Origin of the sequence: Niastella caeni (genome assembly GCF_004834005.1) — a bacterium.
In the GTDB taxonomy this organism is placed as follows: Bacteria; Bacteroidota; Bacteroidia; order Chitinophagales; family Chitinophagaceae; genus Niastella; species Niastella caeni.
Map to the genome: position 1 here is coordinate 115343 of NZ_STFF01000004.1, position 57671 is coordinate 173013.

General features: G+C 44.1%; 47 protein-coding genes (2 of these 47 running past the window's edge). 22 read left to right on the plus strand and 25 right to left on the minus strand.

The window, feature by feature from the left end; all coding sequences use genetic code 11:
* A protein-coding gene (locus tag FAM09_RS15385) for a DHH family phosphoesterase (protein WP_136578021.1) crosses the window boundary here: on the minus strand, positions 1-535 show its 5' portion. 473 nt of this gene lie to the left of the window's left edge; 535 of the gene's 1008 nt are visible here — the first part of the coding sequence; the start codon lies at positions 533-535; its stop codon lies beyond the left edge, outside the window.
* A 292-nt stretch (positions 536-827) separates the two neighbouring features.
* On the opposite strand from FAM09_RS15385, the gene FAM09_RS15390 reads away from it, so the two are divergent.
* Entirely contained in the window at positions 828-1244 is a 417-nt protein-coding gene (locus tag FAM09_RS15390) for a nucleoside-diphosphate kinase (protein ID WP_136578022.1), read from the plus strand.
* Positions 1245-1381: 137 nt separating this feature from the next.
* Here FAM09_RS15390 and FAM09_RS15395 read toward each other — a convergent pair whose 3' ends face one another.
* The gene (locus FAM09_RS15395; protein ID WP_166437168.1) at positions 1382-2314 is read right to left on the minus strand and encodes a TraB/GumN family protein; all 933 of its coding nucleotides are present in this window, start codon (positions 2312-2314) and stop codon (positions 1382-1384) included.
* Positions 2315-2683: 369 nt separating this feature from the next.
* On the opposite strand from FAM09_RS15395, the gene FAM09_RS15400 reads away from it, so the two are divergent.
* From FAM09_RS15400 to FAM09_RS15410, 3 genes are all read left to right on the plus strand, one after another.
* Positions 2684-4603, plus strand: a complete 1920-nt coding sequence (locus tag FAM09_RS15400) for a DUF3857 domain-containing protein (RefSeq protein WP_166437169.1) — start codon at positions 2684-2686, stop codon at positions 4601-4603.
* A gap of 262 nt (positions 4604-4865) precedes the next feature.
* Positions 4866-6806, plus strand: a complete 1941-nt coding sequence (locus FAM09_RS15405) for a DUF3857 domain-containing protein (protein ID WP_136578025.1) — start codon at positions 4866-4868, stop codon at positions 6804-6806.
* A gap of 5 nt (positions 6807-6811) precedes the next feature.
* Entirely contained in the window at positions 6812-8710 is a 1899-nt protein-coding gene (locus FAM09_RS15410) for a DUF3857 domain-containing protein (protein ID WP_136578026.1), read from the plus strand.
* A 121-nt stretch (positions 8711-8831) separates the two neighbouring features.
* Here FAM09_RS15410 and FAM09_RS15415 read toward each other — a convergent pair whose 3' ends face one another.
* On the minus strand, positions 8832-9566 hold the full coding sequence (locus FAM09_RS15415) for a TrmH family RNA methyltransferase (RefSeq protein ID WP_136578027.1): 735 nt from the start codon (positions 9564-9566) through the stop codon (positions 8832-8834).
* Between the two features lie 21 nt (positions 9567-9587).
* Here FAM09_RS15415 and FAM09_RS15420 point away from each other — a divergent pair, with 21 nt between their 5' ends.
* A complete protein-coding gene (locus tag FAM09_RS15420) occupies positions 9588-11957 on the plus strand; it encodes a BamA/TamA family outer membrane protein (protein WP_136578028.1) in 2370 nt (789 codons plus the stop codon).
* Positions 11958-12133: 176 nt separating this feature from the next.
* Here FAM09_RS15420 and truB read toward each other — a convergent pair whose 3' ends face one another.
* The 6 genes from truB to FAM09_RS15450 form a co-directional block, all read right to left on the minus strand.
* Positions 12134-12829 carry a tRNA pseudouridine(55) synthase TruB gene (gene truB / locus FAM09_RS15425; protein ID WP_136578029.1) on the minus strand — a complete coding sequence of 232 codons (696 nt, stop codon included), beginning with the start codon at positions 12827-12829 and terminating at the stop codon, positions 12134-12136.
* A gap of 175 nt (positions 12830-13004) precedes the next feature.
* Positions 13005-14351, minus strand: a complete 1347-nt coding sequence (locus FAM09_RS15430; protein WP_136578030.1) for a DUF58 domain-containing protein — start codon at positions 14349-14351, stop codon at positions 13005-13007.
* A gap of 161 nt (positions 14352-14512) precedes the next feature.
* Positions 14513-15487: an AAA family ATPase gene (locus tag FAM09_RS15435; protein ID WP_136578031.1), complete on the minus strand. Its 975-nt coding sequence runs from the start codon at positions 15485-15487 to the stop codon at positions 14513-14515.
* Positions 15488-15490: 3 nt separating this feature from the next.
* Entirely contained in the window at positions 15491-16753 is a 1263-nt protein-coding gene (locus FAM09_RS15440) for a DUF4350 domain-containing protein (protein ID WP_136578032.1), read from the minus strand.
* Positions 16750-17583, minus strand: a complete 834-nt coding sequence (locus FAM09_RS15445; RefSeq protein WP_136578033.1) for a DUF4129 domain-containing protein — start codon at positions 17581-17583, stop codon at positions 16750-16752. The genes FAM09_RS15440 and FAM09_RS15445 overlap by 4 nt, the downstream gene beginning before the upstream one ends.
* Positions 17584-17599: 16 nt before the next feature.
* Positions 17600-18568, minus strand: a complete 969-nt coding sequence (locus tag FAM09_RS15450) for a stage II sporulation protein M (protein ID WP_136578034.1) — start codon at positions 18566-18568, stop codon at positions 17600-17602.
* Between the two features lie 248 nt (positions 18569-18816).
* Between FAM09_RS15450 and FAM09_RS15455 the strand changes: the two genes are divergently transcribed.
* Positions 18817-19581: an RDD family protein gene (locus FAM09_RS15455; protein WP_136578035.1), complete on the plus strand. Its 765-nt coding sequence runs from the start codon at positions 18817-18819 to the stop codon at positions 19579-19581.
* A 114-nt stretch (positions 19582-19695) separates the two neighbouring features.
* Here FAM09_RS15455 and FAM09_RS15460 read toward each other — a convergent pair whose 3' ends face one another.
* Both FAM09_RS15460 and proS read right to left on the minus strand, forming a co-directional pair.
* Positions 19696-20157, minus strand: coding sequence for a DUF5362 family protein (locus FAM09_RS15460; protein WP_136578036.1), 462 nt, complete (start codon positions 20155-20157; stop codon positions 19696-19698).
* Between the two features lie 143 nt (positions 20158-20300).
* Complete coding sequence (proS, locus tag FAM09_RS15465) at positions 20301-21779, minus strand: proline--tRNA ligase (protein WP_136578037.1); 1479 nt, start codon at positions 21777-21779, stop codon at positions 20301-20303.
* A 281-nt stretch (positions 21780-22060) separates the two neighbouring features.
* On the opposite strand from proS, the gene FAM09_RS15470 reads away from it, so the two are divergent.
* Together FAM09_RS15470 and FAM09_RS15475 are read left to right on the plus strand one after the other, a co-directional pair.
* Positions 22061-22885: a hypothetical protein gene (locus FAM09_RS15470; RefSeq protein ID WP_136578038.1), complete on the plus strand. Its 825-nt coding sequence runs from the start codon at positions 22061-22063 to the stop codon at positions 22883-22885.
* A gap of 298 nt (positions 22886-23183) precedes the next feature.
* Positions 23184-24725 carry an aromatic hydrocarbon degradation protein gene (locus FAM09_RS15475; protein WP_136578039.1) on the plus strand — a complete coding sequence of 514 codons (1542 nt, stop codon included), beginning with the start codon at positions 23184-23186 and terminating at the stop codon, positions 24723-24725.
* 479 nt (positions 24726-25204) lie between these two features.
* Here FAM09_RS15475 and miaA read toward each other — a convergent pair whose 3' ends face one another.
* From miaA to FAM09_RS30695, 6 genes are all read right to left on the minus strand, one after another.
* Entirely contained in the window at positions 25205-26104 is a 900-nt protein-coding gene (gene miaA, locus FAM09_RS15480) for a tRNA (adenosine(37)-N6)-dimethylallyltransferase MiaA (protein WP_136578040.1), read from the minus strand.
* 198 nt (positions 26105-26302) lie between these two features.
* Entirely contained in the window at positions 26303-26872 is a 570-nt protein-coding gene (locus tag FAM09_RS15485) for an IS1096 element passenger TnpR family protein (RefSeq protein ID WP_136578041.1), read from the minus strand.
* Between the two features lie 292 nt (positions 26873-27164).
* Positions 27165-28754 carry a CCA tRNA nucleotidyltransferase gene (locus tag FAM09_RS15490; protein ID WP_136578042.1) on the minus strand — a complete coding sequence of 530 codons (1590 nt, stop codon included), beginning with the start codon at positions 28752-28754 and terminating at the stop codon, positions 27165-27167.
* 125 nt (positions 28755-28879) lie between these two features.
* On the minus strand, positions 28880-29875 hold the full coding sequence (locus FAM09_RS15495) for a glycosyltransferase family 9 protein (RefSeq protein WP_136578043.1): 996 nt from the start codon (positions 29873-29875) through the stop codon (positions 28880-28882).
* A 119-nt stretch (positions 29876-29994) separates the two neighbouring features.
* Positions 29995-30564, minus strand: a complete 570-nt coding sequence (locus tag FAM09_RS15500) for an L-threonylcarbamoyladenylate synthase (protein ID WP_136578044.1) — start codon at positions 30562-30564, stop codon at positions 29995-29997.
* Between the two features lie 15 nt (positions 30565-30579).
* The gene (locus FAM09_RS30695) at positions 30580-30741 is read right to left on the minus strand and encodes a hypothetical protein (RefSeq protein WP_153825453.1); all 162 of its coding nucleotides are present in this window, start codon (positions 30739-30741) and stop codon (positions 30580-30582) included.
* 259 nt (positions 30742-31000) lie between these two features.
* Here FAM09_RS30695 and FAM09_RS15505 point away from each other — a divergent pair, with 259 nt between their 5' ends.
* Entirely contained in the window at positions 31001-31807 is an 807-nt protein-coding gene (locus FAM09_RS15505; RefSeq protein ID WP_136578045.1) for a 2,3,4,5-tetrahydropyridine-2,6-dicarboxylate N-succinyltransferase, read from the plus strand.
* Between the two features lie 306 nt (positions 31808-32113).
* Positions 32114-33025 carry a DMT family transporter gene (locus FAM09_RS15510; RefSeq protein ID WP_136578046.1) on the plus strand — a complete coding sequence of 304 codons (912 nt, stop codon included), beginning with the start codon at positions 32114-32116 and terminating at the stop codon, positions 33023-33025.
* Positions 33026-33140: 115 nt separating this feature from the next.
* On the opposite strand, the gene FAM09_RS15515 is transcribed toward FAM09_RS15510, so the two are convergent.
* On the minus strand, positions 33141-34091 hold the full coding sequence (locus tag FAM09_RS15515) for a hypothetical protein (RefSeq protein ID WP_136578047.1): 951 nt from the start codon (positions 34089-34091) through the stop codon (positions 33141-33143).
* Between the two features lie 356 nt (positions 34092-34447).
* Here FAM09_RS15515 and FAM09_RS15520 point away from each other — a divergent pair, with 356 nt between their 5' ends.
* The 4 genes from FAM09_RS15520 (at position 34448) to FAM09_RS15535 (ending at position 38122) form a co-directional block, all read left to right on the plus strand.
* Positions 34448-34801, plus strand: a complete 354-nt coding sequence (locus tag FAM09_RS15520; RefSeq protein WP_136578048.1) for a YciI family protein — start codon at positions 34448-34450, stop codon at positions 34799-34801.
* Positions 34802-34829: 28 nt separating this feature from the next.
* Entirely contained in the window at positions 34830-35171 is a 342-nt protein-coding gene (locus tag FAM09_RS15525; protein WP_136578049.1) for a YciI family protein, read from the plus strand.
* Between the two features lie 64 nt (positions 35172-35235).
* The gene (locus FAM09_RS15530; RefSeq protein WP_243751683.1) at positions 35236-36486 is read left to right on the plus strand and encodes an RNA polymerase sigma factor; all 1251 of its coding nucleotides are present in this window, start codon (positions 35236-35238) and stop codon (positions 36484-36486) included.
* 739 nt (positions 36487-37225) lie between these two features.
* Positions 37226-38122, plus strand: coding sequence for a patatin-like phospholipase family protein (locus FAM09_RS15535; protein ID WP_136578051.1), 897 nt, complete (start codon positions 37226-37228; stop codon positions 38120-38122).
* A gap of 224 nt (positions 38123-38346) precedes the next feature.
* Here the strand turns inward: FAM09_RS15535 and FAM09_RS15540 are convergent, their stop codons facing one another.
* Positions 38347-40704 carry a T9SS type A sorting domain-containing protein gene (locus tag FAM09_RS15540; RefSeq protein WP_136578052.1) on the minus strand — a complete coding sequence of 786 codons (2358 nt, stop codon included), beginning with the start codon at positions 40702-40704 and terminating at the stop codon, positions 38347-38349.
* 670 nt (positions 40705-41374) lie between these two features.
* Complete coding sequence (locus tag FAM09_RS15545) at positions 41375-41770, minus strand: response regulator (RefSeq protein WP_136578053.1); 396 nt, start codon at positions 41768-41770, stop codon at positions 41375-41377.
* Positions 41771-42045: 275 nt separating this feature from the next.
* On the opposite strand from FAM09_RS15545, the gene FAM09_RS15550 reads away from it, so the two are divergent.
* The 6 genes from FAM09_RS15550 (at position 42046) to FAM09_RS15575 (ending at position 51798) form a co-directional block, all read left to right on the plus strand.
* Positions 42046-44403 (plus strand): TonB-dependent receptor plug domain-containing protein, encoded by a 2358-nt coding sequence (locus FAM09_RS15550; RefSeq protein WP_136578054.1) that lies wholly within the window; start codon positions 42046-42048, stop codon positions 44401-44403.
* 25 nt (positions 44404-44428) lie between these two features.
* Entirely contained in the window at positions 44429-45679 is a 1251-nt protein-coding gene (locus FAM09_RS15555) for a DUF4374 domain-containing protein (protein WP_136578055.1), read from the plus strand.
* 230 nt (positions 45680-45909) lie between these two features.
* Entirely contained in the window at positions 45910-47841 is a 1932-nt protein-coding gene (locus FAM09_RS15560) for a beta-1,3-glucanase family protein (RefSeq protein WP_136578056.1), read from the plus strand.
* Positions 47842-47987: 146 nt separating this feature from the next.
* On the plus strand, positions 47988-48461 hold the full coding sequence (locus FAM09_RS15565) for a DUF4920 domain-containing protein (protein WP_136578057.1): 474 nt from the start codon (positions 47988-47990) through the stop codon (positions 48459-48461).
* A 286-nt stretch (positions 48462-48747) separates the two neighbouring features.
* Positions 48748-51033, plus strand: coding sequence for a glycoside hydrolase family 3 N-terminal domain-containing protein (locus tag FAM09_RS15570; protein WP_136578058.1), 2286 nt, complete (start codon positions 48748-48750; stop codon positions 51031-51033).
* Positions 51034-51081: 48 nt separating this feature from the next.
* Positions 51082-51798, plus strand: coding sequence for a DUF92 domain-containing protein (locus FAM09_RS15575; RefSeq protein ID WP_136578059.1), 717 nt, complete (start codon positions 51082-51084; stop codon positions 51796-51798).
* Positions 51799-51960: 162 nt separating this feature from the next.
* Here the strand turns inward: FAM09_RS15575 and FAM09_RS15580 are convergent, their stop codons facing one another.
* On the minus strand, positions 51961-52434 hold the full coding sequence (locus FAM09_RS15580) for a DinB family protein (RefSeq protein ID WP_136578060.1): 474 nt from the start codon (positions 52432-52434) through the stop codon (positions 51961-51963).
* Positions 52435-52725: 291 nt separating this feature from the next.
* Complete coding sequence (locus FAM09_RS15585) at positions 52726-53364, minus strand: hypothetical protein (protein ID WP_136578061.1); 639 nt, start codon at positions 53362-53364, stop codon at positions 52726-52728.
* 266 nt (positions 53365-53630) lie between these two features.
* Here FAM09_RS15585 and FAM09_RS15590 point away from each other — a divergent pair, with 266 nt between their 5' ends.
* On the plus strand, positions 53631-53906 hold the full coding sequence (locus FAM09_RS15590) for a hypothetical protein (RefSeq protein ID WP_136578062.1): 276 nt from the start codon (positions 53631-53633) through the stop codon (positions 53904-53906).
* Positions 53907-53924: 18 nt separating this feature from the next.
* Here FAM09_RS15590 and FAM09_RS15595 read toward each other — a convergent pair whose 3' ends face one another.
* From FAM09_RS15595 to FAM09_RS15605, 3 genes are all read right to left on the minus strand, one after another.
* Entirely contained in the window at positions 53925-54170 is a 246-nt protein-coding gene (locus FAM09_RS15595) for a hypothetical protein (protein WP_136578063.1), read from the minus strand.
* Between the two features lie 189 nt (positions 54171-54359).
* Positions 54360-54695 carry a hypothetical protein gene (locus FAM09_RS15600; protein ID WP_136578064.1) on the minus strand — a complete coding sequence of 112 codons (336 nt, stop codon included), beginning with the start codon at positions 54693-54695 and terminating at the stop codon, positions 54360-54362.
* A 244-nt stretch (positions 54696-54939) separates the two neighbouring features.
* Positions 54940-56961 carry a GxGYxYP domain-containing protein gene (locus FAM09_RS15605; RefSeq protein ID WP_136578065.1) on the minus strand — a complete coding sequence of 674 codons (2022 nt, stop codon included), beginning with the start codon at positions 56959-56961 and terminating at the stop codon, positions 54940-54942.
* A gap of 148 nt (positions 56962-57109) precedes the next feature.
* Between FAM09_RS15605 and FAM09_RS15610 the strand changes: the two genes are divergently transcribed.
* Positions 57110-57671, plus strand: the 5' portion of a protein-coding gene (locus tag FAM09_RS15610) for a carboxylesterase family protein (RefSeq protein ID WP_136578066.1). It continues 179 nt past the right edge of the window; 562 of the gene's 741 nt are visible here — the first part of the coding sequence; it begins with the start codon at positions 57110-57112; its stop codon lies beyond the right edge, outside the window.

Consider the following 57671-nt stretch of genomic DNA (forward strand, 5'->3'; position numbering starts at 1 on the left):
AACCAAAACGGAACGACCCGGTATCGGTCATAACACCGGCATATAAGCAATCGGCCATAGCCGGGGTAATGCGGTCGCTATAACCGGATTGTACAATAAAATCATACACCATTTCGCAGGTGCTGCTTTTACCGGTATCACTGATGCCCCAGGTATAGGTGCCCATTTCGGGTTGCTGGTGATGATCGATCAGAATGCGGTCATAAGCGCCCTGGCGTAAGGAGTTAGCCATATGCTTGGTGCGTATGAGCACATTGAAATCGAGGCAGAAAACCCATTGCGCCTGTTGTAAGGCGGCTTCTCCCCTGTCGCGCTGCAGTTCATAATCAATAACGGTAGAGGCGCCTGGCATCCAGTCGAGCCATTTAGCCCAGTTGGTAGGCGAAATTATGGTTACCGAATGGCCAAAGGATTTAAGGAAATGATACATGGCCAGGGAACTGCCCATGGCATCCGCATCAGGTTTCTGATGCGTGGTAATCACCACATTACGTGGGGTAGTTAAAAGTGGATATATCTCTTGTATAGGTTTCATGAAACGGCAGCAAAGTTGCGGAAATAAAGTCCAACAGCCAAAATAGTTTGTGGTTTGTGGTTTATGGTTTGTGGTTGCTGCCGCGCTTTTGAAAGTCTTTATTAAATGCGGCAGATTTATAAAGCAGAATGTAAAAACATAATATAAAAGGCATGCTATCTTTAATGATGGCATACCTTTTTGGTTTTGAAGATGAAAATTTTAATGACTGCCTGAATTAGGAATAACAACAAACAACAAACCATAAACAACAAACCATTTCCTTACTTTTGCGGCCAAAATTGAAGATTGTATGAGTAACCGCACGTTTACAATGATTAAGCCCGACGCCATGAAAAACGGGCATGCCGGAGCTATCCTGGACCGGATCATTAAAGAAGGTTTCCGCGTTGTGTCGCTGAAAATGACCAAGTTAAGTAAGGAAAAAGCCGGTGAGTTTTATGCAGTGCATAAAGAGCGTCCCTTTTATGGCGAACTGGTTGACTTTATGAGCAGCGGATTGATCATTGCCGCCATACTGGAAAAGCCTGATGCTGTTTCAGCGTTTCGTACCCTGATCGGCGCCACCAACCCTGCCCAGGCAGAAGCCGGCACCATTCGTAAATTGTTTGCTACTTCCATTGGCGAAAATGCCGTTCATGGTAGCGACAGCGACGAGAATGCATTGATTGAAGGTAATTTCTTCTTTAGTGCACTGGAACAGTTTTAAACGAAATTGACTGATTTCGATAATTTCTGATTTTGAGATTTAGTGACCTGCCTGCCGGCAGGCAGGTTTTTTGATTTCATTTGGGTTTAGCCCTACGAGAAATCGCTAAATCTCAAAATTCCGAAATCTCTAAATCCTCACAAACTCTCCGTCTTCCTGTTCACATTCCCCATCGGCGTAACTTTGTAACCCTTTTTTCGCAACAGGTTAATTACGCCCTGTTCGCCGGGTAAATGCCCCGCTCCTACGGCAAATAAAATACATTGCTTATTCATCAATGCCGGCATTTGTTCAACCCAATGACGGTTGCGGCCATACAGCAGCAGGTCCATATATTCATCCATCCCGGGATCGCTTTTGTGCATCAGCGTATCCATCCGGTCGAGGTTTTGCTCGCGGTACACTTTTACCATTTCCATGGTTACCTGTTTGTAATTGTCTATGCTGTCGATATAGTTAATCAGGTCTTTCGCCTGCTTTTCGTAGGGTATGCTGTCGAAGATGGAAGCCTGGAATTCGGTCGTTTCCAACCCTCTTATTTCTTTCGGGTATTGCTTGCTTTCCCGCATGATCAGTTCTTCCATCCCGTTCTTTTGCGAACAGCTCATCATTTGCTCGCCAATGAGGCTGGAAATGAAATAGGGTTTGAACCGGTTCATCATGGTCAATGGTAATGGAACCGAGTGGCTTTTGAAATACGCTTCTACCCGCGCGTATTCTTCTTTGGTGAGCAGCTCCGACAATTTTTTGCCGTCGTTCATGCGCAGGTATTTCACGGCGCCCATCAATTCGTACATATTGTCCATGTCGAGCTCAAAATAGATCCGGTCGCAATATTTAATGGCCAGTTTCAGGCTGTCGCTCACCGTGGCATCTTCGGCGCATAAAACGTGCATGGTGCCAAACAGGTAGGATGACCGCGTGAGGCCGTTCCCGCTTATTTTCCATAACAAAGTGTTATCTAAACGATTATAAGTGGCGCCAGGCGCCCCACCGGGCGCTTTTTTTTCTGGTTTGTTATTTTGTTGCCCTAACCCGGCCATTGCCAGAGTTATATAAAAAATTAACATACTAGCATTTTTCGATAACATATTTGCGTGCTTTTATCCTACCAGGTGAATATGGTTCTTTTTTTTTATTATACTTGCATAAATTAACCCAATATGAAAACCGCCCTACCCCAGATTACAGAACAATTCCACTCATATTTAGTTCAGGTTGCCAATTTCAACAAAGCTATACCGGCTGGTTGATATGAACGAATAAATTTACAAAATCGGGGAGGCTGGGAATAAACGAATCAGACAACCGTTTATCTCATAATTAAATATCGAATAACGAATTTTAATGATGAATATCGAAGTGAAATTCCCGGTTCGGGTTTTGCCTTCGACATTCAACATTCGATGTTTTTTGTAATTGCTAAAAAGCATCTGTACATGAAACGCTTTGTTTGTAGCTGGTTGTTGCTTGCTATAGTAAACCTGTGTGCGGCACAAACAACCTTACCTGAATTTGGAGAAATCACAGCAGATGAGAAAACCCTGACTGTTTGTTCTTTTGATAAGGAAGCCGATGCCGTAGTGATCCTTGACCAGGCATCCGCAGATCATAACGAGCAGTATAATCTTATTTTTACCAGGCGTGTCCGGCTGAAAATTCTAAAGTCCAGGGGCAACCGGCATGGCGATATTGCTATTCGTTATATTCATAAGGACGATATTGAATATATAAGTAACATTGAAGCCTACACTTATAATGTTACTCCCAATGGTGTTGCCGATATTAAACATGTGCCTTCTTCTGCCATTTACCGGCAAAAAATAAATGAACGCATCTCCGAAGTTAAATTTGCCTTTCCCGATGTGCAGGTGGGCAGCATTATTGAATACAAATACACCACTACTTCTAAAAGTTATAGTTACCTCAACGATTGGTATTTCCAGAGCGAGCTGCCTGTTATGAACAGCCAGTTTACGTTGGTGGTAATGCCTAATTACGAATTTGCTTACCGCGTATTCAAGAGCGAACAATTCCCTATTGAAATAAAACAGGAAAAGGGTTCGGGCAGAATTTATTTTGGAATGAAGAACATTGCCGGTTTGCGCGATGAACCGTTCATGGATGCTGAAAAAGATTACCTGCAACACGTGGAATTTCAGTTGTCGGGCTACCAGGGCACTTTTGGCGGTACTACGCGCTACATGACTACGTGGAATGAAGTTACCCGTGAGTTGATGTCGAACCCCGTATTTGGTCTTCAACTGAATAAGAACATACCGGTTGGGGAAGAATGGATCAACAAAGTAAAAGCGATGTCGCCTCCGTTTGAGCGGATGGCTGCCGTTTACAATTTAGTTTATAAAGCGGTTGGCTGGAATGGCATCGGCGGCATTGGAACTACCAGTGGCGTTAAGGAGGCCTGGGAAAAAAAGAAAGGCAGCAGCGGTGACGTTAACCTGCTGTTGATTAACCTGCTGAAAGAAGCCGGACTGGAAGTTTATCCTTTGCTGGTTAGCGAACGTGGCCATGGCAAAGTGAACCCGGAATATCCTTTTATCGATCAATTCAATAAAGTAATGGCGTATGTGGTAATTGGCGACAATAAATATGTGCTTGATGCAGCAGGCGCCTATACCCCGCCCTTTATGATACCGTTCTCGGTCATCAATACCAAAGCGTTTGTTGTTAATCGTAAAAAAGGCGGCATCATTACTTTAACAGAAACGGCTAAAAAAGACAAGAACTATGTAAGCATTCATGCCCTTATAGATGATGAAGGCGCTTTAACGGGCGAAGCGATCATTCAAAGCGATGAATACGCCCGGCTTAACCGCATGCGGGCCTGGGCGCGTGATAAGGAACGTTTTCGTGAAAATTACTATACCACTTACCAGGCAGGGTTGAAACTGGATAGCCTGGTTTTGAATAATCTCGAGAACGATTCAATGCCGCTTGAACAACAGTTTCATTTTTCCATTCCTGCTACTGTAAGCGGCGATTACAAGCTGGTTAACCTGAACCTGTTCAGTGGTATTGCCAAAAACCCGTTCATCTCTGATATCCGGTTTACCAATATCGATTATGGCTGCCTGCAATCGCATACGGTTGTTGAAACCATAGAATTACCGGCTTCATTAAAAATAGAAAGCCTGCCCAAGAATGTACGCATGATCATGCCGGATACCAGTATTTCTCTTACCCGGTTGCTGGAAGTAAAAGAAAATACGATCCTGGTGCGATATGTAATTGCCACTACCCGCAGCGTATTCACCGCAGAGGAATATGATTATGTGAAAGACTTCTATAAAAAAATGGCGGAGATCATGAATGAGCAGGTTGTGTTGAGAAAACGATAATTAAGCGAGTAGCGAGTGGGAAGGCAAAAGAATAGCGAGTAGTGAGTAGCAAGTGGCGAGTGGAGAAAAAAAGCTAGTAGTAAGTAGCGAGTGGGAAAAAAGCGAGTAGTAAGAAGCAAGTGGCGAGCGGGGAAAAGCAAGCGAATAAGGATGTGAAAATTCAAAGGAGAATCACGAATAGTAAGCCCTACTAGCCACTTACTACTAGCCACTAGCTGTTTTGCCAGCATTCTCGATTGAAAGCATTAACCATAATAAACCCATGACCAAATTAACAATCCTTATCGCCTGCCTGGCAATTACATTATCATCGCTTGCGCAGAAAGGCGGCGACATTCCAGGCTTTGGAAAAGTTGAAAAGGCAGACCTGGAAATGAAAACATGTGATTTTGATGAAAAAGCAGAAGCAGTTGTGCTCTTCGATGTTGGCGAACTGTACTGCGATCTGTCTTCCATGGGCAGCAGCATGCAACTGGAACGGCATGTACGCATAAAGATCCTGAAAGATAAAGGCAAGGACCAGGCCGACATTAAAATTCCTTATTACAGCTATCGCAATGTTGAATATATTAAGAACTTGTCGGCCCAAACCTATAACCTCGATGGCGCAGGTAACATTGTTACCACCAAGGTGGAGAAGAAGCTCATTTATGAAAAGCCCATCGATAAATATCGTACCGAACAAATATTCACCTTCCCTGAAGTAAAAGCGGGCAGCATCATTGAATATAAATGGACGCAGGCATGGAGTGGCGTCAGCCTGGAGAACTGGTATTTTCAACGAAGCATACCGGTGAAATACAGCCGCTATCGCGTTGATTTTCCCAGTGCAATTGAAGTGTATGCAACGCCGCTTTGCGTATTGCCCTACGAAACTAAAAAGGATACCAAGGGCACCCGGTTGCTCCAGGTTTATTCCATGAAAGATATTCCGGCCCTGCGCGACGAGCCCTATATCAGTTGTGATAAAGACTATCTGCAGCGCATTGAATTCCGGTTCCTGGCGGTCAACCTGGCTACCCGCCGGCAAAGTCTTATTAAGACCTGGCCCGAACAGATCAAAACCCTTATGGAGGATGAGGATTTTGGCATTCAGTTGAAAAGGAACATACCCCGCACCGCCGACCTCGATGAGCAATTGAAAAACATTACCGACCCATATCGTAAAATGGCGATCATTCATGAATACGTTCGTAAGAATATGGAATGGAACGGGTTAAGTAATATCTGGGCTTTAAATGGCGTTAAAACGGCGTGGAAAGATAAAAAGGGAACCAGCGGTGAGATCAACCTGATACTGGTGAACCTGTTGAAGGACGCCGGGTTGAAAGCGCATGCTCTCCTGGTAAGCACCCGGGCGCATGGCGCTGTTACCAGCGCTATAGCCGATGTAAAACAGTTTGATAAAGTGCTGGCGTATGTTGAGATCGGCGATAAACCCTATGTATTGGATGCAACGGAAAAAATTACCCCCTCGCATTTAATTCCCCTGGACGTGATGTACTCTGAAGGGCTGGTGATAGAGAAACCGGAAACTTTTGAGTGGGGTTGGAAATCGCTATGGAATGATAAAACATTATTGAAAAATGTTGTTGTAATGCAGGCTGCCATTAATGAAGAGGGCATTATGAACGGGCGCGTTAGCCTGTTCAGTTACGATTATGACCGGGTGCAGCGCATTGAGGATGCTAAAAAAGAAAAGAGCAAATACATAGAAAAATATTTCAAAGCCGATAACCAGGGCGCCACCATCGACAGCCTGGTACTGGAAAACCTGGATGCCGATTCCATGCCGCTGATACAAAAAGCGCAATTCAAGATGCCGGTTAATTCCTCAGGCGAATACAAATATTTTTCAACCAACCTGTTTACACGGCTTGAGAAAAATCCTTTTGTGGCCGATAACCGGTTCTCGGATGTTTTCTTTGGCGTGAACCAGTCGTACAGCATCGTGGCCAATATAACCATTCCCGAAGGCTATGCTTTTGAAACATTGCCGAAGAATATGCGAATAATTATGCCCGATACCAGCATCTCCATTACCCGGCGCCTGGTGGCTGAAAACAACCAACTGGCCGTAAGAATGACACTGGAATTTAAAAAACCATTCTTTACCGTTCAGGAATACGCCGATTTTAAGGAATTTTATAAACAATTGTTTGCCGTACTGAGCGAACAGATCGCCATTAAGAAAAAAGGATAATTTCTATGAAAAAGTGCTTACCGATCATAACTGTACTTTGTTGCATTGCCGTTGGTGTGCAGGCGCAGCTACCTTTGTACGATCTGTCGTCAGTGCCTGATGCCGTGAAAAAAGAGGCGGACGTTATCAAGCGGTTCGAGGAAATTGTATTTGAAGTAACGGATATCGACAGGGCTTCTTACAAGGTGCATAATATGCTGACCGTTAAAAATGAAAAGGGAAAATCAGCCCTTTCGTTCGGTACAGAAACGTCAAAAATAGTTTCGTTGGGTGATGTAACCATCACGGTATACGATATGTTTGGCAGGCAGATAAACAAGTATAAAAAGAAAGATATGCGCACGGTGGCAACCGGCGAAGGGCTGATCGAGGATGGATTTCTTACCTACATTCATGTGCCGGTTTCAACCTACCCGGTAAACGTGGAATATGAGTATGAGCTGAAGTTTAAAGAAACCCTGTTCTTTCCCTCCTATAACATTATTAAGCCGGGCCAGGGAGTTCAAAAATCAAGTTTTACCGCCAAGGTGCCTAAAGACCTCGACTTGCGGTATAAGGAAAAGAACATAAAACTGGCGCCGCAGGTTTCCGAAGACGGTCAATACCGGTTATATAAATGGTCGGTTTCCGATTTGCCGCCTATAGAAGACGAAGCCGGCGCGGTAAGTTATCAAAACCGCTATCCGGCTATTTTACTGGCGCCCAACCGGTTCTCCTTTTATGGTAGCCAGGGCGAATTTTCTTCCTGGAAATCGTATGGCGACTGGATCGGCAAATTATACAAAGGGCTCGATGAATTACCGGAAGACAGAAAAGCCTTCTTTCGCAATCTGGTTAAAGACGCTTCTTCAGACCGGGAAAAAGTACGTTTGGTCTATGATTACCTGCAAAAGAACTTCAGGTATGTAAGCATTCAATTGGGCATTGGCGGTTTAAAACCATTTTCTGCCGATTTTACCGACAAGAAAAAGTATGGCGATTGTAAAGCGCTGAGCAATTATATGAAAGCGGCGCTGAAAGCCGTGAATATAAACAGTCATGTGGCCATCATTAACTCGGGTTATAACAGTGAGCCGGTTGACAAAGATTTTCCTTCGAGCTTTTCCTTCGACCATGTGATCCTGTGTGTGCCGCAACCTAAAGATTCCATATGGCTGGAATGTACCAGTTCAACTGCCGATTTCGATGTGTTGAGTTCGTTCACTGAAAACCGGAATGCATTACTCGTTACCGACGAAGGCGGCGTGCTGGTGCCTACACCGGTTAGCCGGGCTGGTGATAATAAATTCCTGGTTACAACTACCGTTAACCTGGCCGAGGATGGGTCTGGTAAAACGGCTACTCTCTTCCGTTCAACCGGGCGTTACAGGGTGATCATGGATAATATTGCGAACGAGAAGAAAGACGATCAGAAAGAGTCGATCGTATATCGTTTTGGTTTCAAGCAGCCTGATGAGTTCGAATATCTGAAAAAAGACAGCACCGAATATTATACAACGGCCCTGAATATGGTCATTGAAAAAGTACCTGAATTTACTGCCGGCAATAAAATGTTCCTGGCGCCCCGGTTGTATAAATTCTGGGAAACCAAACTGCCCAAAGCCGAAAACCGTAAACTGGATTATTATTTTCAGAACCCTTTTGAATATACCGATACCACCATATTCAGGTTACCGGCCGGCGCCGTAGTGGAAGCATTGCCCAAACCCAAAGAGCAATCGTGCGCCTATGCCACCTACAGTACCAAATACTGGTATAACGAATCGGAAAAAGCTGTTTATTCTACCGCTACCCTGGTTTTGAAGCAGTATAAAATTCCGGCTGCCGGTTATGCAGAAATAAAAAAATTATTCGACGACATTTTGATGGACGCCACACAAAGGATTGTTGTGAAGAAAGAGTAATAAAACTGTTTGTGGTTTATGGTTTGTTGTTTGTTGTTCTTTAATTTCAAGGATTTCTGATAGGTTTCGAGAGGCACAAAGCGCGGCAGCAACAACAAACCACAAACTACAAACCACAAATTTATAAACTGGTAATATGTGAAAGAATAATTCCTGTAGCAACCGCTGCATTTAACGATTCCGCCTTACCAAGTCGTGGAATGGTTATCCGGTTGCTGCTCAGGGCCAGCAGATCTTCGCTGATGCCCTTCGATTCATTACCTATAATAATAATGCCCTCTTTAACCGGGGGCAGTGAACGCAGATCGGTACCGTTCAATACGGCTGCATAGGTTGGCAGGCCGGGCGCCTGCTTCAGCCAACCGGTCAATGACCCATATTGCACCTGTACCCGCGCAATACTGCCCATAGAAGCCTGTACCACTTTGGGATTATAGGCATCGGCACAATCGGCACTGCAAAAGACCTGCGAAATACCAAACCAGTCGGCACAACGAATGATAGTACCCATATTCCCCGGGTCCTGTATGGTATCGAGCATCAATGACAGGGTATTACGCTCAGGCTTGCTCGCGGTAAATGCCGGTTTTTTAAATATGCCCAACACCTGGTTGGGGGTTTGCAATAAAGAAATGCGCTCCAGTTCTGAGGCGGAGACCTCTGTTACGGTTGTGGCAATATTTTTATCCTGTCCGTCGATCCATTCCTTTACGGCATATAGTTGTTGCAGGGGCAGGCGGGCACTTAATAATTCGTTAATTAGCTTCGGCCCCTCGGCTACAAACACCCCTTCGCTATCTCTCAATTTTTTGTGGCTTAAACTTTGAATATATTTGACCTGAGATTTAATCAACATTGCATTCCGTTTAAACAAAATATGTTATTAGCCCGGCAAGTTACTGCATTTAGATTGGTTCGTTGGATAGCGTATTGCGCTTTTGTTTTGGCGTCGGTTACATCCTGCACAGTTCCTAAAAAATATCAGGCTGGCAAACCCTTTGTTTATAAAACCAATATCAATATCGAAGGCAATGTGCCCGATAAACTGCAAATGGAAGAGCGGTTGCAAAACCAGTTGGATGACAGTTTAAAGACCCGCGTCATTTCTTACGCCGGGGTTCGTAGGGTATTATTAAAACCGCCGGTATTTGATACCGTCAATATAGGCCGGTCCCGCATCTTTATGACCAGTCTGCTGCATTCGCTGGGTTACTTTCATCCTGTTATACGCGATACTTTCCGCATAGATACCGTAGGTAAAAAGCAATACCGGGCCCACATCAGTTTCACGGTGATCCCGGGCAAGGTGCTGCGGCTCGATTCCATCGGGTATGCCTTCCGGGACCCCGAATTGCAGCGGTTAGCCCTGCGCCAGCAGGATAAATCGATGCTGAAAAAGACCGAACCCTATACCCTGCAAAAAGTATCGGACGAGCTGGACAGGTTGTTGACCGTTTTCCGCAACAATGGTTATTACAAGCTGCATAAAGAAGATATATATGCGGAAGTAGATACCGTGGTAGCTGCATTAATTGACCCAACCCTCGATCCGTTTGATCAGATCAGGTTATTGGATTCTTTACGCAGGAAAAGAGAGAACCCCACCATTAATGTGGTGATAAAACAGCAACCGGTAAAAGACAGCAGCCGGTTGAAAAAGTTCTACATCGGCAGCGTGACCGTTTACCCCGATGCTATTTACCAGGAAGAGTTTGATTCTACCATCCATGATACCACCCACATAAAGGGATATAGCTTTATTTATAATTCCCGGCGCTTTAAATTACCTTTTATAGCCAATAACATTTACATAAGGCCGGGATCGTTGTATGTGCAACGGCGCTATTTTCGCACCATTAATAATTTTACCAGCCTGGGCGCCTGGCAAAATGTAGATGTGGAAATGGTAGAACGGTACGACAGCAGCCGCCCCCTGCTGGATGCGAAGTTGCGGCTATACCCTGCTCCCAAGCAAAACCTGAATGTATCCTTTGAAACCAGCCGTAACGTAAGCGACTTCCTTACTACCGGCCAGTTGTTTGGTATTGGTTTGAATGGCCGCTTACTGAACCGGAATGCATATCGCGAAGCCATTCAAACCGTGACCAGCGCCCGGTTTGGTATAGAGTTAGGTACCAACATCATTCAAACCCTGCAGGCAAGTCTGGCGCATACCATCAACTTTCCCAAATTCATTTCGCCGATAAAAATAAAGACCGACAGCTTCATCAACGCGCGCACCTTATTAAACCTGAATGCGGCCTATACCGACAGGCTGTTGTTGTTCCAATCGCGCTCCTTCAATACTTCCTGGGGGTATGAGTGGGTAAAGGGCCGGCGCCGCGAAGACCAGGACCTGGTTGGGCAAAGATGGCGGAAGACCTGGCAATACATTCCTTTCAATTATGAATATACCGATGTAAAAAAGCTGGACAGCTTGCAGAAGCTGGAGAACAAGATCAGTTCATACAAATTTGCCTTCAATGACGGGCTTATCATTAGCCAGATAATGAGCCTTTCGACCGGGATAGAAAAAGATAATAAGCTTACGCTGTTACGGGGCCGGGTGGAAGAAAGCGGCGCTTTGTTCGGCCTCATAAAACGGCTTGAACTGGGTTCCCTGGCGCGGTTTGTTAAAGTAGACGGAGAGATTAAACACTATATTAATCACCCGCATTCTTCATGGGCTTTCCGGGCTTTTGCCGGATATGGTTATGTATATGGAAAAGCGGATACGGGTAGCGGACAGATTGTGAAAGAAAATAACCTGCCCTTCTTCAAAGCCTTTTTTGCCGGCGGTCCGTACAGCATGCGCGCCTGGCCTATTAGGCGGCTGGGGCCTGGTTCTGCGAACCTGTACGATAAACCTGACACCAGCGGAATTGAGCGTTTTGGTAATATGCAGATAGAGCTGAACACAGAATTCCGTTTTAATATTACTACCATTGCCGGTATTAAAGTGAACAGCGCCCTGTTTGTAGATATTGGTAATATCTGGAGTACCGAATTCGATCCGGTTACGAAAGCTAAAATACCGGAAGCCTCCTTTAAATTGAGCCGGTTATATAAAGACCTTGCTATTGGCGCCGGGAGCAGCCTGCGGTTCGATTTTGATTTCTTCCTGATCAGGCTCGACTGGGCTTATAAGATCAAAGACCCATTGTTTGCCTATAAGAATGATGGCTGGTTTAATGATATCAGGATCCTGAACGGGCAGTTTCAGTTGGGAATCGGGTACCCGTTCTAAATATTGAATGTAGAATATTGAATTTTGAATGTTGAAGTGAATACAGGGAAATGAAGAATGAGAAATGTAAAATTAAAAATGAAAAAGTAAAGGCCCATCGACTTCGCTTTTCATTTCGACATTCAACATTTGACATTCAATATTCGATATTTCTTCCCTTCTTCATTTCTCATTTCTTATTCTTCATTTTTCATTTCTTTCACCCACTCCAGCGCCTGTTCCATCGTCATAGATTTATCTAATGTAAAACTCCCGATCCTCGTACGGCAAAGGCTGTTTAAATAGGCGCCGCAACCGGCGGCTTTTCCCACATCATTGGCCAGGCTGCGGATATACGTGCCGGTTGAGCAAACCACCCTGAAATGCACTACAGGCATTTCAATACGTGTAAACTCAAATTCTTTGATCACGATCCTGCGGGGCTCCAGCTCAATGGTCTGGCCTTTGCGGGCCAGTTCGTACACCCGTTTGCCATCTTTTTTAATGGCCGAATGCATGGGCGGCACCTGTAATATTTCGCCGGTGAATTGTTGGGCAATGGTATTTAATTGTTCGGGGGTAACAGCGCTGTAATCTTTAAGGTCCTGCGGATCGCTCTCGAGGTCGTAAGTAGGTGTAGTGGCGCCCAGGGTGAATGTACCGGTATATTCCTTTTCCTGCGCCATGTATTCATTGATGCGTTTAGTGAATTTACCGGTGCACAGGATCAACATACCGGTCGCCAGCGGGTCGAGGGTGCCGGCATGGCCTACCTTCTTTATTTTTATGGCGGAACGAATTTTTCGAACTACATCAAAGGAAGTCCACTCAAGCGGTTTATTGATCAATAAAACCTGTCCTTCTTCAAAAATATTTTTAGGCGCCTGTTGCATTTGGCTGCGAAGGTAATTTGAAAATTGGCAAATTTGAAAATTTGAAAAATGCGGGGGCTGAACTGCAGCAATTGCTTAGGCAAGCTTCAAGCTGCAAGCTGCAAGCAAATACAGAACAGCTCAAGCGCGGCGGCAACCACAAACTACAAACCACAAACTACAAACCATAAACAAATTAAATTGCCTGCCTGGCCTTCAGTTCCAAATATTTATTAACGGTATTTACCGTAAGATTTTTCGGCGCGGTCAAAATAGTGAAAATGCCATGCTGTTGCAGCTCCTTTACGATCAACCGCTTTTCATACATAAACTTTTCTGCAATTGTTTTTGTGTACAGCTTTTCAATGTCTTCGGCCGGTTCGTCGGTCAGTTGGCGCAATTCGGTATTTTCAAAAAATACCACCAGCACCAGGTGATTGCGGGCAATATGGCGGATGTAGGGTAATTGGCGCTGCAAACCCGACAACGATTCAAAATTGGTAAATAATACAATGAGGCTGCGTTGCGAAATGCGGGTACGCACATGCGCATACAGCTTTTCGAAATCAGTTTCCTGGAATTTGGTCTGTTGGTTGTACAGGGTTTCCAGGATGCTTCCCATTTGGGCCGCTTTGCGGTCGGCCGGTAAAAAATGGCTGATGTTCTCAGCAAACGTAACCAGCCCGGCCCTATCCTGTTTTATCAGCGCCACGCGCGATAAGATCAGCGTAGCATTGATGGCATAATCGAGCAGCGTCATGCCTTCGAACGGCATTTTCATTACGCGGCCTTTATCAATAACACAATACACCTGCTGGCTGCGCTCATCGGTATAATTATTTACCATCAATTGTCCGCCTTTGCGGGCTGTAGCTTTCCAGTTGATGGTGCGAATATCATCGCCGGTAACATATTCCTTGATCTGCTCAAACTCAAGGCTATGGCCAATTTTACGGATCTTGCGACTGCCGGCTTCTGCCAGGTTATTGCTATACGCCATCAATTCAAACTGGCGCAAGGCCAAATACGAAGGCAGCACTTTTACCATTTGCTCCCCTTCATTCTTTATACGGCGTACAACCAGCCGCAACGGACTTTTTACGAATACATTGGTGTCATTAAAAATGTATTCGCCCCGTTCAACAGGTCGCAAGGTGTAGTTGATGTTCTGCGTTTCCCCGCTGTTCAATACGCCCGTTACCGAAAAATTGCGTTGCTGAAATTGAACCGGGATCTCATCAATTATATTTAACTGAATGCGAAAATGAAACTGGTTGGTAATGGTGAGCTGTACTTTATTGATATCGCCATTGCTGAACCGGTCGCTTACGATGCGTTGTATTTTCAACCCGTTTTTCCGGAAGAAGAGCAGCGCATAATCCAGTAACACCATGGCTACGAAAAACCACAGGCTTATCAGTGCCACCGGGTATAACACGGGCCAGTTGTACGACAGCACAAACAGTAAAATAATTGCAACGAACGTCCAGTAAAAATGGCGTCCGAAGAACAAGGGTAATATGTATTTTTTGTAAAAGGTCATGCTTTACTGAATGATGAATGCAAGCTGAAAATGGTACTGTTTATGGTTTGTGGTTTATGGTTTGTTGTTCTTTTGAGGGTAGCTCAAAAGAAGTTTTGAGACTCAGGGCGCGGCAGCAACCACAAACAATAAACTATAAACAATAAACTACAAACTTAAAACTACCTCGGTACTTCAATGCTTGTTATGATCTGCTGAATCACATCATCGGTAGAAGCGCCTTCCATTTCTTTTTCTGGCGATAACACAACACGGTGACGCAATACCGGTGGCATAATATAAATGATATCATCGGGCGTAACGAAATCGCGGCCCCGCATGGAAGCCAGCGCCTTGGCGCCATTCAGAATACCAATGGATGCCCGCGGTGAAGCGCCCAGGTAAATAGATTTATGGTTACGCGTATTGGCTACGATAGTGGTAATATAACTGATCAGCTTTTCTTCCACATGAATGGTGCGTACCTGTTTGCGCAATTCATGAATTTGCGCGGCCGATAACACGGCCGATACCTGGTTGATCATATCGTTCAGGTTTTGCTGGTGGTGTTGCATAACCACCCTGAATTCCTGTTCGGCTGTAGGATATGAAACGTTTATCTTGAACAGGAAGCGGTCTAACTGGGCTTCCGGCAAATGATAGGTACCCTCCTGCTCTATCGGGTTTTGCGTGGCTACCACCATGAACGGGGTTGATAACAGGTACGAATGACCGTCGACCGTTACCTGCCGTTCTTCCATCACTTCAAACAACGCCGCCTGGGTTTTGGCCGGGGCGCGGTTAATTTCATCTATCAGTACGATATTACTGAAAATGGGTCCCTTATTGAATTGAAAGGTGGAATCCTTGGGGTTGAAGATGGAAGTACCAATTACATCGCTCGGCATCAGGTCGGGTGTGAACTGGATACGGGAAAAACCAACCGAAATGCTTTTACTCAGCAATTTGGCAGTAAGGGTTTTGGCTACACCGGGCACGCCTTCAATAAGAACATGTCCATCGGCTAATACAGCAGCCAGCAATAGTTCCACCATTTGTTCCTGCCCTACGATCACTTTACCAATCTCGTTTTTTAAGGTGTGTACCGATTGCTGCAGCGTGCTGAGGTCGGTTCTAACATCGAAAAAGTTTTCCATGTATTATGCGTGTTTATAAAAATGCTCCAATTTATGATTCAGTTCAAGCAATGCTTCATCGGTTACATCGGGCGCGTCCTGTAACATATTGATGAAATACAACAGGTCTTTAAGCGCTTTAAGATCGTACCCGGTTTTCCAGGCCAGTCGTTTTTCAAATTCAGGGTCGTTCAGCGAAGCGCGAATGCTGTACGTGCTGCGAACATGGTCCTGGAAATGCACGGTCATCTTTTGCGCCAGGTTCTTGTTATCGCGCCGTTGAAAATACAGGCGGCCGATGGTTTTTACAAAGTCAACTGAAGCGTTCTTCAACGGCTGAATGACCGGTATGATGCGTTGTTTGCGTTTGCTTTCAAACAGGTAAATGATCAACATCAGGATCAGCAACAACCACATGGCCCTGGCCAATGCCGGTTGTTTGCCCATCCAGCTACTGGCGTCAAATAATCCTTTTCTGCCACCGCTATCTCCTCCTTCTCCTCTACCTGATTTATGATGCCGGAAATAATCATCCCACCGTACCACTTCACTGCTTTGCGGCAGATAAGATAATACGTTATCGTAATAAGCTTTGTTTTGTTTGTGTAATAAAAAGAAATTAGAAAAAGTGATCGGCGCCAGGTGAATGAACAAAGAACCACCGCCGTTGTATGCGAACCGCACAAAATTGGGTTGCCCGTACTTATCTTCTCCGAGGATAGTTGTAATACTGGAATCTACCGATACAAAAAAATTATCCATGGCCGTACCCGGATAAGAATACGACAACGAATCGTTGGTTTCGGGATTATTTACACTTACCGTTAGTGAATCAAATGTATTATAAGAACCAGTATAAAATGCCGTTTTTAAATGCAGACTGTCCAGCAAGGTTTCACCAATCTGGAAAGAAGAGATAAAGATATGTTGTCCCCTGGCAACCATGCTCAGCAAGGCGGCTACTTCATTTTCATCGGGAATTACCTCATCTGCAATGATGATATAACTGGTCTTTTGATCATCGTATTTTATTTCTTCGGTTGCGTCTTTAAAGTTCTTTAAGCTAAAGCCTTTATACTCGTCGGGCGATTTTTTATTGATCACCACCGAAGCATCGGGAAAGATCTCGTTCAGGTTTTCATAAGCGTAATAAGTGCCGTAGGGTATTTTATCACTGCGCCAAAGGGTAACCCGTTTGTTCATGCGTTTGCCTGAACCACAACTGGCCACCAGACCGGCTATTGCCACCAGCCAAAGCAAAAGATGATATCGTATTATTGGTTTCAAGAATGAAGGGCGTTGTAAAAGTGGCTGAAATTTTTATATACTACGTCAAACTGTTCCTGGGTTAATGTAAACTCACCATACCACATGTAATCGTATACGCGGGTTAAAGAGCTGAACTCGCTGCCCAGTTTATGTTTGCTCATCTGGTTCACATATTCGTAATTTGTTCCGTCGGCATGGTACCTGATCCATTGTTTTTCATTCAATAACTGCAATGCTTTCAGGTACATAAACCGTACCGCCATGCGGTGATCTTTGGAGTCAACTGCATTTTTTATCTTTTCATCCAGGTTGTCATCTTCAATACTGATCTCCTCGCCCGTTGCTGTTGTTTTTGCTTTTTTGGAAGAATAGAACAGGAACAATTTATTCACTACTATGATGCGATAAATTACGAACAGGAAAAAAGCGATCAGCACACCGTAGGTAATGGTTTTGATAGCAGAGCTGGAAAAGAACGAATGGAAATAATCCCAGAATCCTTTTTGGGGTTCTTCGCTCTGGGTTTGTATTTGCCGTTTCTGTTGCTGGGCCCAGTAGGCAGGATCATTGGCATAGGCAAATTCCTTCTTCTTTTGCAGGTCACGAACGGTTGAATCGGATACCTGGCGTAATACGGGCGGTTCTTCGGGAATGGTTATTTTTTGTTCAATATCAGTATCGGTTACATCTTCCAGCTCAGGCGGCGCTATAATGGTAATAGCTGTATCCGATACTTCCACCTGCGCCTGTATTACCTGCGAGCAGCAAAGGAATGTCGCAAAGCACAATACGATCCGTATGGTTTTTACAGTGGGACACAATAACCGGTATGAAGCAAAATAATTCATCAGTAAGGCAAATAATTTATTCAACGGCTTTTTCTGCTTTCGTTCTACGTTGTACCTGTATGGGATACCATACAAAATACCACATAATAAAAATAAATGAGGCGGCCAGGATGAAGATACTCACCCAACGGGGCATGGAGGAATAAGAATACCGGGTAACAAATCCTTCCAGGAAAGCTGCCACTATTAATATGGGAACAAGGCCGATCATTATTTTCAACCCATCTTTAGCTCCCCGCATCAGGGAATGCAACCGTTTATGTGTGCCTGGGAATAAGATGCTATTACCTACAATCAACCCGGCTGCACCCGACAGAATGATGGCAGAGATTTCCAATGTACCATGGATCCAGATTACCAGTACAGACGGCCATCCCAGGTTCTTCGCAAAAAAATAGTATTGAAAAGAGCCCACCATTACCCCGTTCAGGAACATTTCTTTTATACTGCCAATACCAATGAAAATACCCAGCACAAATACCCTGAAAGACACGTATATATTGTTCAGTGCAATATATGCAAACATGTTAACGGCTTTCATTTGTTTGTACACGCCAAAAGGTTCGCCTTTTGCGATATTATCTTCGGTCATCTCCACATAGCTATCGCCCATTACGCCCCTCACAAACGTTTCATCATGGGCTGCCGAAAAAGCCGCCATAATCGCAAAACCAACAAAAATGAAAAATGCATACAATATCTCCCGGTGATGCCGGCGAACGGTAAGCGGTAACTCCGTTTTAAAAAAACGGCCGATTCGGGACGTTTCTTCCCGCTTGTTCTTGTAAATATTAAGATAAATGCGTGAAGCCAGGTCGTTCAAATACTGGGTTACCTTACTATGCGGATAAAATGTTTTGGAATAACCAAGGTCATTAACCAGTTCGGTGAACTGTTGCGCCATTTCATCGGGATCGGTGCTGGTTTCGTATTGATATTTCTTCCACTTATCAATATTTTTCTTTATAAATAGTCCTTCTCTCACACAGACGTATTTTTATTGTTTCAAATCTACCTATTCAGGCCCAAATTAAATGTCTAAATAAATATAATAGTAAAATTTTGAACGTTATAACGTTGGCAAACAGATAATTGTTATATCCTACCCCTAAATGGGGTGAAAGCGCCAAAATGCAAATCCCAAATGCCAATTTGGTTCCTGAGAATTTGTTCCCGGAGCTTGGTATTGGAATTTTCCCTGTAACCTGTAACTTGTAACCTGCAACGTTTTATATGCTATTAGTAAAACTAGATACCGGCTTTAACATTGAAGTGGAATTTGCGCTCAGTCCCTTTCACCGCCGCTTTTTTGCCTGGTTAATTGATGCTACTATCCAGGGCACTTACGTGTGGCTGGGTTCAAAATTCCTGGATGCGCTGGTGGGGTACCACTGGAATGACGAGCTCTGGGCCGGGGTGCTGTTCATGCTGCCTTTTATTTTTTATCACCTGCTTTCCGAGATCACGATGAACGGTCAAAGCGTTGGCAAAATGGCCATGCAAATAAAGGTAATGACTTTGCAGGGCGGACAACCTTCCGTAAGCCAGTACCTCATTCGCTGGCTGTTCAGAATTGTTGATTTTCCCGTATTACTATTGGCTGGAGCGCTGAGCGGTTACTCAACCTGGTGGTCGATAATATTCATATTTGCCGGTTTTATCTGCGTTGTTGCAACGCCCAAATCGCAGCGGGTGGGCGACCTGGTTGCCGGTACTATTTTAATTGATCTGAAGAACCGCACGTCGTGGCAGGATACGGTTTTCACGGAGGTAGAATCTACTTATCAACCCCGGTACCCGCAGGTGATGCAGTTGAGCGACCGCGATATCAATACACTGAAGAATATTATAGAAACGGTGAAAAAGCGCAACGATTACGACCTGTCGCTTAAGATCGCCGATCGTATTCAATCGAAGCTCAAAATGCACACCGACCAGGATTCGCTGGAGTTTTTACAAACGCTGCTGAAAGATTACAACTATTACTCTACAAACTAGGCGAATGGTGAATGGTGAGATGCTTGCCCGCCTGTCGCTTTCTTTTTTATTTAAAGAAAAAGGGATTCCGGAAAGTCCCGAAATCCCAATTCGAAAATTCGTTAACTTTTGTTTTTATCGTGATAGACCAACGATAAGGGCTATTAATATAAGTAACAGGTATATTGACAAGATGACAATGGTTAAAATACCTACAAATTTGAAACTGGATTTGAGGTTACTGAAAGAAGCGTTCAGGGTTGATTGATCGTTATTGTTCATTGCCATTTGCATCTTTCTCGCAAAATTAAACATGTACAGGCAGGGAAAAAAGTATAGCAACGCCCCCCCTATATAAATGATGGTAACAAGAAGCCCGCTTGCGCCCATAGTGCCGCCCAGGGGTGAAAATGATGAGAGTAAACTGCCGGCAAATAAGGCTGCAATTACAAGTAAACCACACATTACAAAACCTACGATCGATAAAAATTTCGCCCATTTGGCAGTTTCGCCCAAATACCTCATGTTTTCATGATCAATTTGCAATTCAAATAAATTCGATTCTGTACCTACAGCGGCTTGACTGTACTGTTCCATGTTAAGTTGGATTTTTGGTTAAAGAATTAAAGGGCAAGGTTACAAGATATGGAAATAGCTGAAAATATAAAATAGCTGCAATAAAAAAAGCCCGTTACCGGCCTATGACCAATAACGGGCAAAATGACAATAATATTTTACACTTAATATGCCTGGGCAAACAGCACCCGTTGTTTGGCGGGCTTGCCTGAGAAAACGCATACCCCTTCTTCCTGTGGATTATCCAATGGAATACACCGGATGGTAGCCTTGGTCTTTTCCTTGATGGCATCTTCCGTTTCACTGGTACCATCCCAGAACGCAGATACAAAACCACCTTTTTCATTCAGGGTGTTTACAAATTCATCCCAGGTATTAACCTGTGTAATATGCGAATCGCGATAAGCCAGCGCTTTGTTATAGATAGATTGCTGAATGTCGGCCAGTAATTGCACAATGCGCTCAGCCAGTCCGTCCATTGACACGCTTTGCTTTTCTTTGGTATCGCGACGGGCCAGTTCAACGGTATTATTCTCCAGGTCTCTCAAGCCAAGCGCAATACGCACAGGTACGCCTTTCATTTCGTATTCGGCAAATTTCCAACCGGGCCGGGCGTTATCATTATCATCGTATTTCACGCGCACACCCATCGCTTTCAGTTGTTTCACCAGGTCCTGCACTTTTACATCTATTTTGGCCTTTTGTTCTTCCCCTTTATAAATAGGAACGATCACTACCTGTTGCGGCGCAATTTTGGGCGGAAGTATCAACCCCTCGTCATCACTATGCGCCATTACCAGCGCACCAATGAGGCGGGTGCTTACGCCCCAACTGGTAGCCCATACATAATCGAGCTTATTCTCTTTATCAGAAAACTTCACATCAAATGCTTTCGCAAAATTCTGACCCAAAAAGTGCGATGTACCGGCCTGCAGGGCTTTGCCATCCTGCATCAGGGCTTCGATACAATAGGTGTCAACCGCGCCGGCAAAACGCTCGTTCTCGGTTTTAACCCCTTTAATAACCGGCAATGCCATCCAGTTCTCTACAAAATCGGCGTACACGTTCAGCATTTGAACGGTTTCTGCCACGGCCTCCTTGGCGGTAGCGTGGGCGGTATGCCCTTCCTGCCATAAGAATTCGGCAGTACGCAGAAACAACCGGGTGCGCATTTCCCACCGTACTACGTTGGCCCATTGGTTAATGAGCAGCGGCAGGTCGCGATATGACTGGATCCAGTTTTTGTAAGTGTTCCAGATAATGGCCTCACTGGTTGGGCGAATCACAAGCTCTTCTTCCAGCTTCGCATCGGGATCAACCATCAGGGCGCCTTTTTTGGAAGGATCGTTCTTTAACCGGTAATGCGTTACTATCGCGCATTCCTTGGCAAACCCTTCGGCGTTCTTTTCCTCGGCTTCAAACAGACTTTTGGGAACGAACAACGGGAAATAGGCATTTACGTGCCCGGTGTCCTTGAACATTTTGTCAAGGGTATCGCGCATATTTTCCCACAGCGAAAACCCATAAGGTTTAATTACCATACAACCTCTTACGGCCGAATAATCGGCCAGGCCGCCTTTAATAACCAAATCATTGTACCATTGCGAATAATCTGTACTTCGGCTGGTGATCTCTTTGCTCATGTTTTAGTTTTTATTATTCTGGGTCTGAGGTCTGAACTTCCGACATCCGGCTTCTGACTTCCGACATCCTGCTTTCGCCCTCATTATCAGGCAATTCATCGATAAATTTTAACATTCGTCATGCAATTATTTCCTGGCAGGACCTGTCTTTTTATTGTAACTTTAGTTCGGAAAAACGCAAAAGTAGCACTTACCGCTGTATTGTGAATTGCTTTCAAATTATTTTGTAGCTTAACAACAGTAGATTACGCTTTAGTATGAAAAACGTTAAAATCATTACTATGAGGTTTCGAAATATACTACCTGCACTATTGGCAATACTTGCCTTATCCAGTTGCTCGGTATATCGTTCCGGACAAACTCCGGACGATGTGTATTATTCACCGACCCGTACGGAAGATTCGTATTTAACGGTGGAGAATACCAAGCGCGGCAGCAGTTACAGCCGTAACGATTATTACAATCCCGATGATAACTACCTGCGCATGCGCGTACGCGACCGTTATCGTTGGAGCAGTTTTGATAATTATGCATACATGAACGACTGGCAATATGCACCCGGTTATTACGGGTATTATAGCCCGTATGCTTATAGTACATATGGTTATGGCGGCTTTGGCTATGGCCCTTATTCTTACTATAATCCATGGTCATTTGGCTCCTACTGGAACAGTTATTATAACTGGAATAGCTATTACAATCCTTATTGCCCCGGCATCATTGTGGGAAGCGGTAAAACCAACCCGGTGGTATATAATACAGTTCGCAATTCTAACCTGACCAGGTATTCAAATAATAATTACAATAACCGCAACAGCGGCAGAAGTAACGGCAATATTTACCAAACAAATCCTAACGGCCGGTATAGTACCAGCAATAGCAGCAACAACAACAATAGCGGTGGATTGCGCAGGGTATATTCGGGCAGCAATCGCAACGACAGCTATTATACGCCTCAGTCGTCCTCTTCTCCGTCTTATACTCCATCAGCACCTTCAGCGCCGGTAAGGTCTTATACGCCTTCATCGGGCGGTTCTTCTGGCGGAAGTAGTGGTGGAAGCAGCGGTGGTAGCAGTGGAGGCAGCAGGCCAAGCCGCGGCGGCTAGTCCGTGAGCCGGCAAACCTTAAACGGGAGCCGGCAAACGGCAAACGTGAAACGGGAGACGTGACTTGCCGGAGTAAACAGTAAAAGTATTACCAATCCGCACTTTACATAATTTACCTGTTGCGGAAATATTATATTCTTTAAAAAATATTTGAATTACACAACTGTGGGAGCCCCACTTTTCTACAGTAAAGTCGCCTTTTATTCAACAGTAAGCATGAAACCTTTCGGTCGCACTACTACGAGCGAGCCTTTGCCGTTTGCCGTTTCACGTTTGCCGTATTTACAATGATCGCACTATGAAGTACACCATTACAATAGCATTTCTGGTATTGTTCGGCAGGCAGGCAATGTCACAGTTACCCGAAGACGCATTGCGCATGAGCTGGAATACGCCCTCCGGAACAGCCCGTAACCAGGCCATCGGCGGCGCCATGGGTTCCCTGGGCGGCGAGATCACTTCCACATTTGTGAACCCTGCAGGTTTGGGTTTTTTTAAAGTGAGTGAAATTGTATTGTCTCCCGGCTTTACCATGGCCAGGAGCAAAGGCAGTTTCCGGGAAACAGATGCTACCGGCAATAATTTATCGCGGTTTAACTTCAGTACCAGCGGTTTTGTATCAGCCACCACCGACCCGGGCAATAGATGGGTAAGCAAGGCTTTTAGCATTGCCGTTAACCGTACTGCCAACTTCAATAATAGAATTTATTACCGGGGACAGAACGACTATAGTTCTTATTCGGAACAATTTGCCGAGGAGTTTTCCCGGTCGGGTGTTTCCATCAATGATGTAAGGTACAGTCCCTATCTTTCGCTTGGCACTAAAATGGCCATTTATACTTACCTCATAGATACAGCCACTTTGAACGGACAATTACAGGTAGTTGGCCGGCCCGAATACCTGAATGCCGTTAACCAGGAAAACAAGATCACCACCCGGGGCGGTATTTCTGAAATTGCTCTTGGTTACGCCGGTAACCTGGAAGACCGGTTTTATATCGGCGGCAGCATTGGTGTTCCTATTGTGAAATATGAAAGAACGACCGTGTTCACGGAAACGGATGCCTCCGGCGACCCGAACAATAACTTTAAATTCTCCCGGTACGAAGAAAGATTGAGCACTTCAGGAGTTGGTTTGAATGGTAAACTGGGTATTATTTTTAAACCCGCGCGTCAAATGCGGTTTGGCATTGCCATTCACACCCCTACTATTTATGGATTGCGGGAGAAATTATCGGGTAAAATGGTTACCGATGTAGAAAGGCTGTTTGGCCCTAACGATCCGGGAGTAGATAGCATTAATTCTGATTATTATTATGGCAACAGCACGCCTGTTTATAAATACGACATGAGCTCGCCCTGGAAGTTTTTAGTAAGCGGATCGTATGTTCTTCATGAAGTGGAAGATGTGAGTGCCCAAAAAGGTTTCATTACCGCCGATTTGGAATACGTAACATATGGCTCATCGCGCTTCAGCGCTGCGGAACAAGGCGATGATGAATCGTATTTCGAAAGTATAAATAAGGTCGTTAAAGATTCTTATAAAGGCGCATTTAATTTCCGCATAGGTGGAGAACTAAAATTCAATACCATTATGGCCCGGTTGGGTTTTGCGCATTATGGCAATCCCTATAAAGATGATGCGCTTAAAGCGCGTAGAATAAATGTCAGTGGTGGCTTGGGTTACCGGGATAAAGGCATATTTATTGACCTTACTTATGTACATAGCATTATAAGGGATGTTAATTTCCCTTACCGGTTAGCGGATAAAGACAATACCTTTGCCGATATTAAAAGCAGGGTTGGACAAATATTGCTGACCTTGGGTTTTAAGATATAAGCAGCGGATAGCAAAAAATTTCACAACCGGCTCCGATATGTCGGGGTCTGCCTTTTCTAATAACCTTTTTACAAAAAGGAACCCCGTCTGGTGCCGGCTCAACCGGTACAGACGGGGCTTTTTTAAAGGGTTCATCATTCGTCACCTTTAACCTTCACAGTTTTCACGGTCGTTTACGGATTAAAAACAAACGGACTAATAATACTATCTCTTCTTCTTTCGTAGGGTAAAATTCGCTCTTATAAACAGCATATGGAAGCCTGCGAACAGTTATTGTTACACGCTATTTGCTTAACTTATTTCGTGTTAGGTAAATATGCTTATTGCTAATAGGAAGAGGAATACAGCTAGTAGTAAGTGGTGAGTGGCGAGTAGGTAGAATACAGCTGGTAGTGAAACCCCTACTAGCCATTAGCTACTGGCCACTAGCTGATGATTAATTATGAGCTTCGAATAAAAGCCCTACTAGCTACTTACTACTAGCCACTAGCTATATAATGAATCATTTCCTGAAGCGCATTGGGAGAAAACCATCTCATACTTATATCTTTCTTAAACCAGGTCATTTGCCGTTTGGCGTAGTGGCGGGTATTTGTTTTTATGCGGTCAATAGCTTGTTGCAGTGAGCTATTTCCTTCGAGGTGCTCGAACAGTTCGCTATAGCCTACCGTTTGCAATGCATTCAATTGTTTATATGGAATAAGACCTTCTACTTCTTTCAGTAATCCCTGTTCCATCATAATATCTACCCGGGTATTGATGCGTGCATGCAATTCGGGTTTGGGAAGTTCAAGCCCCAGTTTAATGATCCTGAAAGGACGGGTAGCTTTTTTCCCTTGCTGATAACTGCGTATAGACTCCCCTGTTGCCTGTTTTACTTCCAGTGCGCGAATAAGGCGTTGCGGATTTTGTATTTCCCCGGTTGCATAATACAATGGGTCCTGTTGCTGTACCTGTTGTTGCAACCAGGCCAGGCCTTGTTGTTCATATTGTTCTGTAATAGCCTGGCGAATGGCCATTGAAATGGGGGGCACATCATCGAGCCCTTCACAAAATGCTTTTATATACAAACCGGTGCCGCCGGTTACAACAGTAAAATTATTATGCTGAAATATTTTATCCGCTGCCTGTAACGCATATTGCTCATACACCGCAGCGTTTACGTCTTCGTGAATGGAATGGGAATTGATAAAATAGTGATGTACCTGTTGCAGTTCACTGGCCGAAGGTTTTGCCACGCCAATGGTCATTTCTTTAAAACATTGCCGGGAGTCGGCAGAGATGATAGCTGTATTAAAATGACGGGCTACTTCAATGGCTACGGCTGTTTTTCCAACTGCCGTAGGGCCGGCTATAATTACACATGTTTTTTCATTCATATTATTTGCCTGAGCTTGTAAAGAACCCAAAACAAATCTAAAGTTTATGGTTTATAGTTTATGGTTTGTTGTTGTCGTTCAATATCGGGAACTATTTATTACATTTTTAGCTCGCCAGAATTTATGCGGGGCCCCTATTTACAAAGACTGTTGAAACTTAAGAACCATAAACAATAAACTAAAAACAAGAAACTGTATTTATACTTCATCGTCCTGGCCACCTTCTTCTGCCTCTTCTCCCAGGCCCAGGTCTTCTTCGTCTTCATCGCCTTCGGTACCAAAGCCTTCGGTACCGGCTTTCAGATCGTATTTTTCTTCCATTTCGGTAAGCTTATCGCCGGCAATTCCTTTGGTGCCATATTGCGAGGGCGCAATGCCTTCCGATTTTATCATTGCCGGATAATCGATCTTGCTGCTTTCTTCTTTCGATACGCTGATCAATTCTACCAGGAAGCTCCAGTTCTTTACAAAATCGTAAACGAAGATAAACTTCTGGTTAGGATCTTTAATTTCAGAACCGATCGTCGTATTTTCCATCAGTAATGGTTCTACTTTATACGGCTTATCGTATTTGGCCAGGCTAATTTCACGACCGCGTTGCCAGTTATCGTTACTACGATAAAATGTAGCCTGATGTTTGTTGTCAAACTCGTACGATTTCAGTATTACCTGCTGCAACTGCAAAAAAGTTTGTGTGTGCTTAATGGCCACATCGCGGTAGATACTGTCATCTTCCTCAAAATATATTCTGAATTTTAAAACAGCCATACTTGAAATTTCAGGTTACTTGTTTCTGTTTTTTATTCAACCCAGTTCTGAATCCTGGGCCTATTCGAAAAATAATTCTCTATAATCGTGCCAGCCATTATACCTTTTGCCAGTTGCTCCCTATCACTCACCTCAACGTCAAAAATAAGACAATTCCCCAACTATCAAAGTATGCAATTTAAGTTGCATTTACATAGTAACAAAATGTTAGAACGTACACAGTGATATTGATTTATGCAAATAAAAACATAATAAAGATGAGAAATTACCGAAAATACAGGCTATTCCCAGATCAGTTTCCGGCAGCTTTTTTATTGACAATCTGGAGCCCCATTTCTGTTGCTTTTTTCATCATAAAATCGTATGCAGCGTCGTAGGTATTATCAATTTCTCCATCCAAAATGGCTTCGCGGATGGTATTTTTCAGATCTCCCACTATTTTACAAGGCGAAAGGCCAAATATATCCATAATTATTTCACCGGTAATGGGTGGTTGCCAGTTGCGGATCTTGTCCTTCTCCTCTACTTCTTTTAACCGGTGTCGAACCAGTTCAAAATTTTCGAGATAGCGGATCACTTTTTGTTTGTTCTTCGAAGTAATGTCGGCTTCACACAGCAACATCAGCGCATCGATATCGTCGCCGGCATCGAACAATAATCTGCGGATGGCGGAATCGGTGATATTTTCTTTGGTAAGACTAATTGGTCGCAGGTGCAGTTCTACGAGTTTGCGTACAAAACGCAATTTTTCATTTTGCGGCAATTTCAATTTGGCAAATATGCGGGGCACCATGCGTCCGCCTACTACTTCATGACCATGGAATGTAAAACCATGACCGCGTTCAAATTTCTTTGTAGCCGGTTTACCAATATCGTGCAGCAATGCTGCCCAGCGCAGCCACAGGTCATTGGTGTTTTTTGCAATATTATCAACAACCTGTAAAGTATGATAAAAATTATCTTTATGGCCCATGCCATCGATGTATTCGGCGCCGGCCAGGTCAATTAGTTGAGGAAAAATAATATGCAACAAACCGCTTTGATACAACAGGTCGAACCCCACAGATGGTTTGGCGCTTAATAATATTTTGTTCAGTTCATCAGTAATACGTTCCTGCGAAATTATCCTAATGCGTTCTGCATGGTCTTTGATGCTTTGAAAAGTAGCCGGTGCAATGGTAAAGTTCAATTGAGCTGCAAAACGAACGGCCCGCATCATACGTAATGGATCATCGCTGAATGTTTGGCCGGGATCGAGTGGTGTTTGTATGATCTTTCTTTCCAGGTCGAGCAAACCATTAAACGGATCTATGAGTTTGCCATAATCTTCCGGGTTCAAAGAAATGGCCATGGCATTGATGGTAAAATCCCTTCTGTCCTGGTCGTCTTTCAACGTACCCGGCACTACTTCGGGGTTGCGGCTGTGATAGCGGTAACTTTCTTTACGTGCGCCAACAAATTCTATTTCAAGTGTGGAAGCCTCCCCCCTGCCCTCCCGGCCATCAGGGTTGGAGGGGAAATCAAGATCATCCTTATCTTCTCCGGTGAAGGGAAAGTCAGGATCCTCTTTCTCTTCCTGGTCATTATGTTCAACTGTAAGATGCTTATGATCTTCTTCGTAGAAATGTCTTAGTTTTATTTGTGCTGTGCCGAAGTTTTTAAAGAAAGAAACAGCCGGTTTGGGTTGAAACCGTTCTGCTACTTTATGGGCCAGTTGAATGCCATCGCCCACACAAACAATATCGGCGTCTTTGGTAGGGCGGCCCAGTAATTTATCGCGCACAAAACCTCCAATCACATACGCCGGTACGCCCAGTTCTTCCGCAGCATGCGCTATCTTTTTAAAAACGAATAACTCTTTATCGTTGCACTTAATATCCATTGTCACAAATGTACTAAATTCAGAATGGTTTGATTGGTGGATTGTTTGATTGTTGGGTTACTCATTACTCAGGCTGTTCAATTAATGCGGGCGCATAACCATCAAACCAGCGAACCATCAAACAATCAGGAATTCAACGTCTCCAGCAATTGAGCATCCCCAATTTCATATGCACATTTAAAATGACCCAACGGACAGGCAGCCTTGCCGTGCAGTCCACAAGGACGGCAGGAAAGCGGCGCCTGGACCTCTACAATAAACCGTTTATCAGATAAAGGCCCAAACCCGAACGAAGGCAGGGTTGAACAATAGACCGCAGTTACCGGTGCATTAACCGAGGACGCAAAATGCATGGGCGCCGAATCGTTTACGTAATTCATGGCCGCATCCTTCATCAGCGCTGCCGATTGTAAAAAAGAAAGTTTGCCACACAGGTTTACCACGGTAGCGGGTAGATCCGCTGTACGGATGGCTTCGGCCAGTGCTACATCGCCGGGCGCCCCCAGCAGATAAATGGTATAATTGGCTGGTACCTGTTTGGCAAAACTGATCCATTTATCTTTTGGGAATTGTTTGGTAAACCAAACCGATGCCGGTGAAATGGTGATATAGGGATGTTTTTTATATACCTGCACAGCTGCTGCGTCCTGCTTCGAAGGATACAGGTGCGGCTTTATTACCTCGTCATTGGTAAAATCACGGACCAGATCGTTATTGCGGTCAACTTCGTGAATGGGATGATTGACATCGCTGATAACATGTTTTATTTTTTTATCGAACAGCCAGCTTAAAGGGTTTTTATCGAACCCTATTTTTTGGCCGGCACCGGAAAACGCTGTGAGTATACCGGTGGCGGTAAACCGCTGTACATTAATTACCTTGTCGTACCGGCGTTTACGGATCTGGCGTATGAGCTTCCATAAATTTTTCAGCTTGCCTTTCTTTTTTTCCCAGATCAGTACTTCATGCAGGTATGGATGGTTATGTAGCAAGCCTTCATTTCCTTTTCTAACCAGAAAATCAATTTGCGCTTCAGGAAAATGCCGGTGCAATTTTTCCACGATGCCCGTGGCCAGTACTACATCTCCAATAAAGGCAGTTTGTATGATGAGAAATTTCATTAGTTGGTTTGTTGTTTGTGGTTTGTTGTTTGTGGTTGCTGTCGCGCTTTGAGATTCAAAAAATAATTTTGAACTACCCTCTAAAGAACAACAAACTATAAACCACAAACCATAAACTGTTATTCTCTAATTACAGTGACACTTCCATCCCTATTCCATTTAATAATAGAAGAAGGGGCATGCGGTGTTGTGTCTTTTTGCCGGTGTTGAACAATATAATCCACGCCCTGCCAGATCGCCGGCATGATATCGCCAAAAGAGGCCGGCGCCGGGTCGCCCGACAGGTTCGCCGACGTGGAAACAATTGGTTTGCGAAACCGCTTGATCAAATGCTTGCAGAAGGGATCTTTTACAATGCGAATGGCTACCGTTCCATCAGAATTGATCACATTGTCGGCCAGTCCAATGGCGCCTTCATAAATGACAGTGGTAGGTTTTTTGGCTTTTGCGAGGTAGTCAAATACCTGCAGATCGATATGCGCTACATACTGCATCAGCTCTTTTTCATCGGCAAGCAAAATGATCATGCTTTTTGCCCCGGGCCGTTGTTTCAGATTGAATATCCGGTTAACGGCCGCAGCATTGGTGGCGTCGCAGCCGATGCCCCAGATAGTGTCGGTTGGGTAAAGGATCAATCCCCCGCCCTGTAAAACTTTTAAACAATGATCAACATCGTGTGAAAAATCCATGGTGCAAATGTAGCGTCAAAATTTTAATACCTCCATCCTGCGTTCCTCTTTGTCGTAATAGGCGTAATAGTATTGCCCGTTGGTTACAAAGATATTTTCCAGTTCCGATGGTATTTTCAGGTTGGCTGTATACCGCTCAATCTTTTCATTGATCGAGCTCACCGGTTCGCCCGGCATTCTACAAACAGCTTGTTCTGGGCCAATAAACAGTTTGAAAATAAAAGAAGAAAGATCAGCAGCCAGGCACAGGGAATTTTACGCATAGTTTTACGATAAGAAAGCGCTAAAAATAGTAAAAGGTTTAAAGCGGTCAAAACCGTTGTAATATTATAGCTTTTACCCTCATTTGCCTTATTTATAAGGTCCAGGTCAAAACCAGCCATGTTTTTATAAAAGATTTATGATCTGTACTGTATGTTTGCAAAAAAATTAAGAAATGCAAGATCTGATACTCGAAGCCTGGAATAACCGCGAGTTATTAAAAGAAAAAAAATATACCGATGCGGTAAAAGCTGTTATTGAAGAAGTTGATAAAGGCCGTTTGCGCGTTGCCTCGCCCGGTGATGGCAAATGGACGGTGAATGAATGGGTAAAACAGGCTATTCTGATGTATTTCGGCATTCAGCCCATGCAAACCTGGAACCTGGAGCCGTTTGAGTTTTACGACAAAATGCTGCTCAAGAAAAATTATAAAGAATTGGGCGTACGCGCTGTTCCCCATGCTGTCGCGCGTTACGGGGCTTATGTTGCCAAAAACGTGGTCCTGATGCCCTCGTATGTAAATATCGGCGCGTATGTTGATGAAGGCACTATGGTTGACACCTGGGCAACCGTTGGTAGCTGTGCGCAAATTGGTAAAGGCGTGCATTTGAGCGGCGGTGTAGGAATTGGTGGCGTGCTGGAGCCTTTACAGGCCAGTCCTGTTATAATTGAAGATGGTTGTTTTGTTGGCAGCCGGTGTATTGTGGTTGAAGGCGTAGTAGTTGAAAAAGAAGCCGTACTGGGCGCCAACGTGGTATTAACCCAAAGTACCAAGATCATTGATGTTAGTGGCAATACGCCGGTTGAATACAAAGGACGGGTGCCTGCACGCAGCGTGGTTATACCTGGTACCTATGCTAAAAAGTTCCCTGCCGGAGAATATCATGTAAGCTGCGCGCTCATCATCGGTCAGCGTAAACCCAGCACTGACCTGAAAACAAGTTTGAATGATGCGCTGAGAGATTTTAATGTATCTGTTTAGAAAACAGTTTTAGGTAATTCTTTATAAAAAACCTTGTGGCTTTTGCAAAGTTCTGCAAATACCACAAGGTTTTCTGTTTTTTATACCAGTTTATTAATGAGTAAAGATTTACGTTAGGCATTCTGTATTTTATTACGTTATTTCGAGTATCCTTAAATGTTAACTAATATTAGTTCCTAGGCAGAATCATTCATGTATCAAAACAATTTTTAACCCGTATTCAGTAAGAAGCAGTATAAAAAATTATATAATTCCCTGAGCGAATGAACGTAATTTGCACGCTGAAGCAGTTTATAATAACGCAGAATGAAAATTAATCAACCGGTTACCTGGGCGGGTTTTTTGATCACTATTGTAGGCTCCATCCTGTTTTCAACAAAAGCTATTATTGTAAAGGTAGCTTTTGCCAATACCTCTATGGACGCCCTTACCCTGCTTATGCTGCGCATGACCTTTTCGCTTCCCTTTTATTTGGGCGCTATATGGTTTGCCCGCCAGGAAAATTTAACCCCGCTTACCGCCCGCCAGTGGATGGGCGTTGTGGGCCTGGGTGTTTTTGGTTATTACCTCAGTAGTTTGTTCGATTTTATAGGACTGCAATATGTTACTGCCGGACTGGAACGGTTAATTCTTTTCCTCTATCCTACTTTCGCGGTCTTTATCAATGCCTTTGTTTTTAAACAGCCTGTTGTTCGCACGCAAAAAGTTGCCCTGTTGCTTACCTATACCGGTATTGCCATCGCTTACTTCGGCGAACTACACATCGGTGATATGGGCAATCCGCATTTTATCTGGGGCAGTTTCCTCATCTTTTTATGTTCTATCACGTATAGCATTTACATTGTGGGCAGTGGCCGCATGATACCAACGGTAGGCGTTACCCGTTTTACCGCTTATGCCATGTTATCTTCCACGGCCGGGGTTTTTGCTCATTTTGCTTTTGGCGGCGGCAGTTGGCAGCTATTGAAGGAAGCCGGTACGCACATCTGGTATGGCATTTTGCTGGCGGTTGTGGCCACCGTGCTGCCCACGTTTTTGTTGTCGAACGGCATGAAACGCATCGGCTCCAACAATGTGGCTATTATATCGGCTATTGGTCCGGTCTCCACGATCATTCAGGCGCATTTTGTTTTAGGCGAAAAGATCTTCCCCGCTCAAATAGCTGGTACTTTGCTGGTGATCATTGGTGTGGTGTTGATTGGGTGGAAGAGAAAGTGAAAACAGATATAAGCTGCACGCTGCAAACTGCAAGCAAATACAGATGCATGCTGAAACAAGACCTATAAACAATTTGCAATATTGCCGTTTCACGTTTGCCGTTTCACGACAATCCCTACCAACGCAAACACTTACTCTTATAATAGCCACATGACTTCTTCTTTTCCGGCGCCACTGCTGGCGCAACCTTAACAGGCTCTGCTTTGGCTGGTTCCACTTTAGCAGGTTCTACTTTTTTAGGTGCTGCTTTTGATTGTACCGCAGTTGATTTGTTTTTGCTAAATGTGAGCGGCATGCCGATCGAAATATTCCAGGCAGAAGCAGATGACGACAATTGCGTATTTAGTTGTTTGTTTTCTACCGGAGTGGTCAGTGTTTCGGTATTCATGTTGCCAATGCCTTTGAGGTATTGCACACCCACAACAAACTTGCTGGCATTTCCTTTGGCAAAAGCGAAGTTAACTCCACTGATGAAGGCGGATGTCCAGTTACCGGCACTGTACTGATAAACTGTTTCATTCGATTGAAAAGCACTGCTGATGGCTGTTGCAGGATTGGGAATGAACGCCATACCGGCATAAGGTTGTATGCGCAGGTTCATGACCGGTTTTTTGGCAGCGGCGGCGTTGGCCAGCATCATCTTCCGGGCGGCGCAGGGACTTGAAGCTGCAACCGGTGCTATGGTTGATGATTGTTTCGAAGCTTTTCCCAGTGCAATAGGTTTGCTGCTTACCTGGTAACCGGCTTCCAACCTAAGTTTCCAGTCGCCCTGCGAGGCGGAAAATTCTTTATCGCCCGTTTCAGGATTGGTGAATGCATAGGTGACCAGGGACCGGTTGGTTGCTACGCCTGCAAACGGTCCATGTGTTTTGTTGATGAGGTAATCCATCCGGAACCCTACTTGCGGAGAATAATTTGAACTTAAGGGCGAAATACAGGAAGTGTTGTTGTACTGTACACAGGTAGAAGCTTTTTCAATACCTACTCTGGGAGTAACGGAGAGTTGGGCATTCGTTGCAATCCCACAGGCAACGAATACCAGGCCGGTTAACGCTGCTTTTCTCATAGCTTAGTTTTTTTGGTGTCTTAAAAGTTACGTCATATTAACCGAAAGAAAAATTAGAATACATGAGTGGCGGGGAAACCGGTTACAGGTTACTGGTTTTTATGTTCCTGGGTTTGTTCAAAGAAGTCGGGATTTCCTGTTACCTGTTTTTAGTTTCAGATTAATGTTGAAGCTGTTAGCTGCCCCTGTAACCTGCAACCAGGAACCTGGAACAAATTTTCTGCTTGTGGCTCTATGCACAAATTCAAACAGAAAAAATATTTTTACCGGGATGTCCAATTAGTGTTCGTCCATTTGTTATAAGGGTATAATATTTATATTAATTACCAATTGTAATAACTTTAAAACCTAAAATTATGGATGATTACATGCTGATCTTCCGCCACGAAGATGGAAATAAGGTCGCCTCGCCTGAGCAAATCCAAATTTGGATGAAACAGACCATGGACTGGATTGCCGGCATTTCTGCCAAAGGCAAATTCATCGGCGGTAACGGTTTGCCTTTTGAAGGCAGCCAGGTGGTATGGTCGCACGGGGTGGTTACAGATGGCCCGTTTGGCGAGATCAAGGAAACTATTGGTGGATACATTATGGTAAAGGCCGGCTCCTTTGATGAAGCGGTTGAATTTGCCAAAGGTTGCCCCATATTACAGGGAGAAGGAAATAGTGTGGAAGTTAGAAAGATTGCCAAACACGATGGCGTTCATTAAAAAAATCATAAACTCTTAATTAAAAACTATGAAGGATTATTTATTGGTATATCGTACCGATTACAGTTTTTTACCCAACCGTACCCCTGAAGAAATGCAGGCTATGAGCAAACGCTGGATGGATTGGTTCGGCAGTATTGCCGCACAAAACAAATTGACCGACCGCGGTAACCGGCTCGATTTTTCCGGAAAAGTGGTCAGGAACGACAATACCGTCACCAACGGTCCATACGCAGAAATAAAGGAATCGATTGGCGGCTATTCTGTGATCAAGGCAGAATCGTACGAGGCAGCCGTTGAAATTGCGAAGGGGTGTCCCGTATTTAAAGTGGGCGGCAATGTTGAAGTGAGAGAAATAGCGGCGATGTAATAAAAGTACGGCCATTAAAATGAGTCAAATGGGTCTGCGCACAGCATGACCCATTTTGACGTTTGTGTTATCATCTATTATGCAGCAACAGGAATTAATACCGCATTTATTCAGAACGGAATACAGGAAGATCATTGCTGTGTTGTGCAAACGTTTTGGATTTGATGAAATAGAAACTGCAGAAGATATTGCCAGCGACACCTTTATGACCGCCGCCCAGATCTGGCCACTGCAAGGCATTCCTCAAAATCCCATTGCCTGGTTGTACGCTGTGGCCAAAAACAAAGCGAAAAATTTCCTGCAACGCCAGGCCACCTTTCATAATAAGGTTGTTCCTGATACAGCCACCACTGAAAACGCTTCCACTGTCACTGATTATGAGATCGACCTGTCGCCCAAAAACATCAACGACAGCCAGTTGCAAATGATGTTTGCCATCTGCCATCCCGCAATTGCGCCAGAATCGCAAATCGGGTTATCGCTTCGCATTCTTTGTGGTTTCGGTATCGAGGAAATTGCCGATGCTTTTCTAACCAACAAAGAAACCATCAACAAGCGACTGTACCGGGCAAAAGAAAAACTCAGGGAAGAAAATATCCCCATCGCATTACCTGATCGCGCAGCAATCGATGAACGACTGGCCACCGTTCTGGCCACCATTTACCTGTTGTTCAATGAAGGTTACTATTCCATCACCAATAATAAAACGTTGCGGAAGGAATTGTGTTTTGAGGCTATGCGGCTCTGTTATATGCTGGTTGAAAATAAATTCACCAACAAACCTGCTGCCAATGCCTTGTTGTCGCTCATGTGTTTTCACGCTTCCCGGTTTGAAGCACGCATAAATAAGAATGGTGATCTGGTCCTGTATGAAGAACAGGACACCAGCCTGTGGGACGCCGACCTGATAAGCAAAGGCGGTTATTTTCTCAATTGTTCTGCCAGCGGCAACCAGCTATCCCGGTACCACCTGGAAGCGGCCATTGCCTATTGGAATACCCGGAAGGACGATACCCATGAAAAATGGGAAGCTATTTTACAACTGTATAATCAATTATTACAAATTGAATACTCCCCTATTGCCGCCCTTAACCGCACTTACGCTTTATCCAAAGCGAATGGCAAGCAGGAAGCGATCATAGAAGCGGAAAAACTCAACCTCTCCGGCAATCATTTTTATTTTACCCTCCTGGGTGAACTATACACCGGCATCGATAACGGTAAAGCCCGCCTGCATTTTGAAAAAGCCCTCACATTGGCTAAGACAATTACCGATAAACAGGTTATTCAGAAGAAAATAGAAAGACTGAGCTAGTGGTAAGTAGTAAGTGGCTAGTAGGCTATGTTTGCTGCACGCTGCACGCAAAATACAGCCGAAAGCATAAGCTGTAAGCCGAAAGCAATACCAAATACAGTTACATGCTGCATACATTATTCCTACTCGCCACTTCCTACTCGCTACTCGCCCATTCAATACTAACTATTAACCGTATATATATACGAAATAAATAGGTGTCTGATGTATGCCTGATTTGTTTATTTTTATTGTAACTTCAAAATATAGCCGCAAAATGTATAAAGCGATCAAATCCTTTATGCGTTTGGATAATCCGGCCTTGCATGTTAAATGGATGGCCTGGGCAATTGACTAACAATAGCAAGTACACAGTTCGTCATAGTACCATGGTTCGAAAGGAGTTTTTCCAGAGGTTAATCGAACGATGGCAGAGGTTAAAAACGGGAGGCGCAGCCCTGCATTTCATCCTAAATGTTCAGTGGTTTCCGCAGGGCTGCTTTTTTTACAACACCAACATTAAATGATATTCATCAATTTATTTAGATAATTACAAACCCTCAAACCTAAACCATGTCAGCAAAATTGTTCTAGCGGTTAGTCACGATAAGGAGCCGGCGTTTAACTCTTTTGTATAACCGGGAAATACCCCACCTTTGCAAAAATAGAACGCTCCTATCCAGTTTACCTTCGAAAACAATCCTGCTAAAGACCTGAACACAACACTGCTCTTTACTCATTAACTATTAAAATGTAACAGATGTCTTACAACTACACCAATCTCGTATTTGAAGGTGGCGGCGTAAAAGGTATTGCTTATGCCGGTGCGCTGCAGGTTTTAACCGATTGCGGTATTATGCCTCAAATAAAACAGGTGGCTGGCACCTCGGCTGGTGCAATTACGGCTACATTGGTAGCCCTCGGCTATACAGCGCCCGAGATCAAGTCGATTATCATGAGCATGGATTTCAAGCAATTTGAAGATGGCTGGGACCCGCTTCGGTTGCCCACAGAATACGGGCTGTATAAAGGCAATACGTTTTTGGTATGGATCCAAAAAATGATCGCTGATAAAGCCAGCAAGGGGCCCAATGCTACTTTTGCCGATCTGTACAATCAAAATGGGATCGGTTTATTTGTGTTTGCCACCGACCTGAACTTATACAGCATTAAACAATTCTCCCATCTCGATACCCCGAATGTGCCCATTGCCGAAGCTGTAAGAGCTTCCATGTCGATCCCCATGTTCTTTAAAGCCTGGAAATTCAGCAATAACCTGCCCGATGATCATATTTATGTGGATGGCGGGGTTGTATTGAATTATCCGCTTACGGTATTCGATACGCCTCAAAATCCTGATAACCCCCAAACCCTGGGCCTTTATTTGTACGACCGTAACGGTAATAAAAAACCTAATGCGCTCGATTTCGATCAACCCATTGAGTATTGCAAGGTATTATTTGAAACCCTGCTCGATTCGCAGGATATTGATTTCGAGGAAAATGAATCGATGGAAAAGAGAACGATCAAAATCGATGATTTCGGCATAGCAGCCACTGATTTCGGCCTCACCCAGCAACAAAAAGAACAGCTATATAAATCGGGTGTTTATTATACTGAAGCGTATTTAGGCATACCTGTAGTCAATATGCAATAGGCAATTGACAATAAGTAATAGACAAAAGTTTGCGAATTATTGGGAAGCCCGAAGATCGGCAACCCTTGCCAATTGCCAATTGAAATTGCAGTTCATCGCCTATTCGAATAAAAGGCATCCGTACCGGTAGCTATCGGGACCAGGATGCCTTTTCTTAAACTTATTGACGGGTACCCTGGTGGGCCATCTGCTGATTAGGGCGGATGGTTCACTTTTTTACAGGCCTATCGTTTTAACAATTTTTGCTGGAACAACTGACCATTCCCTGCTAACACTTCCAACACATACATGCCGGTAGTACAGCCGGCTGGCACAGCCAGGCTAACAGAATGATAACCGGCGGTTAATTTTTCTGTAGCAACAACTACTTCTCTTCCATAAAAATCAAGTAACCTGAATTTTATATTGTCTGCTGTCTTTAGCTGCAGCTGCACATTAATTTCTTTGCTGAACGGATTCGGATACACCTGCATGCCCAGGCCTTTTACACTGAGGAAAATAATTCCCGAGTACGAATAGCTGCCACCTTTCTGTACGATCTTTAACCGGTAGAACCGCATAGCGCCAGTTGTATTTGCATTGTCAATAAACTGGTAGTTATTAATGGCATTGACGGCATGATGGGTAACCAGTTTACCGGCTGTTATAAAATGCAATGGCTGGTCGGCATATTCAATTTCATACCAGGCAACATTGGTTTCCTCCCTTAATGACCATTGCAAAACAGATTGGGTGTTATTGATACTGCCTCTGAATTTCAGGCTGTTTAAAGGCAATACGCCATCGGTAAGGAAACAGGTCGAGTTCTGGCTGCCCGACTGGGTAGTGTCATCTGAATTAACGAAGATCGTATTACCATCTGCATCGAGTAATGTAATTCTCGATTGGTTACATACATACATGTTAGGATCAGTGACTGCCCTGAATTTCATCACCGCTTTATTGGCAGCGCCCGGTTTAACTATACCGCTTTGTTCGCCGGGAGAATTGATGAACCGGCCACCTGCAACCGCAAAGGGCATTACGCCGGCAACATCCGGCACAGTAACACCATTTAATGTGGTTGAATTGGGAACGTATATGGTAGAAGAGGGAACAGAATCGTACAATTTTACGCCAGGCGCATTGATGTTACCAGTATTGGTTACCTGAATGGTATATTCAACCGTATCCCCTCCTACTACAAACGGAAGGCCGCGCGTATTTGCATACGATTTATTGGCTATTAATGCAGGCGAAAGCACCGGGAAACCACAACTGGTATAGTCTCCGCTGGTCCACACATTGGTGGTAGAACCGCCTGTAAGTGATGTAGCCTCCATGGTGGCGAGGTTGATCTTATAAACATTCTGGTATGAACCGCCGATGTAAACATTCCCTGCTGCATCAATGGCAATAGAATTGGAACTACTGGTTGGTGATGGATTGATACTTCCTAAAAAAGTAGTGACCCGGGTAGCAGGATTGATCTTGTACAGCTTGCTGGAATTAACGATCAGGTATAGTTTACCGGAGCCATCGCCAAAAAGATCGCCACCAGTCTCAGTTAAAATATCATTGGCGCCATTGATAACATCATTGATCAGTGGTCCTAATTGGGTGATCACCGGAAGACCCGTGACCTGGTTGATAGAAAAGCGAATCAGGTCCTCTGCGCGGGAAGTAACAGCATAGCCGTACCCGTCTGATGCAAAAGCCATTCGGTTTATGTTATAGGTAGTATTGGGTTCAAGTGGATAACCGGTAAACTTCCGGGCGCAAACCGGCGAAGCGTTCATATCAATATAACAAAGGTCCTGCGCCGGATTGGTAGCGTAATTATTAACAAAGTAAATACGGTTTGAATTTTTATCGTACGCAATGGCGGCCACATAATCCATCAAACTGCCGGCAGCAAGTGGAACACCGCTCACCGCATCATAACAGGGCCCGTTTTCTCCATCGAATAAAATGCTACCACCCTGACCGTTGGTTTTATTCAGCTCTTTAATAAAGCGGTAATATAATGGATCGGCCGGTGAACCGGGCGGGGTTATGGCCGTACACTCGTAAATAACCGAGCAACTGGCATCTGCCGTCAGGTTGGTAAATACGGTATTGGTGCTTTGCGCAAAGCCAATTGAATTATATAGGCCCTGTAAGGTGGCATTATTAGTAACATTACCGCCGTTGGCGGTAACGGTAACGCGGAAGGTAATGGTAGCGCTAACATTGGGCGCCAGTACCCCCGCAGCATATAATGGAGAATTGATCAGCCCTCCGGTTATGGCATAAGGCATAACGCCCGCCACATCTGCTACCGCTAGGCCATTCAATGTGGTAGAACCCGCAACGTACGATACGCCTGCCGGTATATTATCGATCAGCGTGGCATTGGTAATATTCGATGCCGACAGGTTGTTAATAATAATAGTATATTGAAGCACATCCTGTTGTGAAGCGGTAGTGCCGTCGCCACCATTTGTAATATTTTCAACTGACTTGCTGAGGTTCAACGTTTGTGCTTCTACTTTACATACAACACCAAACACCAGCAGCAATGGTATAAGCAGGAGTTTATACGCGTAAAATTGTTTATTCATAGGTATGGATTATCCGAAATAAAAGTATAAAACTTGAACGTGGTATACCTGTTATAACCTCAACTCTTTGGGCGTAATCAATAGTTGCATGCAGAAATAATTAATGGACAACGTTCATCAGTACATACTTATATTTATTAAATATGCAATTCGCCTGTAAAAACTATTCCTGAGTGTAAAAAAAGTGTGATGGATGGGGTTTTATTATAAGGCTATATGTAATCGCAGTTGACTAAAGTCAAAAGCCACTAACGGCAACACTAAATAACAGGTTATTTTTTACGAATATTAAAAAAAATCGTAACTTACGAGTACCCCCTAATGCAGCGAATATCCTTACGCTAAAATGATTTTTGAAAAACCAGCTATATAATCCATAGTCCTGATAAAGCCATTCGTTAACTCTCTTATGAATGATCTTATTTGGGTTGAGAATGATTAGCAGTACGGGATACCGATTAACTCGGCTATCATAAGATCAGCCATGTTCTCCCCTTCGGAATTTGTATTATTTCTGTCCCTAATCCCTTTTCACAATGTGAAATCCCGTTTTTAATTACACTGGTTCCCTGATTTGTATTAATCCGTACCCTTTTTTTAAAAAAAGTATACGGACTAACCAGTTTCGTAATGAAAATGGTATACCCAAACAGGTGATGACACTGTTTGTTTATTCAGCTAAAACAGGTTGCTGTTTTAGCAATTGTTCGAGTGTATTTTTTAGCTCAGTGAGAGAAGTCTGATAAGATATGACCATATCTGCACCGGATACCTGTGTTTTATTTTCTACGGGTCCTGCCTGCATGGAGTAGATCGCAATTTTCATCTGCGGCCAGTTTGTCTTCAACATTTTAATAGTCTCATACCCCGCCTTCTTCCGCGCATTGAATTCCAGCAAACAAATATCAGGTACATTGTCCTTCGACAATTGACTGATCAATTCCCTGCCGTCGTTTGCCTGAAGTGAAATGGAGTAACCGAATTCGGATAAAAAGTTGTGAATGCATTCACGCATTATGGAATGGTTATCGATAAGGGCAACTTTAACAACACCGGTTCTGATCATATTGGTAATCTAAGGTTTAAGCCTAAAAAACGGCAAAGATAGCCAGGGATCTACCTGTAAACGGTTTCTGTTATCCGTTAATTGCTCTTATGCAGGGTTTACTTAAATCTGGCTAAGAAAAAACACGTACGGGAACCCGGTATTGTATGGTTATTTTTCTCAATGCATGCACATTTTTCTGTTTTCGTAAACGGTTTTCCTGATTGCTATCACGATTTCGTATACATCCTGATACTTTCGCGCCGAATTAGCAACCAATTAAGCCGCGAAAGTTTATGAACAAATTTGTATTTTTTTTACTCCTGTGCTTATGCGCTACCCTACCCGCAGCCGCGCAGGAGCATACAGGCGCCATTAAAGGCGTTGTATTAACTGCCGACAGGAAGCCAGCCGCAGCAGTTTCTGTGCAACTCACCGCCAGGCAATTAACTGTTACCACCGATGAACACGGTGTTTTTACCTTCAACAAACTGGAACCAGGTGCCTACGAACTGGTGATCACCTTAATAGGTCATGAACCGGTAACCCAAACCGTAAAAGTAAGCGCCGGCAAAACCACCCAATCAACCATTTCGTTAAACGTTGCCAACAAGCAATTAAAGGATGTTGTGATTACCGGTAGATCAGATCTGCGTGCGGTGAAAGAACAGGCTTATACGGTGACTGTGATAGACGCTACCCGCCTGCACAATACCACTAAAGACATCAACCAGGTTTTAAATCATACCACCGGCGTAAAGATCAGGGAAGAAGGCGGACTGGGGTCTAATTATTATTTCTCCCTGAACGGCTTTACCGGCAAACAGGTAAAGTTCTTTTTAGATGGCATACCCATGGATAATTTCGGTTCTTCGCTTTCGTTGAATAATCTGCCCATCAATATGGCCGAAAGAATTGAAGTGTATAAAGGTGTAGTGCCTGTAAATTTAGGTTCCGACGCCCTGGGTGGAGCAGTTAACGTAGTTACGAATCAGAAGATCAAACAATACCTGGACGCTTCTTATAGTTTTGGCTCATTTAACACGCACCGCGCTTCAGTAAATGCCCGTTATACTACTGCAAACGGATTTGTTATCAACGCCAATGGGTTTTATAATTATTCTGATAACAGCTACAAAATAGATGTACAGATACCCGATCCGCAAACCGGTATTTATGGAAATACGGTAAAGATCAAACGCTTTCATGATGCCTATCATTCTTCCATGGGGCAAATTGAAGCTGGTTTTATAAATAAGAAATTTGCCGACAAATTGTTGATAGGGTTAATCAGGTCGGAGAACAGGAAGGAAGTACAAACCGGTATGAATATGGACCTCGTATCGGGCATGGTGTTCAATACCAGCGAATCGCTCATTCCCACTTTCAAGTATAAGAAAGAAAACTTTTATTTCAGGGGGCTTTCATTAACAGCGAATGCCAACATGAGCTTTGTAAAGTCAGGCATAACCGATACCAGTTCCCGCATGTATGACTGGTATGGAAATTACACGGTAAAAACATTCGGTAGTAATTCTGGTGAGATCTCTTACTACAAAACTAAATTCCGGTTTAATGACCGAAATGCATTTGCATCAGCAATTTTGACCTACGAGCTCAACAAGCAACATGTCTTTAGCCTCAGCCAAAACTATACTTACGCCCGGCGTAAAGGCGAAGACCCGATTGCCGTAGACCCCATTCCATTCGATATTCCTAACACCTTGTCAAAAACCATAACCGGACTGGCGTATAAATATGCTACCCTGAACAACCGGTTATCGGCAACCGTGTTTACAAAATTCTTCAGCATGTTAGCCCGTACGGTTGCGGCAGAATGGGGTACGCATGAAGCCCGGAAAAGCAGTTTTGATAGAACAGGCTATGGCATTGCCGCCATGTATTATCTCTTTCCTTTTGCGCAGTTGAAAACTTCTTATGAAAGCACCTGGCGCCTGCCCGAAGGGGAAGAAATGTTTGGCAATGGATTGCTGTTAAAAAACAATCCGTTCTTAAGACCGGAGCATAGCCATAATTTAAATGTTGGTATTGCCCTTACGAAAACATTCAACAAACACAAGCTGGAAGGCGATCTCAATTACCTGTACAGAAAGGCCGGCGATTTCATTCGTCTGGAGTCTGACGGGCAGATCAGCAGATATACTAACCTGGATAGTGTAAGGACCTCAGGTGTTGAATGGGGCGTACGCTATACGTATAATGATGCCTTTACTTTTGAAGTGAACAGTACGTACCAAAATACCCTGAACATTAAAACTTATGAGCAGGGCATTCCCAATTATATTTATTGGGACCGCTTACCCAATATGCCTTATTTATTTGGAAGTTTTGATGCCGGTTATAAAATTAAAAAGGCATTTTTTAAACATGATGTGCTTTCATTGACGGTAGGTGGAAATTTTGTAGAGAAATTTTACCTGTTCTGGCCAAGCCAGGGCAGCGCAGGCACCAAGTTTATCATTCCCCGGCAGTTTACCCAGGATGCATCTGTTACCTACTCGCTGCAAAATGGCAAGTATAATATGGCTGTGGAATGCACTAACCTGTCAAACACCAAAATATACGACAACTTCAAGCTGCAGAAGCCTGCCAGGGCATTCAATGTGAAGCTTAGGTATTTCTTCCACAAATAATTTTTTCATTGTAAAGCACATCGTCATGAAAATACTACAATCAAAATATACTAACTCATTTTTTGTTTTACTTACGGTAACAGGGTTATTAAGTAGCTGCTATAAACCTAAAAAGCATTTTTTACAGGCAAGTGGTAATTATGTGCTCGCCTTGCGTACGCAGGGAACCAATAGCACCACTGATTACCTGCTTTCAATGGATACCATCAACACAGCATCAAAAAACATATCTGCCACCGGTAATGGTATTGAGCAATTGGCCTGGTGTTATTTTGGTAGTACCGGCAGTACCGTATTTAGTTTTAGTTATGGAACCAATAACGTAGGTATTGGCTATGGTGTACGCGAAGGCGGTGGTTTGTATGAAAAAGGACGATTTTCCTTTGAGCGGATGGATTGTTTTGGTAAAGGCGACGACAACACCCTGGTTGCCATCGGCGCTCCCTGGGGCGGCGGCAGTTACGATTGCCAGATCCAGTTGATCGACGCTACCACCATGAGCATAAAAAAGAAGAAACTTACGCCCTTATACATGCGGGATGGATCGGATAAGCTGAACAAATGGCCCACCTCAATTGTGGTGAACGATAACAAAATGTATGTCTCCTTCTATCCGTTGGATGGCGGAAGCTGGAATACAGATCTTACAGACACGGCATATGTTACCATCTATTCTTATCCCGCGATGGATTCATTAACCACTATAAAAGATACCCGTACCGGCCCTATTGGATATTATGGTAACCAGGTGAACATGATCAAATCAGAGAACGGCGATATCTATACGTTATCACCCAGTTCTTTGGCAGCCGGTTACACCCAGGTAACCAGGAAATCGGGTATACTGCGGATCAAAAACGGTCAGCAATCATTTGATCCCTCCTATTTCTTTGATGTGGAAACAGCTTCCGGCGGGGCCAAGGTACTTTCAGCTACTTATGCCGGTAACGGATTGCTGGTAGCCAGGCTGCAAATACCGGGTTCGGATGATATCAGTAAATTGTGGGCCGCTTTTGATGTTACCATCCCCATTTGTAAAATCGCTATTATCGACCTCAATAATAAAACGGTTACAGATGTAACAGATATCCCGGTGCATGGCGGCCAGTATGGAGCGCAAGGCCTGGTGGAAGATGGAAAAGTATATCTTTCCGTTACATCAACAATTGCTGGCGAAGCACGCATTTATGCAATAGATCCACTGACAGCTACAGCTACCAAAGCTGCCAAAATAGAAGGACTGGAAGTGCCCGCTATTTATAAGATCGTTAATTAGTTCAGATCACATATAAAAAAAGATCAGGACCCGGTTAGCTGCGAGGCAACCGGGTCTTTTATTTTTTTGCAAAATTATTTTGCAACACACATTACCGTTACTAATATATCGAAAGTATTGGGCGGCGTACACTTCAGTATGCTGCCTGTTTACTTTTCCACAAGAAAATTTGCGCGTGTATTAAGGTTTAAATTCGTTGTTCAAATATCCGTTAACTAACATTTATCTTTATGAAAACAACGATCAAACCTTTTCCGCTACGCGCTTTTCAGAAAAACCGTTGGATGGTGTTCTTACTTGCGATCTTCCTGTTGTCAGGTAGTAATTGCTGGAGCCAGGCTACTGTTCCATTTACGTTATATAACAACACGTCTTACGCCGATGCTAATGTATATGTAGCCGTGGTGGGTATTATTAATGGCAATCATGTGTGGATCGACGCTAAGACCGGCGCCGTACGTTTGATGAATGTAACTGACAATACCGTTGCCGGCCCGGTGATCGGCGGCAATCAGGGCCCTGGTGGTAACGGCCGTTACGCAAATTGTTTTACCAAACTCAGTGAAGTGCCCAATAAAATTATCAATATACCGGGCATTGCAGGTTGCCGTATTTTGATCTCTTTCAATTCGCAATTATACCTGTACTTTTTTGGCGCTTCCGGCGCACCCAGTGGTTATGCGGCGCCCAACCTGGCCAACCCAACCGATCCTAACCAGGGCATTCGATACGAGATGATAGAATTGACCAATGCCAATAATGGTTTGTGGGCCAACACCACGCGGGTTGATTCTTACCAATACCCTATGGGATTGGAAGTATGGGGCAACGCGGGTTTCTATAAAAAAGTGGGCGAACTGAAAACACATGCGCAGATCCTTGCCCAGTGGCAGGCTCAGGCGCCTGCAGCATTTGCAGGTTGTTATGATGCGGCCAATGGCATTATTAAATTTCCTTCCAAAACGGCTGCCTTTCAAAGTGGCGGCGCACAAGCCAATTATTTTGGATCGTACATCGATGCGATCTGGTCGAAGTATACCGGTGGCATTTTAGTGTTCAATGCCGGTGATGCCGGCACCTGGAGCGGCCGCGTTTCCGGCAATGTATTTACGTTCACGCGTGCTTCCGATGGAAAAGTGGGTGTTATCTCCAACAAGCCAACCAATACCGAAGTGATGGAAGGCAGCGGCGTGATGGCATCTGGCAGCGAATTTGACAAGGTGATACAGGCGCAGATCTGTGCTGCGATCAACCGGCATGCCATCGATCTGAACCTGGCCGTTGGCACTACCCAGGACTTTGCTACCGACTCTAAATACTATGTAACGTCGCCGTATAACTGGTATTGCAAATTCTGGCACCAGCCCGATATCAGCTACAACAGCCTGACCTATTCGTTCTGTTATGATGATGTATTTGATAAATCATCTACTATCAACGCGCCTTCACCGGTTAGGGCAACCATTACTATTGGCGGTTTTGCCGGTTTAACGCCGGGCGGTAATTTTTCAACTGTTATTCAGGCCGAAAACTATACCTATATGTCGGGTATTCAGTTGGAAACAACTACCGATGCCAATGGCGGTCAGAATGTGGGTTGGATAGATGCCGGCGACTGGATGTCGTACGATGTAAACATTCCCACAACAGGAACATACCGCGTTATTTATCGCGTGGCCAGTCCGAACGCAAATACCACTTTACGTTTGGAGAAAGATGCAGGCGCTACGCAGTTAGGGTCTGTTACCATTCCCAATACCGGTGGCTGGCAAAACTGGACGAACGTAGCGCATGATGTAACATTACCGGCAGGCTCCTACTCTATTGGTATTGCCACGGCAACCGGCGGCTTCAACATAAATTATTTGACCATCACCAATAATTTATCGGCGAGGGTGGCTACACAGCATATACAACAGCAATTGGCGGCGGCAGACAATGCATTGGTATTGTCTCCGAACCCTGTAAAGAACCAGTTGTACCTGAAAGGAGCTGAAAAAGTGCAAATGCTGACGGTGTATGACCTGGGCGGGCATGAAGTATTGAAAATTCCCAATCCCGGTTCCACCATTAATATTCAATCGTTACAAACAGGCGTATATGTAATTAAGCTAAACCGTAAGGATGACAGTATTAAGACGATAAAGATTGTGAAGGAATAAGGAAACATTAAAAAGGGCTTCGAAAGAGGCCCTTTTTAGTTACGGGTTACCAGAGCCTGAGCGCAGTCGAAGGGGCTGACCAGGGACCGAGCGTAGTCGAGGGCCTGGGGTTTTACCTTGTCAACGATTTTCATTAAATTTGATTCATGAAAAAACTCATCCTATCGGCACTGGCTGCTTTTAGCTTCATCGCTGCAACAGCCCAACCTCCTGCCGGGAACGCCAACCCCGGCGACTGGTATGGCGAAAAAGTACAAACTGCTAACGCTATCAATATTGCCTTGATTCCGGCAAAGCTGAACGACAACCCAACCTTCAACACTAAAGTGAAAGCTAAAGTGCTCGATGTTTGTCCGAAGAAAGGCTGCTGGTTAAAACTGGCTGTGAATGACAGCACCACCGCTTTTGTAAAAATGAAGGATTATGGTTTCTTTCTGCCTACAGCCGTAAAAGGAAAGACCATTGTGCTGGATGGCGAAGTGAAAATGGTAACCACTTCCGTTGATGAATTGCAGCACTACGCCAAAGACGCCAAAAAATCGCAGGCAGAAATCAATGCCATCACAGAACCTAAAAAAGAGATCCGCTTTACTGCAACCGGCATTACCGTTGTTGAGTAAAACCTGATCAGGTAAAATAAGTTATTATCAAACTATACGTAGAAAATGAACAAACTGCGAGCAATTGTTTGCAGTTCGTTCATTTTGGTTTGGCCGGGATTTTTTTCGGTACTAACTATTAACCATATACTACCAGTTTCATTTACTTCTTCATTCCTCATTTTTCATTCTCCATTTTTCATTTCTTCCTGTGGTTATGCTTTTTTTGCCATTTCTACGCAATTCTTTGCATGCGCCCATTAATCAGGCGTTTCTCCATAGTTTGCAGCAGCCAAAATTCAGCTATATGAAATTGTTCAGGTTTAAAGTTCTTGTATGGAGCATAGTATGTACTTCTTTTTTACCTGTTTGTGAATTAAAGGCACAACAGAAAACCGATGCGGTTATTGAAAAGAAAGTGGATGCTTTACTGAAGCAAATGAGCCTTGAAGAAAAAGTGGGACAAATGGCCCAGGTTTCTATTGAGTCATTGGGCAATACCAAAGGCAATGTGTTTACTTTTTCTGATAAAATGAAAGATGCCGTGGTGAATTACAAGATCGGTTCTATCCTCAACACACCCGGGCTGCAAACCGCCGGTGACTGGAACCGCATCATTACCGAAATTCATCAGGCCGCACTGCAAACCAGAGCGAAGATCCCCGTATTATATGGGCTCGATCATATTCATGGCGTTAATTATGTAGCCGGCGGCACATTATTCCCGCAACAGATTGCACAGGCCGCCACCTGGAACCGGCAACTGGTTTATAACGCAGGCGTAATTACTGCTTACGAATCAAGGGCGGCAGGCGTTCCCTGGACATTCTCTCCTGTGCTTGACCTGGGCACCAATCCCGTATGGCCACGCATTTGGGAAGGCTTTGGAGAAGACCCTTATTTGACCTCCGAACTGGGCGTGCAATTTGTAAAAGCCGTACAGGAGCCATTGGGCAATAAAGAAAAGTTAGTGGTAAGCCTGAAGCATTACATGGCTTATAGCGATCCTAAATCGGGCAAGGACAGAACGGATGCCTGGATCCCCGAGCATTATTTGCGGGAATATCACCTGCCCGCTTTTGCTGCGGCCATCAAGGCCAATGCAAGAAATGTAATGGTAAATTCAGCATTGATCAATGGCATTCCCACCCACATCAACAAACATATTCTTACTGGTATCTTAAAAAGCGAACTGGGCTTTACCGGCTTTATTGTTACCGACTGGCAGGATATTGAAAATGTATATCGCCGCGATAAAATGACGAACAATATCAAAGAAGCGATTGCACTGGCCATCAACGCGGGTATCGATATGTCGATGATCCCCTATGATTACAAAGCATTTTGTACTGATCTGATCGCTTTGGTAAAAGAAGGGAAAGTTTCGCAGGCAAGAATTGATGACGCGGTAAGAAGAATACTCCGCGTGAAATATGAAACGGGTATTTTTGAAACGCCTGTTACCTATGTAAAAGATTATCCAAAATTTGGCAGCGCCGAATTTGAACAGGCTGCTTACAACACCGCGGCAGAATCTATTACGCTGTTAAAGAATACCAACAATGTATTACCGCTTCGCGCAAATGCCAAAGTGCTGGTGACCGGCCCTAATGCCAACTCCATGCGAACATTGAATGGCGGCTGGTCTTACTCCTGGCAAGGTGAAAAAACAGATGAGTATGCCGCTAAGTATAATACAATTCTGGAAGCCTTGCAAAAGAAACTGGGAGCCGGTAATATAGTGTATGAACAGGGCGTTGCGTATAAAATGCAGGGAAAGTATTTTGAAGATTCTATTGTAAACATTGAGGCGGCGGTGCAGGCGGCAGCCAATGTTGATTATGTGTTGCTGTGCATCGGAGAAAACAGTTATACAGAAACGCCGGGCAATACAAACGACCTGAGTTTATCGGCCAGTCAACTGGCGTTGTCCAGTGCATTGATCAAAACAGGCAAGCCGGTGGTTGTTATTTTAAATGAAGGCCGGCCCAGGATCATCAGTTCCATTGAACCTGGTGCAGCCGCTATTGTTGATGTTTTCCTCCCTGGTAATTTTGGCGCCGATGCATTGGCGGATGTGCTCACCGGAGTTGTTAACCCAAGTGGAAAGCTGCCCATTACCTATCCGCGATATACCAATGATCTGGCAGGATATATACATAAACCTTCAGAAGGCAGTGGCAATCCGCAGGGTGGTGAAACGGCGCCGCAATATCCGTTCGGGTTTGGATTGTCGTACACCAGCTTTTCTTACAGCAAGCTGACCATTAATAAAAACAATTTCGATCCCGCCGAAACTGCTACTATTACCGTAACGGTTACCAATACAGGCAACAAGCCTGGGAAAGAAGTGGTGCAACTCTATATAACCGACCTGGTTGCTTCCTTAACACCGGATGTAAAACGGCTGCGGGGATTTGAAAAGGTAGAACTGCAACCCGGCGAATCGAAAACTGTCACCTTCCGGATTTCATTAAAGCAACTGGCCTTTGTAGGAACAGATCTGAAGAAGCATTTGGAGGCGGGCGCCTTCAATATACAGGCAGGCACATTGCAACAGGTATTCACCATAAACAAAACGCTCGTTTTTTAATAGCTGGAATTTATTGGCCAAATGCAACAGATACAGTAGTTTGCCACGATGCATACAACTGAGCTGATTGTATTGTTTTTTATTAGTGCCATAGTAGTGGCCAGCATCGTTTTCCGCAAATTAACCGTTTCTGGTGCGGTTACAGGCGGTTGCCTGGCATACCTGCTGTACAAAGGCGCGGGAATTACCGGCATCATTATGTTGGGGGCGTTTTTTATTGCAGGCTCTGCAGTTACTGCTTTGGGGCGAAGCAGGAAAGAACAGTTGGGCATTGCAGAAAAGAATAAAGGGCAACGAACGGCCTGGCAGGTGCTGGCCAATGGCGGTGTGGCAGGCTTGGCTGGTTTACTTGCCTGGTTACGTCCGGAGCTATCTGTTTTATGGCAACTGGCAGCGGCGGCTTCCCTGGCTTCTGCCAGTGCCGATACATTATCTTCAGAGTTGGGGAGCATTTATGGAAAATCATTTTACAACATTCTCACATTTAAAAAAGATACTTGCGGACTGGATGGTGTGGTAAGTGTGGAAGGCACTCTGTGGGGCATTGCCGGCAGCGCGATGATCGCTGTTATTTATGTAACTGCTTATGGTTACAGCGCCTTGGCTTTATGGATCATGCTGGCGGGCTTTGCCGGTAATATGGCTGATTCTCTACTTGGCGCTTCGTTGGAACGTAAAGGCTGGTTAAAGAATGACCAGGTTAACTTTTTGAATACATTAGTGGCCGCTATGATTGGTTCGTTGGGCTATTGGGCCACACTGTAATTTCTGATTTGGAGATTTGGGGATTTCGGGATTTGAAATAAAAAAACAAGAACCAAATTTGAAGAACCATAAAGAGCAATGTTGAGATTCGGTGATTTGGGGTTTAGAATAAATACAAGCAGTTTAAAATAAGTTAAATCTCAAAATCTCTAAATTCCGAAATCAGAAATCCAATTGCGCGATGATCTTTTTTAACAACACGATCTGTCCGAGGTGATAATGGTTATGCTCAATAATACCATGAATGTTCCGGTAGTAATTACCGTATTTTTCTTTCACGAAAATTTCTTCAAATTTACTTTCCGGTAATTGCTCTATCAGGTTGGCAAAAGCTTCCGCATCGGCAAATGCCTTATCGCGTAAACTTTCCCACTCTTCTTCCGAATTAATGGGTGGAAGATCAAAAGCATTATTATCATGCGCATCGAGCGGTTGTCCCTGAAATACCTTCAATACGCGGCTTACATAATAATTCATATGAAAGACGAGCGTGGCAATTGTATTGCAGGAATAGATCTGGGTGGTGGCCAGTTCCCAGTCTACACCGGCAAGACTGTCTTTCAGGTTCACGTCGGTCCAGTTACCGCCAGCATAAAAAGTTCTGAAGTGAGTGGCTATTTGTTGAGGCAGGTTCATAGTTGTGGTTTTTAACATCTACCCTAATATTCTGAAAATTTACGAAAAATATAGCTTGGTAGTTTATTTCACCGCTCACGATGGATATATTCAGGCAAACGTTGGCCTTTTCGTATTCAACAGCAGGTCAAAATACGCAAATTGTTGAAGTCCGGGTAGGTTGTTAGCTTTTATCTTCCCCCAAATTCTGGCGATTGCTTTTCCTGGTAGTAATAATCAAAAAAACAATAACGCCTATGACCACAATGATTCCTATAATCGGTAACATACAACGGCATTTAAAAGTTATAGTTAAGACTGATTAACATGTAACAATCCATGGGTCAACGCTTTCCATTGCAGGTTCGCCAAACCCAACTGCGCTCCTATATACACGAACCAGTTTCTTATTTTGGTAAACAGGTTTCGACTCCGGAGGTTGCTATGTTCATTTCTTCCAAATACAGCAGCCAGAATGATTAACTGCTTACGGTAGATCACAAAAGTGGATGTGGCAGGCTGATCAAAAAAATGCGACGGCGCCAGGGTTCGCACCAGCGGATTTGACGCCGTCTTTACTGTAATAAAAGTCAACTGTTGTTGATCGGTTAATTTTTCACCCACCTGAATTACCTGAACCCAATCACTGCCGTCACCATCAGGGTTGTCGGGGCCGGGTATATTTATCCGCAGGTAATCAGATTTCTGCACGTGCCTGTTCACCGCAATGCCTGTTTCGTTGAACAATTTAAAAGAAGCCGATGCTTTTCCGGCATATTCATGCCACCTGTTTACATTCCGTAATCTGTTGGCAGCAACTTTATAGCATTCTTTTGCATGATTAATGTTCCGGCATTTGATGTGGCTGTGTGTAAATGAAGACTGACCCGACCTTTGATCCGGTACTACTTCATTTAACCATTGATCTTTCAATACCCTATTTTGCCGCATCTTATATTCTGCATTTATCTTGTAATAAATGCTATAGCTATGCCAGGGAAAATAGTAGTCAACAAAAAACTATTGTTGCAATCACTGCACATTTCAGCCGTGTTTTATTGACTATCTACAGGCATAATTTTTTCTATTATTGATATTCATAGACTACTTCAGCCTTTTTTATAGCAGTTATACATATTGAAATAACAATGACCGGCTGCAACCCGGCCGGTATATTATTACGTATTATCAATGAAGCTTAATAGAAATTGAAGCGTATGATACCGATAATATCAATTGAATTCGAGTACAGGCAAAAGACATATTATGCGCTTGTGCGGATCAAAGAAAGGAACAACACCAAAGAATACCATGTTACCATTATGAATGGCATGCTGGAGCAAAGATTATATGGCCATCATATTTTTGTTGAAGAGGATGGCGAATTCAAAATCGGACCGGTGCCGGAAAAAGATGCAGGTCAGTTGCGGTTAGCGGTTGGAATGGCTTTATGCAGGCATTATAATAAACCGTATGGTTCTAAAGTCGTATAACAGGGCGCCACTTCGCAACTATTTCGCTTCCTCCCAAATTTCTATTTGCAGGTAATAGCCTATGTCAAAATACCTGACTATTTTTTTAGCTAAATTTTGAAAGGCGTCGCAATCCTGTGAAATGGGAAGGATCTCAAAATAATGCTCGTCGGCTTTAACCACTTCAAATAAAGTTTCGAGGCTGTTTACTGCCGGGTGCGATTGGTTGAATCTGATCTTATCTCCCCGGCATACGCGTTGTGTGAAAGCAAGTGATTTCCACATGGTACTGGATTTTATATTATTGTGAAAGTAGAAATTTGATTTAGAAACTGCAAAGCCTTCGCTTATATTTATTTAAAACACATAGGTTACAACCTGTCCCGGTTAATTGGGTATTTTTTGTGCCTGGGTGGTAAGGCTGAAAAATGCGGACCAGGCAAGTCGTATAACTACCTGGTCCTGTATAGGCAATTAATTAAATTCCCGGATTTTTACGAAATGATTATTGGGATCTACGTAATAATACCCCAGCTTAACGGCTGAATCAACCTTGTAAGGCTTTACTTCGGGTAGTGATAACTCATTTTTGTTGATGGTAAGAAATACCCATTTGTCGATAAACTGACTTAAAAAGTGGTGTGATGAATTGTCTGTTCCGCGATAAAGAACGCTGTTTGTTTTGACGGAGTCTTTATTGTACCATTGTTGCACCTCCTTTACTGACCAGCTTTTTTGTACAGGATTGGAAGCTGTGCATGCTTCAAATACAGCCATTATACAAATGGCGATAAGAAAGTTCATTTTCATTGGTAATGGATTAGAGATTATGTATACTTTATGAAAAGTATCTCTCCTATTTTGCAAAATCAATGCCAGATATTTAATATTATACGATGCATTGATGTATGGTTTTAATGTAGTAAGGATACTTCGAATAATCACGGTTGATAGTTGGCGTAATTTCGGCAATGCATATTCTAAAAACCGGAAACCAGGTTGTTTATTGTCTTTTAGAAATTATTAAAGTCTAGACATCGTAATATTATATTTTTTATTTCTTCGATACTGGTGGCATGCAGGGATCGATCATGAGTCCGTTGGCTTCCCGGATGAGCTGAAAAATATGATCGGGGCGAACCACCACATAATTGGTGTTAAGCGAATTGGCGACATTCTTGAAATCGGTTGGTTTCACATCTTTCCACGGTTGCGCCTGAATGATGATGAACCGGGGCGCCGTCCCATTCCAGCCGGCTGAAGCTGTAGTAATGTGGTCCTTCATGGCCTGTTCATTCGAACAATAGTTACAGGATAGCGCCATACCTGGAAGCTTGTTATTGTAGATGGTTAAACCACCGCCGGTATTCTGGGCTGTGAGGCCAAGCAATGAGCGTGCATTGCTGGCAAAGGCCTGTCCAACGTTCTGGTTAATGCCACCGGTAATGGTATTCCAGATAGTGATCACCCGAAATCCGGCACGGCGATTATAGTCTTCGGTTTTCGCAACAAACTGGTTCAGCAAATTTTGATTGGGCCAACTGTTTGGATAGGTGTAGCCGTAACCGGAAGGGCCCGAGATCAGGTTGTCATTGCTGGTGGCTGTTTGCCAATAGAAGTTGAGCGCACCGGGCATGGCATCCAGCATGGCCGGTGATAATGTCCAGCCGATGGGAACGGCGCCGCGATCGGGATTATTCCACAGTTTGCGCATTAAATGCTCTATATACTGTAAGTTGTCGCCATCGCTTAAGATGAAGGCAACGTAGATCTTGTTTTGCAGGGCAGGTTTCGGCGGTATGGGTTTAATATTAACCGTTCTGGGCATCCCACTGTGCATCGTTAAGTTGGTAGCCCAATCGCTCGCAATCGTAGTGATGCCGTATTGCGAACCTCTTTCTACACCGGGCGCTTCTTCTGGCCACCAACCCATGTAGTTTGAACCGGCCGGCATAGAGGAAAGAAAACTATTTAACAAGGCGCTTTCACCAGCTACATCGGGATCGAGCCATATAACGGCAGCGCCCAGTGCTGTAGCATATTCGCGTAAGGCGGCTTTGTGCACATCGGGGTTTAATCCTATCAATAAACGGTGACTAAGATTGGGCCAATATGTATTAAAGATTGTCTGGTATACCTGCAGCTTACTGGTAAACTGTCCGCGCAGATCAAGTAGCACGGGTAAATTATAAGGGGCGGAAGTTAAGCGCGATAACAAGGCTGGCGAGGCAATGAGCGCTCCCCTGTCTTTGGCCAACATTGTTGCCAGGTTAACGGTATGAATTTGTGCAGGATCATAAACAATTAAACCCGATAGCTCGTTACGGTATTTTGTAATCAAACTCCATTTGTCCGCAGGTTCCGACCAACTCAACCCAAGAGATTGCAACCAGGTATATTTCCCTTCCGCAAAAGCATCCCCTTCATAGGAGAAGATGCGCGGTTGTGTTTTGTTTACTATGCCTTTCAGGGAAGCAAACAAATACATTTCAGCCGATGTGTTATTTTGCTGCACCGCCACCCAGTCTACTTTTGTATAAGCCGTTCCGCGCCAATACACCCGTAACTCTATTGATTGATTATTGGCCGGCATGGTAAAGGGCAACGTAAAGTTGGTATAATTTGATGCTATAGGAAATTCCTGCCGGGTGATGGTCTTCACAGCAAGCGTTTGGCCTGTTGTCGCATTTCTAACATCGATGTCCACTACCGGGTCGTTATTGGCGGTATTGTTATCGATCTTCATGCGGAACTCCGCAACGTTTGGTCCGGCCGGTATGCTTGCATCGTATGGACCATAAATCATATGATCATTGGCCGCATCGATACCGGTCTGGCAAAGCCAGCCATCGGTTTCTAATCGTCCGGTCTTGTGGCTAAGCGCGGGGCCTTCGCCTTCCCAGTGGGAAGATGTTTCCCGAAGTATGATCAGGTCTTGGGTTTGAGCCGGTGCAGGAAAAGAGGGAAGCAATTGATTCGACGGCCAGGTTACCTGGGCCATGGCCGGTAGAATGAATAATTGAAGTAGAAGCAGGAGTGCTACTACCTGTTTATGAGGTGAAGCAATTGTTATCATAGAAAAAAGTTTAATGTAACTGGCGGTAGTACGAATTTCGGTGTTTAGCAAAAGCGGTGGTGTGCTAAAAAGTATTCAGCTTTCATTTTAATCAGGCATTTTTTTGTAACTTTTAAAACGTACATTCTACCTATTACAAAAAGCTACCATGAAATACATCGCCTTATTCCGCCATTTGTTCCTGCCACTGTTGCTTGCAGTAGCTATACAACAGTCGCATGCGCAGCGCGCCTTTGTACATAAAGAATATAGCGAAGCCAACTATGAGGGTATGCGGTACGGATTATTCACGCCTGCCAATTATGATAGCAAGAGATCCTATCCACTGGTGGTGTATTTGCACGGCAGCGGGGACACCACTTCATGGGACCATAATTTTTACCAGGACAGCCTGCAAAAAGCACAGCCCTGTTTTGTATTAACGCCCAAGTGCCTTAACCCTAACCAGGGCTGGGGAAATAGCTGGTTTACCAAACATGCTGATGCCATGGCCAAAACGTTGCCGTTAATTGATGACCTCATTAAACAGTATTCAATCGATACAACCAGGCTTTATATCCTGGGTTTGTCGATGGGCGGGTTTGGCGTTTTTTCGGTGCTGGCAAAAAATCCGGGTAAGTTTGCTGCCGCCTATGCTATTTGCGGTGGGGCCAATCCGCTTACAGCAGCCAGGGTAATGCGTACCCCGCTATGGATCTTTCATGGTGCAG

What these genes read in the sequence shown, in the direction of transcription:
- FAM09_RS15495 (WP_136578043.1), bottom strand. Translation starts at nt 29,875, where the DNA reads ATGAAATTTCTCATCATACAAACTGCCTTTATTGGAGATGTAGTACTG.
- FAM09_RS30695 (WP_153825453.1), bottom strand. Translation starts at nt 30,741, where the DNA reads ATGCCGGGCGAACCGGTGAGCTCGATCAATGAAAAGATTGAGCGGTAT.
- FAM09_RS15470 (WP_136578038.1), top strand. Translation starts at nt 22,061, where the DNA reads ATGAGGTTTCGAAATATACTACCTGCACTATTGGCAATACTTGCCTTA.
- FAM09_RS15435 (WP_136578031.1), bottom strand. Translation starts at nt 15,487, where the DNA reads ATGGAAAACTTTTTCGATGTTAGAACCGACCTCAGCACGCTGCAGCAA.
- proS (WP_136578037.1), bottom strand. Translation starts at nt 21,779, where the DNA reads ATGAGCAAAGAGATCACCAGCCGAAGTACAGATTATTCGCAATGGTAC.
- FAM09_RS15515 (WP_136578047.1), bottom strand. Translation starts at nt 34,091, where the DNA reads ATGAGAAAAGCAGCGTTAACCGGCCTGGTATTCGTTGCCTGTGGGATT.
- FAM09_RS15500 (WP_136578044.1), bottom strand. Translation starts at nt 30,564, where the DNA reads ATGGATTTTTCACACGATGTTGATCATTGTTTAAAAGTTTTACAGGGC.
- FAM09_RS15400 (WP_166437169.1), top strand. Translation starts at nt 2,684, where the DNA reads ATGAAACGCTTTGTTTGTAGCTGGTTGTTGCTTGCTATAGTAAACCTG.
- FAM09_RS15580 (WP_136578060.1), bottom strand. Translation starts at nt 52,434, where the DNA reads ATGAACCTGCCTCAACAAATAGCCACTCACTTCAGAACTTTTTATGCT.
- FAM09_RS15445 (WP_136578033.1), bottom strand. Translation starts at nt 17,583, where the DNA reads ATGAATTATTTTGCTTCATACCGGTTATTGTGTCCCACTGTAAAAACC.
- FAM09_RS15560 (WP_136578056.1), top strand. Translation starts at nt 45,910, where the DNA reads ATGAAAACAACGATCAAACCTTTTCCGCTACGCGCTTTTCAGAAAAAC.
- FAM09_RS15550 (WP_136578054.1), top strand. Translation starts at nt 42,046, where the DNA reads ATGAACAAATTTGTATTTTTTTTACTCCTGTGCTTATGCGCTACCCTA.
- FAM09_RS15535 (WP_136578051.1), top strand. Translation starts at nt 37,226, where the DNA reads ATGTCTTACAACTACACCAATCTCGTATTTGAAGGTGGCGGCGTAAAA.
- FAM09_RS15510 (WP_136578046.1), top strand. Translation starts at nt 32,114, where the DNA reads ATGAAAATTAATCAACCGGTTACCTGGGCGGGTTTTTTGATCACTATT.
- FAM09_RS15540 (WP_136578052.1), bottom strand. Translation starts at nt 40,704, where the DNA reads ATGAATAAACAATTTTACGCGTATAAACTCCTGCTTATACCATTGCTG.
- FAM09_RS15570 (WP_136578058.1), top strand. Translation starts at nt 48,748, where the DNA reads ATGAAATTGTTCAGGTTTAAAGTTCTTGTATGGAGCATAGTATGTACT.
- FAM09_RS15485 (WP_136578041.1), bottom strand. Translation starts at nt 26,872, where the DNA reads ATGGCTGTTTTAAAATTCAGAATATATTTTGAGGAAGATGACAGTATC.
- FAM09_RS15600 (WP_136578064.1), bottom strand. Translation starts at nt 54,695, where the DNA reads ATGAAAATGAACTTTCTTATCGCCATTTGTATAATGGCTGTATTTGAA.
- FAM09_RS15590 (WP_136578062.1), top strand. Translation starts at nt 53,631, where the DNA reads ATGATACCGATAATATCAATTGAATTCGAGTACAGGCAAAAGACATAT.
- FAM09_RS15405 (WP_136578025.1), top strand. Translation starts at nt 4,866, where the DNA reads ATGACCAAATTAACAATCCTTATCGCCTGCCTGGCAATTACATTATCA.
- FAM09_RS15505 (WP_136578045.1), top strand. Translation starts at nt 31,001, where the DNA reads ATGCAAGATCTGATACTCGAAGCCTGGAATAACCGCGAGTTATTAAAA.
- FAM09_RS15430 (WP_136578030.1), bottom strand. Translation starts at nt 14,351, where the DNA reads ATGACCTTTTACAAAAAATACATATTACCCTTGTTCTTCGGACGCCAT.
- FAM09_RS15605 (WP_136578065.1), bottom strand. Translation starts at nt 56,961, where the DNA reads ATGATAACAATTGCTTCACCTCATAAACAGGTAGTAGCACTCCTGCTT.
- FAM09_RS15525 (WP_136578049.1), top strand. Translation starts at nt 34,830, where the DNA reads ATGAAGGATTATTTATTGGTATATCGTACCGATTACAGTTTTTTACCC.
- FAM09_RS15565 (WP_136578057.1), top strand. Translation starts at nt 47,988, where the DNA reads ATGAAAAAACTCATCCTATCGGCACTGGCTGCTTTTAGCTTCATCGCT.
- FAM09_RS15585 (WP_136578061.1), bottom strand. Translation starts at nt 53,364, where the DNA reads ATGCGGCAAAATAGGGTATTGAAAGATCAATGGTTAAATGAAGTAGTA.
- miaA (WP_136578040.1), bottom strand. Translation starts at nt 26,104, where the DNA reads ATGAATGAAAAAACATGTGTAATTATAGCCGGCCCTACGGCAGTTGGA.
- FAM09_RS15545 (WP_136578053.1), bottom strand. Translation starts at nt 41,770, where the DNA reads ATGATCAGAACCGGTGTTGTTAAAGTTGCCCTTATCGATAACCATTCC.
- FAM09_RS15475 (WP_136578039.1), top strand. Translation starts at nt 23,184, where the DNA reads ATGAAGTACACCATTACAATAGCATTTCTGGTATTGTTCGGCAGGCAG.
- FAM09_RS15555 (WP_136578055.1), top strand. Translation starts at nt 44,429, where the DNA reads ATGAAAATACTACAATCAAAATATACTAACTCATTTTTTGTTTTACTT.
- FAM09_RS15455 (WP_136578035.1), top strand. Translation starts at nt 18,817, where the DNA reads ATGCTATTAGTAAAACTAGATACCGGCTTTAACATTGAAGTGGAATTT.
- FAM09_RS15390 (WP_136578022.1), top strand. Translation starts at nt 828, where the DNA reads ATGAGTAACCGCACGTTTACAATGATTAAGCCCGACGCCATGAAAAAC.
- FAM09_RS15410 (WP_136578026.1), top strand. Translation starts at nt 6,812, where the DNA reads ATGAAAAAGTGCTTACCGATCATAACTGTACTTTGTTGCATTGCCGTT.
- FAM09_RS15420 (WP_136578028.1), top strand. Translation starts at nt 9,588, where the DNA reads ATGTTATTAGCCCGGCAAGTTACTGCATTTAGATTGGTTCGTTGGATA.
- truB (WP_136578029.1), bottom strand. Translation starts at nt 12,829, where the DNA reads ATGCAACAGGCGCCTAAAAATATTTTTGAAGAAGGACAGGTTTTATTG.
- FAM09_RS15415 (WP_136578027.1), bottom strand. Translation starts at nt 9,566, where the DNA reads ATGTTGATTAAATCTCAGGTCAAATATATTCAAAGTTTAAGCCACAAA.
- FAM09_RS15575 (WP_136578059.1), top strand. Translation starts at nt 51,082, where the DNA reads ATGCATACAACTGAGCTGATTGTATTGTTTTTTATTAGTGCCATAGTA.
- FAM09_RS15520 (WP_136578048.1), top strand. Translation starts at nt 34,448, where the DNA reads ATGGATGATTACATGCTGATCTTCCGCCACGAAGATGGAAATAAGGTC.
- FAM09_RS15490 (WP_136578042.1), bottom strand. Translation starts at nt 28,754, where the DNA reads ATGGATATTAAGTGCAACGATAAAGAGTTATTCGTTTTTAAAAAGATA.
- FAM09_RS15595 (WP_136578063.1), bottom strand. Translation starts at nt 54,170, where the DNA reads ATGTGGAAATCACTTGCTTTCACACAACGCGTATGCCGGGGAGATAAG.
- FAM09_RS15395 (WP_166437168.1), bottom strand. Translation starts at nt 2,314, where the DNA reads ATGTTAATTTTTTATATAACTCTGGCAATGGCCGGGTTAGGGCAACAA.
- FAM09_RS15460 (WP_136578036.1), bottom strand. Translation starts at nt 20,157, where the DNA reads ATGGAACAGTACAGTCAAGCCGCTGTAGGTACAGAATCGAATTTATTT.